Source organism: Paenibacillus sp. J45TS6 (genome assembly GCF_018403285.1).
Taxonomy (GTDB): domain Bacteria; phylum Bacillota; class Bacilli; order Paenibacillales; family Paenibacillaceae; genus Paenibacillus.
The window spans coordinates 1-57,671 of record NZ_BOSJ01000019.1 but is presented as its reverse complement, the minus strand read 5'-3'; the positions used below and the strand labels follow the sequence as shown (position 1 = coordinate 57,671).

The window sequence follows — 57,671 nt, the reverse complement described above, 5'->3', positions numbered from 1 at the left end:
GGGCGAGCTGTCTAATACAAAAAACCGAACTCAGAAAAGTCTGGGTACCCTAATTGTAATGAGCGAGAAAAAGCCAAGAAAAACAGGAGTATAGACCTGAATTTATCTTGGCTCACATGTTGTACACATCGATGTTACAATCGTTAGATTAGTAGAATCCTATTTTTTGCTTATATAACTTAAGCTGTTTAGTACAGTTAATTCCACACACTGTTAGATATTAATCAACATTGTTTTCTTCGAAATGATCAAGCAATGCACGTACTTCATCTGTAGATTTCGTGTTCATCAATTGATTTCTGAGTTCGCCTGCACCACGGAATCCTTTGACATATATTTTGAAGAAACGATGAAGCGCTGAAACGGAACGAGGCAATTCTTCTATATATTGATCATGCAGATCAAGCTGCAATCTTAGGAGATCCAGGTGCTCCTTACTGCTATGCTCTTTCGGTTCTTTTTCAAAAGCAAACGGATTTTTAAAAATACCGCGCCCAATCATCACGCCATCTACACCATATTTCGTGGCAAGCTCCAGCCCCATTTGACGGTCAAGAATATCGCCGTTAATGGTAAGTAATGTATTTGGCGCTATTTGATCACGTAATTCCTTAATCTCCGGAATGAGCTCCCAGTGCGCATCGACCTGGCTCATTTCATCTCTTGTACGCAAATGAATGGAAAGGTTCGCGATGTCTTGCTTTAGAATATGAGTTAACCACTCTCTCCACTCATCTACTTCCTTAAAGCCAAGCCGTGTTTTCACACTTACCGGCAGTCCGCCCGCTTTTGCCGCCTCTATAAGTTCTGCCGCAAGATCTGGACGAAGAATGAGACCGCTGCCTTTCCCTCTTTGTGCGACATTCGGGACAGGACAACCCATGTTAATATCAATCCCTTTAAAACCCATCTCCGCTAAGCCAATACTCATTCTCCGGAAATTCTCAGGTTGATCCCCCCAAATATGGGCAACTAGTGGCTGTTCATCCTCCGTAAACATTAAGCGTCCACGAACACTCTTCATTCCTTCTGGATGACAGTAACTCTCTGCGTTTGTGAATTCAGTAAAAAACACATCAGGTCTGCCTGCTTTAGCTACCACATGTCGGAATACCACATCCGTTACATCTTCCATCGGAGCTAGTACGAAAAAAGGTTTAGGTAAGTCGTTCCAAAAATTTTCTGACATATTTAAATTTCATATCCTTTCATTAAAGGTACATCTCAGATGCTGAATTAATATTAATAACGAAAATAGTTCAATTTCTTTCACACATATTCAATAGAATACACCATCTGTCCCCAATAAGAACTAGCATCTATTTGGACTTTCGAGTAAATGTTTTAAATCATTTTTACAGTATACCCTAGCTTTATTCATTTATCATCAACAAGGTCCTCTTCGAAAAACAGAAGCAAATCTTGAATTTCTCTCATCTCTTATCCATTTTTTAAAAATACAAAAGAGCCCTTACCAGGACTCTTCATTCTTGAAATTTTCGAGTTGTATGTAGCTTTATCTGTATGCAATTGCTGTTTCAAAATCCTAGAAAATATTTCTGGTGATAGAATATGGACAGATTACTCCGTGAAAAATAAATCATACAATTCTAATCCTAGAATTTTTCTGCAAATTAAAGCCACTCCACCGAGCAATGTTAATTTATGAATATGATCATCAATGGAAATAACTTGGGTTGAGCCTCGTGGATCAAGTGCCATATATTCTTTATTAATCTCGTCTAATAAGTATGGAAAGAAGGCAATAAACCTGGATGAAAGAAACACCGCGTCTGGTGCACTATATTGTACTGAATTGTAAGTAATTTGTGCGATAGCTGAGGCCCATTCCTTCATAATCGCAGTTACTTGCTCATCCTTTTTATCCATAAGTATAATAAAATCCTCTAAAGTAAAGTTCGGAATGTTTTTCAATTTACTAATCTGATCGAGCACCGCTTTTTCAGAATACACTTCTTCTAATCGGCGTTTCTTTTTATTATCTGAAATGATGATCGATCGCCCAATCTCACCAGCCAAACCATTTAAGCCTTTATACAAACTCCTATCAATAATCGTTCCTACACCGATTCCGTTATGAATGTTGATGGCTAGAATATTATCAAATTGAACATCATGAGCATGCTGATAAAAGTCTCGGATATAAATAGCAGTGAGATTTGCTTCATTTTCTATGATGACAGGAACATCTATAAGTTCCTTTAACGCATCGATTAAATTAAAGGTTTGAAAATCTAAGAAGGGACTATACAAAATTTGATTATTAAAAACTGGCGCATGCACAGAAATAGCGATTCCTATTAATCCATGAATGGTATCATCAATTTTCAAATTTACAATAATATCTTTCATGACTGCAAAGATATCCTTAGCTTTGTTCGTATAAATTTTGATGGAATCATGATGAATGAGCTCGCCATTGATATAATTTATGGAGTATCTTAAATGTTTAACTCCCATATCAAACGCCAGTACAAACCCATATTTGCGATTAAAGCGTATTAAGTTTGGTCTTCGCCCACCAATATTAGACGCTTCACCTATTCCTAACTCTTCAATTAAACCCTCGTTGTGAAGCTCACGAACAATAGAAGAAACTGTGGATTTTTGAAGATTGATTTTGTCAGCTATTGAACTTCTAGATGTCTGATCAGTATCAAATAAAGTTTTTAATACTAATTTTTTATTATTTTCTCTCATTACATCCTGATCAGTTTTCTTAATCATTTAATTATAATTCCTTTCAAATATTGTTCAGTTAGAAGTATAGCATATTGGACAAGTTATCTAAAAAAATAGTTGAAAGATTTAATCTCCCAACTATTTCTTAGTTTCACGATTCTGTTTTATTTTTCTTCAAGTTCTTTATACATAAAATAGTCGAAGTCCGCTGGCAATTCATAACCGGAATAATCAACATTAGCCATTCCAACAAAAGCTCCAGTGAAGAATCCTCCATAGGATTGAACCACATAATCATCAGACAAAATTGCTGCATCCAACGTCAAGTCAATATCAGTCCAATGCTCATTATCAAAAGAATAGGCATAGGTATAGGTCTCTTTTCTAACTTTCACTTTAAAATGCACATAATCAACGTGATCAGGTACTTTAATGGCTTTATCCTTAAGGAAACTTGTGAGTACTCCTCGATCATTCTGAGTCACTTCAATGACTCGTCCATTAATTTCATTCCAAGTTACGTGAATCATAGACCAATGCTTCGTATTATAGTAATTTACGAGTCCAGACATCTGCTGAAATGTAAAAGGGGAATACGCTACTGCTGTTTGAGCATCAAAATAAAAGGATTGCCAACGTCTTGCTACAAGCGACTGTTCATGTTCATTTGTTAAAGAGCCTTTACCAAATAAGCGCAAATTCCCAGGCTTTTCTGTAAGTGAACCTATTTTCTCATCAAATGGAACTCGTAAGGTATTAAAATTAATATTTAAAGTATCGGAGTCAAAATCATCCTTCTCTGGATAGGTTGGAGCATATTTTGTTTCAACACACCCTTTAGGGGCTTCAACAAAACGACTTCCCTGCTTGCCGCCTACGATATGCGGCCATTTATCATCATCCCACTCAACTTTTTGAATTGCTGTTTCTCTTCCTAATGTACACCAGCCGCGCGGATCACGGCTCGATTCTGTCTCACGATGCCATGGGCGTCCCGTCAAATGTGCAAAATACCATTCTCCTGATGGAGTATCTACTAACGAACCATGTCCACATTTTTGAAGCTCATTATTAGGCGCATCAAATGCAGTCAAAAATACATCACCAGGTTGTGTTTCATAAGGACCAAATAATTCTGCAGACCTAGCAACTACCTCTTGATGAGAATAAACCGTACCTCCCTCAGCACAAAATAGATAATATTGTCCAAACAACTTATAGATATGAGGACCTTCTACTAATTTAACATCGGTTCCTATATAAATGATTTTTGCAGTCTCAGGAAGCATTCTCTTTTCTTCAACCGAATATTCCGTAAGTTTAATTCCGTTAAAAGGATGACGATATTCTCGATGATCCCATTCCATTTGGACAAGATATTTTTTTCCATCATCGTCATGAAACAGGGAAGCGTCAAAACCCACTCCATTTAACTTGATTGGATCACTCCATGGACCGTTAATGTTTTCTGCAGTAGTTAAATAATTGGTCATATCTTTGAAGGCGCCTTCAGTAACTTTCACATCGGTATAAACAAGCCAAAACTTCCCGTCAGCATAGGATAAATCAGGGGCCCATATACCTGCTGAATCCTTGTTTCCTTTCATATCTAGCAACACCTTCGTGGAAAGCGGGTGAGTGATAAGCTGCCAATTGACCAGATCTTTAGATTCATGGATCTGAACACCTGGAAACCATTCAAATGTAGAAGTTGCAATATAGTAAGTATCATCAACTCTTATAATTGAGGGATCTGCATTAAAACCTTTTAATACTGGATTATTAATTTGCATGAAAATTTCCTCCTTATACCTCTATTATTTAGTAACAATCGCCTAAAACATTGACCCATCCCTTAGATACTATGGCGAGCCTCGATTTCTTTATTGATTTCATAAACTTGTTCATCAGTTAAATTGTATTTAGAAATAATAATCATAGCTAGAATTAACAAGATAGCAGGCAGAACAGCAACTAACCACAATATTCCTTGTTGTGCGAAGCTAGATTGTACTTCACTTCCAGCTACATACCCTGTAAAGCTTAGAACAAAGCCAGGAACGACACCGCCTAACGCCATACCAAATTTGAAAAAGAATCCAGTTAAAGCGTTCACAACTCCCGATATACGCCGTCCTGATTGAAGCTCACCATATGAAATAACTTCTGGAACTAATGCCCACATGTATCCGGTTGCAACAATTACGCCCGTAGATTTAATGAATTGAGCAATAAGAACCCATGTAATATGATCTTGTGGATTTGGAATGAAATATATAAAGAGCATCCCAATAATCGCTATACTTAAAAACACCAGGAACATACTTTTTTTACCGATTGCTTTCTTGATTTTAGGTACTAAAGGTAAAAAGATAAATGCCGGTATAGACCCTAGTGCATTAAACCACTGAACATAATCTGATGCTTGTACAACATACTGCATATAATAGGCTCCGCCTGCATTACCGATCGACATCATGGCAAAAGCGGTTATAAAAAAGAATGCTAGAATTCGTAATGGTTTATTTCGTTTAAATTCAGTCACCAAATCTGAAATCTTGACTTCATCTTGCTTTGAATCATCCATTACAACTCTTTCTTTCGACTGAGTAAAACAAAACAATAAGATAAGAAAACCGACACCTGCATATATAGCCATTGTTATGAGCCAGCCAGAAGCACTTGATTTCGTATCCCATGTACCATCGGAAGAGAACAACTTAACGAGTACGGGCACTCCATAGGCAACTGCAAGACCACCCAAATTGGCAAGGAACATACGTGTTGAAGTTAATTTCGTAATTTCGTCATTGTCACGAGTTAATGAAGCATTTAGTGCACCATAAGGTACATTCAATAAGGTATAAAGCATAGATAACCCAACATAAGTCACATACGCATAAATTAAACTACCGGAATAACCATTCCAAAATACTAATACGGCCAACACTGATAACGGGAAACCAGCAAATACTAAGTAACCTCTATATTTACCAAAGCGTGTGGTATTTTTATCTACAACTGCACCAACAATTGGATCCCAAATAGCATCAATAATTCGTACAACCAAAAACATCGCAGCTGCAGCCCTAGGATCTAGTCCATATACATTGGTGTAAAAAAACAATAAATACGTTGATACCGTATTATAAATGAGATTCTGTGCCAAATCACCGGAACCAAATCCTATACGCTGCAATCTGGATAGTTTATAAAAGCCCCTTTCACTGTTTCTTGTCATACTCGATTCCATAAGTTGTCCTCCTTAGCTCATCATGATGCTGGAAAGCGTTTTCTTCAATTTGATTTTACCATAGTTGGTTCGACGGAGCAACTAAATACCTATAAGATTGTATACTTACCTGCTTAATGCAGCTTAGCTATTTTACACGCTCTTAGCTCTCTAATATAATTCCATTTGACCTCCAGCGTTTTTCATCCCATATTTCAAGGTCTTCACCAATGCATTCGTCCCACTCATAAGAATCGCTATTACTTGTTCTTCTTAAGCGGAACCCATTAAAAAACCACCAATTAAAAAGCAAATGCCTTTCAATTGATGGTTTAAAAACTTACTTTGTTATATAGTTTCGTTCACTTTCCCTAAATCATCTTTTTTAAGCATAAGCATGACAGCAAAGGAAATACAATATAAACCTGCTAAGTAGAGCATTGCAACCTTCATATCATAATTTTGTAGAATATAGCCGACAAGTATTGGTGAAAAACCGCCTATTGCCCGGCCGAAGTTGAAAATTGTGTTTGTTGCTGTACTTCGAATTTGAACAGGATAAAGGCTACCAATCAACGCTCCATATCCAGCGAACATTCCATTGGAGAAGAATCCGACAATCGCACCGCCTATTAGTACACCTATACTACCCGTCGCATAAGAGTATAAAAACACTGCACATGCAGAGGCGACCAGGAAGAGGCCAAAGGCACGCTTCGCTCCGAATCGATCTAAGAATAGTCCAAAGGTTAACATACCAATAATCATGCCAACGGCCGTACTAATTGTCCAAATAGCAGAGCCTGAAACAGATAAACCTTGTGACTGTTGCAACATCGATGGCAGCCAAATCATTAATCCGTTATAACCAGCAATTTGAACAGTTGCCATGATGATTAAAGAAATTGTCGTAATTGCTGTTCGTGGCGTTTCAAACAATTGTGTTAGCTTACTCTTTTCAGCTTTCATACTAGCCTTTTTATTTTTCTGAGCAGCAAGCCACTCAGGTGATTCATCTAAGTTCTTCCTTACGATAAATGCAAAAATAACAGGTACTACACCAACAAAGAACAATGCTCTCCATCCTAAAGTAGGAAGAATGATCGCACTTAGTAATGCCGCTAAAATGACACCATATTGAGCACCAACACTGACATATGAAGACGCACGTCCTTGTTTATTTTTCGGCCAAGCTTCTGCAACAAGTGCCATACCAATCCCATATTCTCCTCCGGCACCGATTCCTGCGATAAATCTAAATAGATATACTTGTTCAATGCTAGTAGCGAGTCCAGTTAAAGCTGTACCAATTGCAAACAAGATGACGGTATATGTAAAGACCTTTACCCTTCCATACTTATCTGCTAAAACTCCAAAAATAATTCCTCCTAATAGCATCCCTACATTCGTTATGGAAGAAATAAGTCCTCCCGTTGCTAAATCAATGTTAAATTCTGAAATAATCATTGTCATCGCAAATGAGATAAACATGATGTCCATGCCTTCTAATGTTAAACCAGCTACCGATGCGACCACGGTTTTTTTACGATAATCCATTCTACGATCCTCCAAGTGTGTTCTAGATGTAATTATTCTCTTCATTTACGAATGAATGGATTTATCTTTTTATGTATAAATTTCCCATTCTCCTTTTCAGCCTCTCTGGACTTCCTTTAAAAGAGATACGTTAGTTGTTTCAACAGCTAACGAGCAAAATAAATACCCTTTCATCAGATTAGACAAAAGGGCATGAATAAACAAAGATATTAATAATTTAATAACTTAATATATCAGGTAGCCCTTTTCAGTCTCTCTGGACTGTGTTAAAGGTAATTATTTCAAAATTCATTTTAGCAGAGCGATCTATATTTCTCAATAAAAATTTTATGGACACCAATTCCCTTTGAAATAGAATAAAGTTTTATACAAGGCACCAGCACATGTTTAGTTTCCTTCTTTTTGTTCAATTATGAATAAACCCTCACTGCAAAACGGTCTTTTTCTCGATTTCTTCCCCCACTTTTTATATCACTCCGGTGAGCACTACTAACCTCCAAACCTTGTTCTCACCACAACTAGCAGTACAATAATTCCGGTCAAAGTCAGCCAGCTTACTGGGTGACCAAAATTTAATCCCCAGCCGACTCCGAACCTTTTCTCGGCGAGTAGGTTTGAATCCTTGCGATTGAAATAAATCATACCTAACAGCCATTTATCATCATCATGGACAGGTCTGACATTAGATCTATCGGCAGATTGCTCCAAGCGGCTTCCACCCTGACCAGCCCAGAACGATAAAGCGAAGAAGTATAGACTAATAAAGGCTATTATAATTAAGATAATGGAGATAGCGAAATTGATGTTAAGCAGAGATATCATGTTTAGTTGCACGACAGAAAGCAGGATAACAATTAAGATGCTTGCTGTAATCATAAAACATGACCAAGCACGGCGGTAAGTTACGTCTTGTCTGATGGAACGGTTCCGATCAGTGGGGTGAACCTGCTGCTTCACTCTACGAATACTCCAATTCTCAAATATGAACAAAAGTGTGATAAACGCTTGCATTAATGTAGGCATAAACACAGAACTATACGATTTAGCGGCATAGCGGTCTACCTTCCAACTGCTGTTGTAATGGATCGGAATCTGATCAGGAATCAGATCATAGTTGCGTTGCACCGTTACAATACTAACCACAATAATTAAAACATGAATGAGGAACCAATAACTAGACAAGCCAATGTTTCTTTTCCGAAAACCAGTGTCCACTGCCAAGATCGAAGATTCTGGAGCAATAGGCAGCGTAGGTAGTAGACTTTTCATTTTGAAATGATAACTAATGTTTATGGCTAGGGAGATCACGACCATGGTGAGTGAATAAGCGACAATGACCCAACTTTGTTGTTTGGAATGTTCATCACTGTATATTAGGCTGATGATACAAACAATGAGTAGGATGGTATGTAAGATAGCACTAATCCTTACATATGACTTCCGCATCTGACGCAGAGGCTCACTGTGGAATTGCACAGCGCTCACGGTGACCCCAAAACTAATCGTTTCTCTTGTTAAATAAGGCATGCTTACCATGAGTACAATGGCAGGTATAAATACACAAATCATTATTAAAACAGGCATTATCGTCATATCACTTGCCTCCTCATCTACAATAAATTTAATTATAATCGTTTTTAGTGAATACAAGGGTTAAATTCAACATTTTTCCATATCCAAATATCGAATGCCCGGTTTCGCTTGATATGATTAACCGCCGTCTAGGTATAATCTTTGCAAAAGATATGAATACATTAAAACGACACGGAGGCAATTTCTTATGAATTCGGTCTTTCTCCCTGAGGATTTGATATGTACGGACAGCGGACAAAAACCCCCCAATCTACATCATTGGGGGGGTGTCCGTGATATTTTTTCACTGCATTATGTGGTCCGCGGAACCGGGTATTATGAGGTTGGCCATGCCACCTATAAGTTGACTCGGGGCGAAAGCTTCATGATCTTCCCGAATACGGAAGTATACTATTATCCCGATCCCCAGGATCCATGGGAATATGTATGGGTGGACTTCAAAGGCACCGAATCGCAGCGCCTTTTGTCCATGACCAAGCTTACCCACGATAAGCCGATAGTAACGAAAAGTCCCGTCGGCCTAGAGCCGCTTTTTCACCAGGTCGAGGCTACAGGTATGGCGCCGTTTCAAAGAGAGCGGTCGAGTGCTTGCCTGCACTTGCTATTATCTTATTACATGGAGCACTATCCCCAGGAAAAGGTCCTCCAGAAAAACGATTATGTAGTATCTGCCAAGGAATATATCGAGAACAACTATTGGAAGGCGACGCTGACAGTTTCTGATATCGTCAAGTACGTCAGTATTGAACGAAGCTACTTGTTCCGTTTATTCAAGGATGCCACCGGGATGTCCATATTAAGCTATCTGAAGGCCATTCGAATAAAGCGAGCCTGTACATTGCTGCATTCATCAAAATTTTCGATTAAGGCTGTTGCCTGGTCTGTAGGTTATCAGGATCAACTCTACTTCTCCAAGGTGTTTAAGAAGGCAACCTCTTACTCTCCTTCCGAGTACATGAAGAAGAATGCTCTTGCCTCCGGTGGGAAAGAGGAAGCTTGACCATTATGCACAACGCTCCTCCAGACCCGAGGCATCAGCGGAATAGTACGCAATTTCCCGATTCCCGGAAATATCTGATCAGCTTTTCGATGGGTTCCCGACCACATTTTAACTCTTTGCCCAGGCAATCGATACATAGAAATTGCTTCGCATACCTTGTCACAAGTTTGGAATAAATGGCGATATCATCCGCCATCAATGGAGCTCCACACTCTTTGCATATCTGGGGATTCACGTTTATTTCACCAGCTTTGCGCGGATGATCATACAATCATGAGCCGGCACGATGGCATTGAATCTTTCCTTAAATACGCCAAGTTCCTTATGCTCCCAACAATCGTACAGTGAAAGTGAAACACCGGATGCATAAGGAAGCCCGATATCCCAGAATAACAAAGGCAGTTCCCTTTGGCTATCGCTCAGGTTGAAAAGACCTACGGCCACATCCCCGTTAGTTAATGCCTTCACCAGCATAAAGGTTTCATCCGTATGGAACCAATTGGGTTCCGGCTTAATACGGTAGGCTCCGCGAGCTTCCAAGTCCTGATTGATCGCAATAATATCCTTGTTCATCAGAATGTCTTTTGTAGCCTGGCTCGCTTTGCGTATGTCGCTACCGATCATTAGCGGGGATCCCATTAAGCTCCATAAGGCAAAGTGGGTTTTATATTCATTGTCCGTACAACCGCCGATCTTGTTGCCGATAAAACCGCTGTTGCTGCCGCCGTACATCCCTACGACCAGCATGTCCATATCGTTGTGGCAGAAGGACCCCGTGTAGCATTCCTTGCCAAGCTGGGAAATCGCCAAATTTTTGATGGACTCCCAGTTATCCTGAATATCAACGGTAGAACGGTACATATGGGCGCCGGATTCCCTAATCCATTGATATACGTCATCTTCCCCCCAATTGCATGCAGAGAAAAGAATGTCTCTACCGCAGTTTTTAAGGGCCAGACTCATTCTTTTATAAAGTAATTCCCCGGACATATTCCGTGGCTTGAAACAATAATCGTATTTCAGAAAATCTACGCCCCATTCTGCGAAGGTTGCCGCGTCCTGGAACTCATGCTCGAAGCTTCCTGGAAATCCGGCGCAGGTATGGGTTCCCGCACAAGAGTACATGCCGAACTTCAACCCTTTGGCATGAATATAATCAGATAGGCTCTTCATTCCGCTGGGAAATTTTTTAGGGTCCGGCACCAATCTTCCTTCCTCATCTCTTTCCCTTAAGCTCCAGCAATCGTCTATGACGATGTATTCGTACCCAGCATCTTTATAGCCTTCCGACACAAATACGTCCGCTACATCTCGAATCAGTTGTTCATTGATATCCCAAGTGAAAGTGTTCCAAGAATTCCATCCCATTGCTGGTGTCAAGCCAAGCAGTTTATCCATAGTGGCTCCATCCCTTTCCGGCGTATAATTCCGTATGTATGCCACTAGTCTAATCATTTCCTCCTATCCATGCCTATAGCAAGAAGTTGCTTCTATATGGACATTTATTGCTTTGAATCATCTTTAATAGCGATGAAGAAAAACAAAACCACCCGTCTATTGAACTGCACCTCATGTTAGACACCTATCTGACATGAGGTGCAGTTTTTTATGACTAAGTTTAGTTCAGACGAAAAATTACAAGCAGTTGTACGATATAAAAGTGGAACTGAAAGCATGCTTTTCTTCAATCTTAGAAAAACAAAAAGAACGAATTCCACTCTAAGAAATTCGCTCTTTCTATTATATTGGTTCAGTATGAATAAACCCTTGCTACAAAACGGTCACTTTCTCAATTTCTTCCCCCACTTTTTATATCACGACTTTATTATAATCTGAATAATGTCTTGATATAAAAACAGAGGAAAGGCTTGATGGAGCTGGGTTTTTCCCCTTCCTCCATTCAGCCTTTCCTCTCTTTTATCACGTCTTTATTCGATTTTTAGCACGAGTTTATTGTGAATAGCATGAGTTTATTCATTATCTACAAATCCCTAACTAACACCGCAACGGATTCTACGTGAACGGTATGTGGGAACATATCCACCGGCTGAACCTCAGTCGTCCGGTATCCACCGTCCTCGAGCACACGCAGATCTCTCGCCAGTGTCGAAGGATTACAGGATACATACACGACCCGCTCCGGACGCATCTCTAGAATCGTCTCCAGCAGCCTCGGATCGCAGCCCTTACGCGGCGGATCGACAACGATCACGTCTGGGGTAATCCCTTGTTCTTTCCACTGCGGAATAACATCCTCAGATGGCCCCGTTTCAAAGGTCGCGTTCGTAATGCCATTCAGCTCAGCATTTTTCTTCGCATCCTCGATTGCTTCTTTCACAATCTCGACCCCATACACATGCTCCGCATGCTGCGCTAGGAAAAGAGAGATCGTCCCAATCCCGCAATACGCATCGATAACGGTCTCTTTGCCGGTAAGACCCGCATATTCTACGGTTTTACCGTAGAGCACTTCCGTCTGCACCGGGTTCACTTGGTAGAAGGAACGCGCCGAGATCGCAAACTTCACGTCTCCGATATAGTCATAGATCACTTCACTACCCCATAACACGCGGGTAACATCCCCGAAAATCACATTCGTTTTCTTCGTGTTCACGTTCTGACAGATACTTGTCACCTGCGGAAGCTGTTCACGAATACCGCGAATCCATTCATCCTTCTCCGGGATACTGTCTCCATTCGTGACAAGGACCAGCATCATCTCCCCAGTGCGGAACGCTTTCTTCACGACAACATGTCGCAGCAGTCCGCGCCCTGTCTCTTCGTTATATGCTCTAATCCCAACGCGGCGGCCAATCTCTTTGACACGCTCAACGACTTCATCATTATGCTCATGCTGAATTAAGCAGCGCTCCATATCGACGATCCTGTGACTGCCTTTCGCATAAAATCCACCGATAAGGCCGCCTTCCATCTCGCCCATCGGCACCTGTGCTTTGTTCCGGTAACGCCAAGGCTCGTCCATACCGAGCGTAGGAAGAACGGTAATTCCAGCAGACTCATTTGGAACATTCATCCATTCATGCACAGCTTTATCCCCACTGCTGTGTACAGTTTCGGTTCCTTCTCCAAGGTTATCCACTTGTGGATGACTGCTGTCGGCATCTCCATTATCCACATCTTGATGAGCGCGCACTTCATTACCCACGTTTTCGCCAGCAACATTCAGTTTCCCGATCCGCTTCAGATTATCTACAACCATCTGGCGTTTCCAGTGAAGTTGTCCTTCGTAGCTCATATGCTGCAGCTGGCAGCCGCCACACTGTGCGTAGATGGGACAAGGGGCAGAGACACGGTCTTTGCTCGCTTCAACAATCTCAAGCAGTTTCGCATATCCGTACTGTTTCTTTGTCTTCAATACTTTGACGCGAACTTTCTCGCCAGGAAGCGCGCCCGCTACGAACAAGGTATACCCTTCCGCACGTCCAACTCCTTCGCCGTCATGATTCATACCGATGATATCGATCACGGTCTCGTCGTTCTTCGCTACCGGCAAACCGAGCTCAGCCGCAATATCTCTTGCAGGCCTGTCCTTGCCGCCGCGATTACTGCCCGAACGCCCTCTTCCTGATCTTCTTTTCTCGGTTTTACGGCTTTCTCTACCTTCCAACTGTTCTGCCCTCGCTTTAGCAGCAGAAAAAGATGCCTCGCCTTCCGGCCGCATCTCTGTTCTTCTTACATTCAGAACTTCCTTGTTACCTGATTTCCCTGTTACGTATCCTGTCTTCTCAGCCTTATCGCGCCCTCTGTCCTGACGAACTGCATTATTTTTCGATTTCCCTGCACTTGTCATTTCCTGGCCCTGGCGCTCTGTGTTCCGGCGGCTTTTTCCACGTCCGCTGCGGTTTGTATTCATATAAGCTAATTCCTCTTTCTATAGTAAAATTGATCATATTTCTCTTAATATCTTTCTTATCTGAAAATTTGAATGTGATGCGGCAGATTACGGAATGTTGCAGGCAGCTGTCCGCCCAGTTCTCCATCCAGATTCAGCAGTACTTCACCTGGGGAGTTTACTTCCATATAATCCGTCTGAAAATGAATAACCTTCTTGTCGTTCAGATGCTCTCCGCGCAGTGCGAGCCTAACGAGACGAATCATCTCCGCGAGATTACACTTCTTGAGAGCAATGACATCGAATAAACCATCGTCAATCGTAGCTCCGGGAGCAAGTTTCTCAAAACCGCCTACCGAGTTTGTGTTTGCGATGAGAAAGAGCATAAATTCATCATGGATGTCTTCCTGTCCGTTCGCACGGATATACAGCTCCTGCGGAGCCAGGTTCGTCATTTTCTCCATGCCCTTCATATAATAAGCAAGCTGACCAATCATCGTCTTCAGTTTGCTTGGCACTTCATATGTGAGTTCCGTCAGCGTTCCGCCGCCGGCTATATTAATAAAATAACGATCATTCACAAGTCCAAGATCCACGGGACGGGTCTCTTGACGAATAACCATGTCGCAGTAATCTTCCCAGTGACGCGGAATTCCCAGCGCTCTTGCGAAATCATTGGTGGTTCCCAGCGGAAAAATACCAAGCGGCGGTCTATTTTCTTTTTGGGCCATTCCGTTAATCACTTCATAGAGTGTACCGTCTCCACCGGCCGCAATAATGAGATCATAGCCGCGATCAACTGCTTCCGAGGCTTCCCTCGTTGCATCACCTTCGCCTGTCGTTGCATGGCAGGAAGCTTCGATTCCACCTTCATCAAGACGCTGTAAGATAGATACAAGTCTTCTTTTCGCTTCTTCCCGGCCCGAAGTCGGGTTATAAATTAATCTCGCTTTTTTCATCGTCATGATCCTTACGCCACCTACTTTTAGCAAATATCCGTTCCTTTTGTGCAGCATAGTTTCTTCTAAAGTATTCCCAATAAAAACGCTCTTTAGTGTCCCATATGCTTATATCTCACGTGCAGACACAGATAGTTCATTATACAACAAAAACCCAGCTGTCGTCTTCAATCTGATTCGTGTAATCACGTCAGGACAATCAGCCAGGCTATATTTTGTATTCCACTATATTCAAATACTGCTCCTATTGTTCATCCTGCTGTCCGTGCTTTCGTATGAACGAGAGATTACATCTTGCTGCATCGCGGCAACTTGTCTCTCAATCCAGGTATGAAGCAGCGGATGAGGAAGCAAGGTTCGTTCACCGCTATAGATGACTTCCACCCCATCAAGACGTTTTGGAATAACTACATTGGTAAAATAACCCGCACTCAGAAACAGCGGAACCGCAATCACGCGGTATCCTTGTTCTCGCCAGTAACTTGCACGTTCCTTGACCTGATCTGGATTCAGCAGAGCATAATCTGCTTTTGCAACGCCGCTGATCGTCTGCACTCGCTCTGCAAGTGTTCCTAGACCCTGTTCCCATCGCTGTAGGAAACCATTATGGCGGCTACCATGGCCAATGAGTAGAATGACTTCGCGAGATAGATCCTCCGAGAAGGACTTCACTTTATCCCAGACCATATCAGCAAGCAGAGGATCATCATGAAGCGGAGATCCGAAATGCAGTCTCGCCGAAATCCGAAAGGGAGCAAGATCCGTTTCCTTCTCAGGGGAAGGCTTCGCACCAAGAGCATACCCAATCTCATCTACATGCGTACTTCCCGCCGAAACAAACAAAGGAATTGCCAGAATATCGGTTACCCCTGCTGCTTCCAATCGGTCAATCCCGTCCTGAATTCCTCTTCCTTCTACATTCTCGAGAAAAGAAGCTTCCACAAGAGCAGGCTGCAAAAGCGTAAGCTGCCCTACCGCATCGTCTACAAGTTCTGTCCAGCCTGCATCCTTGGATCCATGGCTGATAATGAGAACGCCCTGTTTCATCCTAGCGTCCGAGGCGCTCCAGCGCCATTTTGTACCCGTCATTTCCGTAGTTCAGGCAGCGTTTCACACGAGAAATTGTCGCTGTGCTTGCTCCTGTCTCGGATTCGATCTGGTTATACGTATTTCCTTTGCCGAGCATACGCGCTACTTCCAGACGCTGAGACAGCGACTGAATTTCGTTCACTGTGCACAAGTCATCAAAAAACACATAACACTCTTCGATATCTTTAAGCGTCAAAATCGCTTCAAATAATTGATCTATACTTCTATCATCTAGCTTTTTCAGCTGCATTATTTTATCATCCCCTAAGGTTATCTGATTACTTTCTCCATTGTACCTACCCTATGTAGGTATTTCAAGCATTAACGGTTTCACGCGCTACAGAATAAAACCGTTAGTATATCGGTTTCCCCTGTCGTAATGCCACTACACATTATAACACAATAATTCTGCTGGCGAATGTATTTAAAAACTTGTCCACATTTTCCTTGTAGCTCGAAATGAGAATTCTTATCCACAGTTCATGATGTGTACATCATGTGTGCATCTAGACGTTATCGACGTGTTTTGATCTCGTCTCGATCTAGTAGGCAGCGGCCCAAATCCGCGATTATCACGGAAAAAAGCGGCTTTTCTAAAACCCTATAGGTTATTGTTACATATACTATGGTAAATCATGTGCAAAGGAATGTGATGAACATGTCTCAGCAATACCATGGAAGACGCAGCCGGCAGGCTCGTGCTTTACGAGACCCGCAGCAGTATACCCCCTATCCAGGTATTCCACAGTACAATAATACTCAGCCCATGCCTGTACCCGCGACTCCCCCTTACTCTTTGCAGTCCTATAATCAGCCCCAGATCGTACCTCAGCAACAGGGAGCACCTTTATATCCAAGCCAAAATTTTGCTCAGCAACCCCCCGTATATCCTGCAAACCAGACAGCACAAGAGGATACGGCCGCTGTTACAGACACAGCAGAAGCTGCTGCAGGAGGCGGGATTCTTAACAGCCTAAGCGGACTCGGCGGCAATCTCAAAGAACTGAAAGGGTTCATTGATCGTATGGGCGGCATTGATGGCATTATGGATGGAATGGGAAAAGTTCAAAGGGTCGTTAACGGAGTTCAGCAGATGGCTCCTATGTTCAAACTGGTTACAGGTCTTCTGCCGTTCGGCGCTGCCGCAGCTGCAAAAGCAGCCAAAGACAGTACTTCTCCTCCGCCCCCGCTATATGAGGAAGAATATTATACACCGAAACGGCGAAAAAAGAGAAAAAAATCAAACTCCAAAAGCAAAAGCGGTTCTTCTAAAAAATCCAGCAGTAACTCTTCCGGTAAAAAAAAGAGTAAAGAAGCCAAAACAAAGGCTTACTACCCCTCAGCAACCAGAAGATATTAATTTCCACGGTTCCCTACAAGACAGCTCATAAGAGCACCCTCTTTTACCTTAAGGGATGGGTGCTCTTGTGCTATTTTTTCAGTTCTTCTTTCCATATCGGTCAATCTAAATCTTCTATTTATCCTACTGAAACCACCCTCGTTTTTTAAACCAGAAGATCATTCCTGCACTAAGCAGTCCCATAAACAGAAGAACACTCAAATACCCATACTTTACTCCCAGCTCTGGCATGTGTTCAAAGTTCATCCCATAAATACCTGCAATCAAAGTTAGTGGCATAAATATCGTTGTAATTACAGTGAGTGTTTTCATAATATTATTCATACGGTTTGAATTCAGTGAGATATAACTGTCTCTGAGGTCCGCTGTCATTTCTCGATCTGCTTCGAGCATATCGGTAAGCTTGAGCAGATGATCGTAGATATCTATAAAATACAGCTTATGCTCACTTCCACCTTGGATCCTGTGGGAATGAACTACCCGATATAACAAGTCTCTCATCGGCACAAAAGTCCTTCTCAGTCGCAGTAACCTGCTTCTCAGCATAAATACTTGATTCATCAGCTCATCAACAGGTTCATTACTGCTTCGTCCCTCCAGCTCCCCGAGCTCATCTTCAATAGCAAAGAGAATCGGAAAATACCCATCTACCAGCTTATCCATCACGGTATAAGCCACAGCTACAGTAGCTTTACTCCAAATGGTTCGTTCTCCCGCATGTTCTGCAATCCACTCCCACGCCTGATTGATCTCCTCCAGTTCATCATGATGATAAGAGACCAGGTAATTCGGGCCTAGGAATAAATCCACCTCAAGCGGCTCTGCATCTCCCATGCGAAGGGCGTGCAGTACGAGAAAATATACATCATCATAATAATCAAGCTTAGGACGCTGAAGTACATGCAGACAATCTTCAACAGCGAGAGGATGAAAATGAAAATAGTCAGTAAGCAGCTGAGTCTCTTCTTCGGTTGGACGGCTAAAGTCGGCCCATACAAACGTGTAATCCTGAAGATTCATCTCCTGCAGCGGCTGATTCATGACAACCTCATGCTCCTGAGTTATTGCCAGTGTACGAATCAAGGGAGCTTCCCCTCCATTTCAAGTATCCATTCCTAGAAGTTATGTACTCATTCTTTATTACACTCTATAAACCTGTAACCGATAACTATGTTATTCACAAACTCACAAGATCTTTAGCCGCATTCCGGCTGTCCACAAGTGGATAACTTCTATAATGCTATTATCTTCAGGAAAATGTCCCCATATTCACAGAGTTATGAACATTTTCCACATAAAGGCGTGAAGAACCCAAATAACTCGTAATAAAGTATCCACACTTTACGAGTTATTTGGGTTCTTCTTATATATAAAACCACATTTATGATGTTTAGAAGAACAAGTACATAATTACACCTGCAAGAACTCCGGTAATCGGGATCGTAATAAACCAAGTAACTACAATCCGTCCTGCAAGAGACCATTTGACGGCTGAAAAACGTTTCGCAGAACCAACACCGAGAATCGCTGATGTAATCGCATGTGTTGTGCTTACTGGTAAATGAAGCAACGTAGCTGAGAAAATTACGGAAGCAGCTGAGAAATCCGCTGCAAAGCCGTTAATCGGCTCAATCTTGAAGATTTTCGTACCCATCGTCTTGATAATTTTCCATCCACCAATGGCTGTACCGCCCGCCATCGCTGTTGCAGCTGCAATCTTAACCCACAGCGGAACTTCCATATGATCCTGAACGCCGCCGGCAACGAGGGCAAATGTAATAATCCCCATCGCTTTCTGTGCATCGTTCGTTCCGTGTGTAAAAGATTGAAGGGCAGCTGTGAAAATCTGCATTGTTCGGAATCCTTTATTTACCGTATGCGGACTGCGTTTCGCAAAAATATACTTCAGAATCGTCATCACCACATACCCAATCGCGAACGCGATAATCGGCGACAAGATCAGACCTTCTACAATGCTAGTGAATCCAGACCAGTTCAGCTTCCCTGGTTCGCTGATGAATACAGCCCCCGCCAGTGCACCAATCAGTGCATGGGAAGAGGAAGACGGAAGTCCGAACCACCAAGTGACCAAATTCCAAATAATCGCGGCAATGAGCGTCGCTATAACAATATTGATCCCGTTATCTAGTTTCGTGGGATCAGCTACGCTTCCCCCAATTGTTTTCGCTACCCCTGTAAATAACAGGGCTCCAATAAAGTTCATACTGGCTGCGAGAAGAATCGCACGACGCGGCGTCAATGCACGGGTAGATACCGAAGTTGCAATGGCATTGGCTGTATCATGAAATCCATTGATAAAGTCAAAGGCCAAAGCCAAAAAGACGACGATCCCTAGAATCCATACTGGAGTTACCATATCCATATCTCACATACTCCTTATGAATTCCGCATAATGATGGACTCAAGACAGTTTGCAACATGTTCACAGGAATCTGTAGTTGCCTCAAGGCGCTCGTAGATTTCTTTACGCTTAATCAGCTCGATTGGATCCTGTACGGAAGCAAACAAGTTTTTAGTACAGATACGAAGAAGCTCGTCTCCTTGATTCTCTAGATCATTCAGACGAATCGTATACTCACGGATCGCGAGCAATTTTTTCTGTGATAAGAGGTGAACCGCCTTCTGAATTTCATAAGCAGACTCACGAAGAATTTCGGAGAACTGAATGATATACTCGTCCGCTTCTTTCAGATCGTACATATAGAAACGGGAAGCCGTTGCTTCAAGTCCATCGAGTACATCGTCAAGTGTTGTCGCCAGAGCCATAATATCATCACGTTCAATCGGTGTGATAAATGTTTTATTAAGCTCTTTGATGATCGTATGCGTATAGTTGTCGCATTCGGTCTCGTACTTTTTCATTTGGTCAGTGAACTGAACCATGTTACTTAGATCGCCGGTGTTCTGTGCAAAGTAGTCTGCAGCTTGTACAACGGTATTCGCCATATTTTCGAGTGACTCGAAAAAAATATCTTTTTTCTTCTTAAAAGCCATTTTTATATCCCCTTCACAGAAAGATTACGTGAAATTTAATGAAAAGAAATGACAACAAGTGATATCTTATCACACTTTTCATTGTGTTTACATAAAAAACGAACGATTTTTACAATTGAATTATTCAACTTTTGTCGTAGACTGACCAGTGCTGACACATATTATCCAAATACTGTTTATAACGTATATCATTGTCTTGTTTCTAGTACCCTTTGTTCTTACTTTCAAATAAAATAAGCTAACCCTTTTATCCGTCAGGACCTGAGAGGCTTAGCTTATTAATGGACATTGTTTATGAGTAAATTTGTAATTCTACTTTTATTACGGTGTACGAATGAGGACATGTTCATCAAGCGGCGGTACATTGGTCACAATACTTAAGAAGGTTTTTCCGGGCACAAGCGGCAGTTCTTTTCCTTCTTTTGTCAGACGGATTAGATCCCCCGCTTTCTTAGACCATTTCGCATGGATCACTTTCCCTTGCTGAAATAACATCGCATCTCCGCCAGAAGTAAGATCAACACTGAGTCTCCCCACATCGTCCAGTACTTTATGGGCTGTGGATAATACGATAATGTTGGAAGCTGCGAGTCTCTCCCCATTATCTGCATCGATATCTTCTTTTCCCTCTACACTTCTTATATACGTACTTGTAGACTCGTCGTAATCATAACTTACCTCGTAACTGCTAGTTAAATAGGTAATATCAAAATGGAGAGCTTCTTCTCCCTCCACCTGCGCTCCTTCTTCTAAATAGTTATACACAGGTGATTTATTCTCTTCCGAATATCCCCGTTTCGCAGCAGCTTCTCTCAGCTGATCCAGCGATGAATATAAATTATGAGGTGCCTTGCGATCACTGCTTCGGAAATAGTAGGGACCTGCATTCGAAATTTCGTCCAGATAAGGCTTCCCCTGTTTTTGCAAAATAGAATAGGCTGCCTGACTTCCTCCGGCATGAGCAAGAATACTGCCATAGCTTTCTCCAATCTCTATTAGGTAAGGACGAATGCTGCGAATCGGACCTACCGTTTCCGTCGTACCCTCACTTTGAAAAATAGCAATCAGCCGGGTAATACCACCCTCAGCAAGCACTTCATAGATCTGATCGGCATGACTTAGTCCCGATTGGGGTCTAGCAGCGGGCGCGTTATTAATCATCACCGCAACGGGCCTCTTCTCTGCAGGTTCTTCTACTTTCATCCCCGTTAAAGGAGCCGTATAAGCGTAGTCTTGTTCTTGATTCTCTTGGGGCGAATCTGTTGGATCTGTTGAATCTATTGATTCTGTTGGTGCTTCCATTTCAAGCGCTGAAGGATCCGCAAGTTCCGATGATTCGGCACGGCAGGCTGTAAACACAACCAATAAGAACATCAATAACGCCACAAGTCTCCATTTTTTATGCAAACCGATTTTTCCCCCTCCGTTTGTCCACTCTAATGAACATGGTCATATCATTTATTTAATCATACCAGCAGAGGTTTTGTCCCTATATGTTGTAAATTTGGAAATAATAAGGATGGAAAACAAGGTAAATAAATTCTTTTTTTCTGTTTGTGAAAAATATCACAACTATGTCAAGGAATTTATTTTAATATAAAGACATCGAAAGAGTGATCACTTTTACAGCAATAAAAAAAGTCACATCAGTAATAAAGCAACCGCAACTTGGTTGCTCGGCAATATCTTAATAGACCATAAAAAAATGGATGGAGTGGTTTCTATGTTTACAACATGGATTAGAGAAAATAAAGTAGCAATGTGGTTACTAACTGTACTGCGTATCTATATCGGTTATGATTGGATGACTCACGGATGGGCTAAACTTAGCAGCGGCGGTTTTGATGCAAGTGGCTTTATCGGCTATGCAATCACCAATTCGACTGGTGAGGGTGCAACCGTTCAAGGTTGGTGGGGAAGCTTCCTTCAAACCTTTGCTCTGCCGAATGTAGGACTATTCAACGTCCTTGTACCGCTTGGTGAGTTCCTTGTTGGTCTTGGTCTCATCCTTGGATGTTTCACTACTTTCGCTGTACTGATGGCAATGGTAATGAACTTCGCTTTCCTCTTCTCGGGTACGGTAAGCACGAATGCACAGCTGATCCTGCTTCAAATGTTTATCCTGGTTGCTGGATTTAACGCAGGTAAAATCGGTCTTGATAACTGGGTGGTTCCTTACATCCGCGGTCTGTTTGGTAAATTTAGAAATAAAGACAAAGCAGTTCATATTAAAACACAGCAAAATTATTAATCAAAATAATACTCGATATATTATGAAATTGATTCGCTTACATCACCATATCTTTTAGTGAACAAGTTCCCTGAATACGGGAGCTTGTTTTTTTGCCTATAAGCACGCTTTGCCTATGTTATAATTTCTATTAAAGAAAAGTCTATCGTTTCATAATTAACTACCTGGAGGTGTGTGTATGGCTGTTAATCGCCGCCTGAATACCGATGCTGATTTCGAAGAAGCAATGAACGGCAAGAAGCAAATTCGAGTATTTCAAGATAATCATCAGATCAATAACGGAGGACAGATTATTCGGTTTGATCAGAAGACGATCGTGATTCAGTCCAGTGTCAGTGACCTGGCCTATCATGGACGGAATGAATGTGAATTCTTCGAGATCAAAAAGTAATTCTGTTTAAATGATAAGAAAGGCATCCCATTTGATTAGGGATGCCTTGTTTTATTTTATAAAGGTAAGACTTACGTTGTTCCAAACTGCCAGCAATTCAAGCTGAGACTGCCATATTGATAGGCCTGAAATTTCCTTTCCGCCTTTCGATCTGTATCAGCTGCGCCCATGGCATAGAACAAAGGAGCAAAGTGCTCTGAAGCATAAGAAGGAACGGCATCCTGAGCATTTGGTGCTTTTCTCTCGTAAGCAAACAGCTCTCTAAGGTTCCACTGTTCAAGACGCTCTGCAACCCATTCATCAAATTCCACTGCCCAGGCCTCAGGCTCGTCTTGCTGACTCAGCTTCCTCAAATTATGAACTAGTCCTCCGCTGCCAATCAGTAGAATTCCTTCATCACGAAGCGGGGCCAGCATACGTCCAATATGATACTGTTCCTCCGAAGAACGCTGTGAATCTACAGATAAGGCGACTACCGGAATGTTCGCTTCCGGGAACATATGACGAAGAATGACCCAAACACCATGATCGAGTCCTCTGTCTTTGATTGTTTTCACAGGAAGGTTCGCTTCTTTGAAAATTCCGCATATTCTCCTAGTTAATTCAGGATCACCTTGAGCGGGATATTCCAGTTCATACATCTCGCTAGGAAAACCATAAAAATCATGCATCGTGGAATGATGCTCGTCCATCGATACGGTCTGCACAGGCTCATCGAAATGCGCCGAAAAAACGGCAATGCTTTTGGGAAGGGGCATACGGGTACCGAGTTCTCTAAGGAAAGCAGTATACTCGTTATCCTCCACCGCAAGGGTAGGTGAACCGTGAGCTATAAACAATGTAGGTAAGGTCATCGCTGCCAAGCCTCCAGACACAGGTATAATGGTTGCCCCTTTATTTTAACGCTAGAATGTAAGAATTCCAATCATTTTCAGGGAAAATTTCATAATTTTTCATTAGATCATCCAGTGCTGCCAGTCCTCATCTATCCGATTCTGTTCAGCAAGCCAGGCACGGGTCCGTTTGATAAGTTGCTCCCGTTCTGGTCCCGATGAAAACGTATGGTTTCCCTGAAAAATAATATCCTTATCACAGCGTCCCGTTGAACGCGTCCAGAACACTTTCTGAAATAAAAAAGCATAGTCGACCGGAATGGTATCATCACTTGTTCCATGCGCAATAAATACATCTCCCGTAAATTTAGCAGCCTCCTGAAACGGCTGAAACTGAGCGAGCGAATGAAAGAACACCGGACTAAAATTATAACCGAGATGATCTGCGCTTCCTTCTTTTACAGACTGATCATAGGTACTGCGGCCCGTAATCTTCACGATATCATTGAAAGGATAACCTACTGCAGACCACATGATCAGCCTGTTCACACGCTTATCTCTCACCGCTGTAAGCAGTGCTGTCGCTCCGCCAAGGCTATGTCCCAGCAGTGTGATTCTCTTAGGATCAACGTCACAGCACTGGATTGCATAGTCGAGAACCGTGCGTGTCTGATTAATCATCGATTCAAGGCCTTCCGCTCCATACTCTCCGCTGCTTTCACCGCAACCAATATAATCAAAACGGAGCACTAAATATCCATCTTCAGCAAGTTCCCGGCTCGTTTTTACAAAAAGACGATCCACACCAATCCGACTGCCTACAAAGCCGTGACATATAATAATAAGCGGTACACGTGAAGGACGTTCTCCTTCTTGCAGTTCAGGCACGACAGGATAATGAATTGTCGCAGCAAGTTCTTCCTCACCATGACGAATAACGATTTGTCTTTCCATAAAAACGCCTCCTAAGAATGAAATATATCTATTTATTTAAATCCGATAGGTTTAATATGAATTAAGGTAAAATTAGTGTAGCATCCACCTGCTTAAAAAGTCAATCAAACCTTTTTCTGTATCCATTTTTGCGAATTAAGGTATCCTCCCGTATAATTTATGAGCAGAGCCTGTACTCCGAAGGAGAGAACACGAATGAAACCGAACAACAAACAGATCATGCTGCTCCGAAATCGCAAGAATACTTTTCTTGGGCAAATGAAGGAAAGTACCTTAGCCTTTTATGAGACTTTCTCTATGCATGTCAGAGACACGCATATTCCAGCACAGAAGCAGGAAGAATTGCTCCTAGATGCTGCTAAGCGCCTTGTAGAAGCACAAAACAAAGGGGATGCACCTGATTCCATCTATGAAGGTAATCCGCTGGGATACATAAAAGAACTAGATCAAAAATACAGACCGCACACCGGTACGGAGTGGGCTTCACCAAAGGACACGAAGGCCGAAGAATCATCTTCTGCGACAGAGGGAGAAACCCGAGGCATTTCATTCAATCTACTGATTGCTTGGTCTGCGATATCGATTGTTTTTGTACTCATGGGCTTCATCGGTTTAGTAACGGAATGGAGCGGTCAAGACCCGACTCCCTATACTCGAATCAGCTTATTTACTTTAACTCTTATCGCAGGCGGAGCCATTGTATTGATTCAGGTGCTGCTTTCTTTCAATAACGAAACCGATGATGTTCAATCCTCTGTAAGAAAAAAAGGGTTTCAGCTTGCATCTATGCTCAAATATCTCATCGTCGTTGTAGTGATTCTACTACTAGGGTATACGCTCGGAAAAGTACTCCCTGTCATTCAGTTTTCTTCTATTACCCTTCTAATCATTGGACTCATTGGTCTTGTTTTGATCTATCCGATCTTTGTTCGTAAACGATAAAAATAAAACAAAAGGCTGTCTGCGTATCGATAGGTAACGATACGTAGACAGCCTCTTTTTATAGATAAGAGCTCGTTATTTCATTGCTTCAGATAACTCGGTGAAAATAAATCCGATGGCATAAGCTCCCGCATCTGGATATCCAATGCTTCGTTCTCCGACCGTTCCTGCTCTTCCCATACGAGCAACGATTTCTTCGGTTTTCTTCGCACCATCCACCGCAGCTTGTGCAGCTTTCTCAGAAGCAGTCTTCAAATCCTCTCCTGCTTCCGCACTCTTCTGCCAGGAATCAGCCATAGGTACAAGCGCATCAATGAGTGTCTTGTCACCCACCACTGCTCCGCGTCCAAATGATCTTTCCCCTGTATCCTGGATTCCCTTCACTACAGCAGAGAACAGATCAGCAACGTCCTGCACCCCAAGAACTTCTTTCTCGCCTGCACTTTTACTTGCTGCGCGGAAAGCCGATCCCCAGATTGGACCTGAGGCCCCGCCGCATTTCTCCATAATAATGAGAGAACATGCATCAAGGAATTCAGACATGCTGGAACTTTTCTCTAGTACGTGATCCCATTCTTTTTTGAGTTGTTTAAATCCGGTTGCGATACTTGTACCGAAATCACCGTCTCCTGCATGAGAATCAAGATCACAGAAAGGTCCCTCATTTTTAATAATGATTTCACTCATCTTGTCGATATAATAGATCAGATTACTCAGAGAGAACTGCTCATTTTGTACCTTCGAATGTTCCTCCGAAGTTTCTACGGTATAAGATGCTTCCTTACCGCCATCTGCTTGAACTTCTTCCACTTTGTCTGTATAGATCACTTCTGTTAGAGGTCCTCTCATGGTAAGCGCCGGTGTCTCACACTCTACAGCAAGCAGATTCTTTAGTTCCTCATCAAGCTGCATCAGTGACAAGGATGCGCCTGCCATATCAATACTTGTCATATAGTCACCAACGAGAACCTTCATCACCTTTTTGCCTCTTGCCTTCATCTCTCTCATGACTGCATTATTCAGCAAATACAGTTCCTGAAGCGGTGAGCCTCCAAAGCCATTAACGAGAACAGCATACTCATCTTCACCATTTGGGTCCATATGTTTCAGCAAATCTTCAACCATTCCGCCGGCGAGTTCATCAGCAGAAAGAATTTTCTCGCGCCGAATCCCTGGCTCACCATGAATACCTACTCCATATTCCATCTCATCCTCGTTCAGTTGGAACGTAGGGCTTCCTTTCGCAGGAACGGTACAAGAAGTCAGGGCAAACCCAATACTTTTCGTACGGTCAGCTGCTTTTTGTGCCGCTTCTTTAACTTCTGCCAGAGATTTGCCCAGTTCTGCTGCAGCTCCCGCAATCTTATGAACAAATACGGTACCTGCTACACCTCGCTTACCTACCGTGTACAGGCTGTCTTCCACTGCAATATCATCTTCTACTTTTACGTAGTCAACGGTAATTCCGTCTTCTCGTGCCAGATGGGCAGCATTACGGAAGTTCATGATATCCCCGCTGTAGTTTTTAATAATAAGCAGCGTACCTTTGTCACTGCGTGACCCACGAAGCGCTTGGTAGACTTGAATCTGAGATGGAGAAGCAAATACGTCTCCGCAGACGGCTAAATCAAGCATCCCTTTCCCTACAAAACCTGCGTGGGCCGGTTCATGACCGCTTCCTCCGCCGCTGATCAGCGTGACTTTGCTCGGGTTAAGTTCTTTTTTCGCAATGATTTTATATCTCGAATCAAATGTAAGTTCTGGATGAGCGAGAATCAGACCGCTCGCCATTTCTCTTACAAGTGTTTCCGGTTTGTTCATTATTTTTTTCATATCGCTCACCCTAACTTTTGTTTATATTCTCGTCCAATTTGGTCAGCAACCATGATGGAAGCAACGACTGCTTCTTCGGTTACCGGGAATGGCATGGAATGAATCGATTCCTCTGGAATACATGCTTTTCTTGCTACTTCTTTCAGTTCTTCCACTGTCACTGTATCAACGCCGATATCAGCAAGACATACGGGAAGTCCGATGGATACACAGAAAGCAAGAACTTCGTCCAGCTCTTCTTTCGGTGCATTTTCAAGCACCAATTGAGCGATGGTACTGAACGCTACTTTTTCACCGTGGAAATAATGATGGGTGCCCTCAAGTGCAGTAAGTCCATTGTGAATCGCATGGGCTGCTGCAAGACCTGCACTTTCAAAACCAAGTCCGGACAGCAAGATGTTCGTCTCTACAATATTCTCAAGCGCTGGAGTCACTAAGTTGCAATCACATGCAACCTTCGCATTCAGACCATCTTCGAGCAGGGTTTCATAACATAGTTTTGCAAGCGCAAGCGCTGCTTTTGTACCGACTACTTTAGGAGCGCTTCCGTCAAGTACACCACAAGGGAGACCTGCATTCACACTAGAGTAAGATCTAGCCGTTGCTCTTGCTTCAAAATACGTAGATAGAGCATCTCCCATTCCGGAAACCAGGAAACGAGTAGGTGCATTCGCAATAATCGTAGTATCAATCATGACCACACTTGGACTTTGTTTGAAGTAAGCGTAATCATCAAATGCTCCATCTTCGGTATAAAGTACAGCAGAATGGCTTGTAGGTGCGTCTGTTGCAGCGATCGTTGGTACGATAATGAGGGCTTCACCTTCAGCTACACACTTCGCTGTGTCAATGGCTTTCCCTCCGCCAAGGCCAATCGTACAGTCACAATTTTTTTCTTTAGCGAGTTCTTGTAGTCTAGCGATCTCCTCGCGGGTACATTCTCCGCCGAATCCACCTTCTACAAGAGTTACATTAAATTTATCTGAAGTTGTGTTCAGTTGTTCTTTTACACGAGCGATATCATCTGGATGGGCAATCAGTAACGCAGAGTCACCAAATGTACGAATAAAATATCCTAAATTTAAAAGTTCATTTTCACCTTGTACATATTTCGTTGGACTAATAAAAGCTCTTCTCATCATTATTACCTCCTAGCAAAATGGTTCTTCTATCTTTTTTCTGCTTCTCTATCTGTTTTCTGTTTCTCTATCTCTATTATATTTTTTACCCAATCTCATTACATTGAACTCCGATTACTAATTAAAGCGTTTTCTTATTGTGTTTTTTTGCACTAAGCTGTTATAAATTGTACTTTTATGTACTTCACTTCTGTAAAAAGATATACTATAAGAAGAAATTAAGCATCTAACTTCAATTTTTCACTTTAGGAGTACACCACTATGAAACCAGTACACTTCCATCTGAGTCAAATCATTGATATAGATAAATGGCATGGGCTTCAAGACTCCCTCTCCCTTGTAACAAAAATGGCGATCATTACTGTCGATTACAAAGGTGTCCCTGTGACGAAGCACAGTCATTGCCAGTCTTTCTGTCAGGCTGTGCGTAAAGACGAGATGCTGTCTGAGTACTGCCAGAAATGTGATGCCAGGGGCGGGCTTGAGGCCGTTCGAACGAACAAACCCTACATATATTCCTGTCATTTCAATATCGTGGATATTGCCATTCCGATCCTCGTTGATGGTCAATATGTGGGTGCGATTATGGCAGGACAGATTAAGCTGACCGATCAGGAATTATATCTTGAACAGATTGTGAATCGACCCGAGAATACGGAAAGCCGGGCTAAATTTAAAGCACTTGAAAAAGAATATAACGCGCTGCCGCAGCTTACTTACGATGAGGTGGCCAAAGCGGCAGAAATGCTGCTTCAGCTTTCTACTTATATTGTTGAGGAATCCATTCAGAAGAATGCAACCATCGAGATGTATAAAAAGGCGCTGTCACAGGACATGCCGCTTACAATTCCTACTCACGTTCCATCCGTAAAAGCATTTAAAAATATGGAAGCCATGCAGCATGAGCTGGTTAACACGATGATCGACAGCAAAATCAAGAAATTCACAACACATGATTTCCATACAATGAATCCATTGCTTACCCCAGCATTTGAGTATATTTATCATCACAAGAATGAGAATATCACGCTGCAGCAAATGGCAAAATTATGTCACGTGAGTCCAAGCTATTTCAGCCGGATCTTTACAAAAGAAACCGGAGAGAATTTTTCTGTATTTGTACCTAGGTTGAAAATGGAATGGGCAAAACAGCTGCTTGAAGAAACCAATCTTCCGATCCATCAAATCAGCGAGGATTTGGGGTATACGGATGCGGGATATTTTATTAAAACATTTAAGAAATTAGAAGGTCTAACCCCAGCGGTGTATCGCAGAATGATTCGGTAATCTCGCGCCTTTATCTACAAACGCAAGGCAAGCATAAAAGCCGGAACCATACTCCATGGTCCCGGCTTTCGTTCATCATTCCCTCTTCAAATTACCTTATTTCTAGTTCCCCTTATCTTCTTTCTTATCTTCTTTCTTTTCCCCATTCGGTTCTTCCTTCGGTTCTTCTTTCTTTTCTTCTTTCATTGGTGCTAGTTCTTCAAGGACAATGGAATCGCTAGCTCGGGATAAATTATTAATCGTTGCTTTATCTCCATCGGCTACAGATAGAACAAAGAATCGGTAACTCACCCCTGGTTTTAGTGAACTTCCATCTGAATCCAGCGTCGAAGTATCTACAGTGGCGACTCCGTTTCCACCCGATTTATTCACGGATGTGTATTGTGATCTTGGCAGGGCATTCGCTTGATCCAAAGTAAACTGACTAGCTGAAGCTGCTTTAACAGCAATTACTGCATAGAAAGAAAGACCTTTCTCATCCCCTGCTTTATTGAAATTCACTTGTACTGCCGGGTTTCCATTCGGCTTATTCTCTACCTTCGTTATGTTAGCCTGATCTACCTGAACAGAAGGCTGGTTCAGTGTAAAGTTACTTGATCCATCGGATAAGGCACTGTCCGAACGGGTTGAACCATCTGCTAGTGAGAGAACAAACGCTTTATAGCTAATACCGGCAACCAGCTTATTACCGTTAATATCCTTGGTTCCTTCTCCAAGAAGCTTGGAGATATTCGAACCGTTTTTATTTACCGCCGTGTAATTATTTGACGATACACGATTTGCTGCGGAAAGATCAAAGCGGCTTGCTTCATCTGCTCGCACAAGCATGATAAGGTAACGGGATATTCCGGTTTCATCCGAAGCTTTTTGGAAAGCGATCGTCACATCACGGCCGTCCCCATTATTTCCTTTGATATTCGCTGATACATTAGAAGCAGGTCTGACACTGCTTGAAGACAGCTGTATCGCTGAAGAGGCAGATGACAGTGCATTTAGCTTACTATCTCCGCGGTTACTTACCGCAAGTACGAATACCCGGTAACTCACCCCGCTGCGGATCGCTGATCCATCTGTATCCTTTGCCCCGGATGCGAGTGTAACCTTCAGATTTCCACCTGTTTTATTTACTCTTGTATACCGATCACTGCTCATCCCATTTGCTCTAGAAAGGTCGAAGCTTCCTGCATTGCCTGACTTCACTACAAATACACGGTAATGATCCACGCGAGATTCTTCAGATGATTTATTAAAGGTAACCTGTAGATCCCGTCCGTCTCCGTAATCCTGAATATCACTTACACCTACACTTGTCGCCGGTTTTGATACCGAGTTGTTACTTAAGGAGATTGCATTAGAGGAAGATGATAATAAGTTCTCATATCCTCCTTGCTGATTTCCCATAGCTGCTACGAACACACGATAGCTTTCTCCTTCACGAACCGTAATCCCGCTCGTATCTTTTAGGCTTTGCGGCAGTGTAATCGTCTGATTTTTTCCATTCTTCGAAATATCATAATAGCTTCCCGAAGATACTTTATTCGCTTCACTCATCGTAAATGAAGAGCTGTTATTATTGCGGACGACAAACACCCGATAAAAGCCTACTTTTGACTCGTCACCTGTTTTGTTGAAAGAAACCTGCAGGTCTCGCGCATCTCCGTAGTCACTTCGGTCAGTTACCGATGTAATGGAAGGAGCAGTCAGTGTACTTCCGTCCAAAGTGAAGCTCGAAGAACCAGAGGACAGTCTATTTTGTTTATCATTCGTATTCGTACTAGTCGAGAGAACAAACAGCGTATATGCGGTTCCATTCTTGATAAGATCCCCTGATACATCGCGTGATGAAGAGGAAAGTGTCGTCGTAATCACGGAACTTCCTGATTTACCGATGACTGTCGAGTAACTGCTCGAAGCACGGTTCGCCGCATTTAGATCAAAAGATGATGCGTCTTTGGTCTTAACGATAAATGCACGGTAGCTGTTAATATCCGATGTCGTTCCAGGCTGTTTGAAACTAATCTGAAGATCACGGCCATCTCCGTTATTAGCAACATCTTTGACACGCAGTTCACTTACCGCTTGAACCGCTGGTTTTGCTGTCAGGGTAATTGAATTTCTAGCGGATGAAAGAAGTGAGGCATAGTCAGCAGCATCGTTTCCAACGGTTAATACATACACTTTGTAAGTTACGCCGGATCTGATCTTCTCTCCGCTCACATCCCGTGTGTTCTCTCCTAAAGTGACACTCACATTTCCATTCCTTTTGCTTACTTGAGTATAGTTCGCAGAGGTTATATTCATGGCTGCATTAAGTGTAAAGTTGCCTGCACTTGTATCCTTGACTAGCATGACACGGTATTCGTATACTCCGCCTTCGTTCTGCGAAGGTGTAAAATCTACTTTTATATCCCGGCCGTCACCATACTGAGTACCTACACTCGTTGTAATCGTAGAGCTAGACAAATCATCACTCTTCGTGACGATATCCACACGTTTTGCCTGAGAGTTCCAATACACTTCTTCTCCCAATGCTTCGGTTACGAATCGAATGGGAACCATTGTATTCCCCTTAACTACGGATGCTGGAATATCTAGATATACCGTATTGCCATTAATAGTAGCCGTCTTTGATCCGATCTTCAGAGATACCGTCTGGTCGCCTTTGGTTGCCGTAACCGTCTTCGATTTATTGTTCCATACGACCTTTGCGTTCAGCCCTTCAAAAATAGACCGAAGTGGAACCAGTACTCTGGCGCCTTTCATAATGGGGGGTTGTGAAGCTGATAATTTCTCGTTATCAATGTAAATCTGTATGGCTACTGCAGCGTGAGACACGACAGGGGGAACACTTGCTGTAATTAAGGCAGCAATGACTGCTGTGGAGATCCATTTTTTCATTATTATTGTTACCTCCAGTATTTGGATTATTATTAACTTGGTTTAGCTTAGCAATCTTATAACGCAAGCAGATGGGATAAAGTTCCATAAAAGGAATGGAAAACAAAAATATATTTTAGTGAGCATAAAATAGGGGTTTGGTAAGAAACACTTCTCCATTTTCCATTTTATTGATATAATGATAGTAATTTCATCTTATGAAATTAAGTTTCATTATATGAAACAGGAAGAGGAGTGAAATCCATGAACTATCATTATGTTGGTATTGATCATGTTCAGCTTGCCGGTCCTCCCGGATGCGAGGCAGAAGCTCGTCATTTTTACAGTGAAATCCTTGGGTTTACCGAAATCCCTAAACCGGAAGTACTGCAAAAAAGGGGCGGTGTATGGTTTCTTTGTGGAAGTCACGAGGTTCATATCGGCGTGCAGGCTGATTTTTCTCCAGCTACAAAAGCTCATCCTGCTTTTGATGTAAAACAGCTAGAAGCGTTACGCAGCTACTTAGTAGATCAAGGGATTCCGATCATCGCAGATGATGCCCGTCAAGAGGAAGGTGTCGTTCGATTTTATCTTCATGATCCTTTTGGAAATCGTCTAGAGTTTATGGAACGAAGCAATCATAAATAATCGATTTTCACAACATTTAACAAACAAACAAAACCCCCGCGAACCTTTCTTCACGGGGGTTTGTCGATCGTTATATTCACTTTTTAGATCCAGCATCTTTAAAAATTTGAATCCATCCATCACTTATGGGTTTTTCACAAAATGATCAGATCAGTAGATTGAATAAGTTTTGGTCTTTGTTGAGTTCCGTATACTGGATGTTTTTTGCCTTCATTCGTTCAACCAGCGGCTCGTAATCCTCTTTGTTTAGCAGCTCTATACCGACAAGGGCAGGACCATTTTCTTTATCATTTTTCTTTGTATATTCAAATCTTGCGATATCATCATCTGGACCAAGTACATCCGAGAGAAATTCACGAAGGGCACCTGCACGCTGCGGGAAATTAATCATGAAATAATGTTTGAGTCCTTCATAGATAAGTGAACGTTCCTTAATCTCCTGCATCCGGTCAATATCGTTGTTTCCGCCGCTAATAATACATACGACTTTTTTACCTTTGATCTTCTCTTTATACTGTTCCAGTGCAGCTACGGCAAGAGAGCCCGCAGGTTCGACTACAATTGCATTCTCATTATATAGTTCCAAGATGGTGGTACATGCTTTTCCTTCCGGAACCTTAACTACATCATCCAGTGTTCGGGTACAGATATCATAGGTTAAATCCCCAACTCTTTTCACCGCTGCCCCATCGACAAACTTATCAATCTTCTGAAGCGTAACCACCTGTTTCTGCTCCATTGCCTCAGTCATGGATGCTGCGCCTAAAGGCTCCACCCCAATTACCTGCGTCTGTGGATGCACTGTTTTAACATAGGTTCCAACTCCAGCAGCCAGACCGCCGCCGCCAATCGTCACAAATACATAATCAGCAGGTCCATCAAGATCCTCCATGACTTCCATCCCGATTGTCCCGTTCCCTGCAATAATCTTCGGCTGATCAAATGGATGAATGAACGTAAGTTCCTGCTCATCTCTTACCCGCATAGCCGCTTCATAGGAATCATCATACGTATCCCCCGTAAGGACAACTTCAATGTTGCTGCCGCCAAAACGTTTCACTTGCTTAACCTTCTGATTTGGAGTTGTGCTTGGCATAAAGATTTTGCCTTGAATCCCAAGGGCATTACATGAAAAAGCAACCCCTTGTGCATGATTTCCTGCACTCGCACAAACAATGCCTCGCTCACGCTCTTCAGCGGATAAGTTTCGGATCATGTTATAGGCACCGCGGATTTTAAATGAACGAACGACTTGCAGATCTTCTCTTTTCAGATAGACTTCACAATTGTACTTTGCAGACAGTACAGCATCACGCTGGAGCGGCGTTCTTACGATGACCTCTCTCAGTACATGGTGTGCTCTAACGATATCTTCCATTCCCACTACAGGGACCGTTCCATGATTAGGTGTCTCTACAGATTTCATTTTCTCCCACACTCCGCTTGATTTGGTCAGCTTTACGTTCGCTGCACATATTTTCTATTTTATGTATTGTACCATCTTTGGACGGATGAATGACGGTTCGTTTTGCGGATTTTCCTGAATTTCCATAAAAAATCAACTTTTCTTTCAGGTTACATTTTGCATATCACTGCAAACCTGTGTTTAAATAAAAGCAGTGTTTGAAAGAGGAGGACCCTAACCAATGTCGATTAACTACGAACAAGACTTACTGCCGATTGGCTCTGTTGTACGCATCAAAGAGTGGAAACAGAAGCTGATGATTTACGGCCGTTTGCAAAATGATACGGAATCTCAAAATACATGGGATTATGTTGCATGCTACTATCCTCACGGGAATCTGACGGAAGATTCCAATGCCTTCTTTAATCATGAAGATATTAAAGACGTTATTTTCAAAGGCTTCGAAGATCATGAGGAAGTTGCTTTCCGCAAGATTCTTGCTGAAGCCATTAAAGAAGCAGAGTAATTCAGAATTGCGACTGTGACTGCAACTAGCAGTGGAAAAAGAAAACCCAAAGGTGTTCTCGTATAGAGAGAACACCTTTGGGTTTTTGTATGTTACTTGAATTAAATTTATAATTCATTAAATTTAAGGCTATTTTGAGGCTATATTGTAGACGAAATTTCAGACAACATTTTAGACAACATTTTAGACGAACGAAACTGTTATGTTCTATATTTACTTTTGTTTAAACACCGAGAAGTATCATGAATATGATTCACTTATTGATTTACTTACTTACTTACTTACTTACTTACTTACTTACTTACTTACTTACTTACTCATTATGTTACTAGTAAGCTGTCCTGCTACTTTTCTTATCGGATCCTACGTCTTAAGAAATGATGTTTTGCTTAAACCATGCAGCGGCTGCTACCACTTCTGTACGACTCAGCTGATGACCGTGATTTTCCCAATGTAACTGTACGCTTGCCCCCGCCCCTTCAAGAAGCTGCTGAAGATCTTCGGATTCTTGAGGTGCGCACATCGGATCGTTTTTGCCGGCAGCGATAAAAACAGGAACTCCAGATAAATCAGGCAATTCTTTGTCACGTAAAGGAACCATAGGATGATGCAGAATTGCTCCCTTTAATGAGTCGGCATAGTGGAATAGAAGACTTCCCGCAATATTAGCACCGTTTGAATAACCGATCGCTACTACGTTACTTCGGTCAAAGTTATAAGTCTTAGCTGCTTCATCCAAAAACTCATGCAGTTCTTTTGTGCGGAAGATCAGGTCTTCTACATCAAACACCCCTTCTGCCAAGCGGCGGAAAAATCGGGACATTCCATGTTCGCTCACATTTCCACGAACCCCTAAAATATTTGAATATGGAGATACCATCTCTGCCAGTGGAATTAGATCCGTTTCCGTTCCACCTGTGCCATGAAGCACTAATATAGTAGGCAAGTCTGGATTTGACCCTTTATGGAATACATGTTTCATCGTCATATCTTCGCTCTCCTTTTATTTCATATCACATTACCTTTAATCAATCGAGACATTGCCCTTAGTCAATCAAGCCGTTATCAGTTCTGTTCAGTTCTATTCTAGTTCTATTACCTAATACCCAGTTTTGTTACCCAGTTCTCTCGTTCTTTGCGTGTCCTCGCTCATTTAATTATCTTAATTTTAAGATAATTACCTTGAATTCATCATACTTCTTTTTCGTCCGCAATTCAAGAGTAGATATGATTTCCTCTTCATTAAAAGAAAAACAGACCAAACCGAGCGCTCCTACTCTGATTTGATCTGTTTGTTTTTGATCTATTTGTTTTAATCTACTGCTATTTGTATGCCGGATCTACATTTCACCCTACACTAAAGCTTTTGCTGCAATATCAGAGCGCTGGTGCTTACCTTCGAAAGTGATCTGTTTTGCAGCCGCATAAGCGTTATTTCTTGCTTCAAGGGTGGACATTCCTCTGCCCACGACGCCAAGTACACGTCCTCCGCTTGTTACATATTCACCTGCATCATTTTTCGCTGTCCCTGCATGGAATACGAGAGCATCCCCTGCTTGTTCAAGTCCAGAGATGACAATCCCCTTCGGATAAGAAGCAGGATATCCGCCAGAAGCGAGAATTACGCATACAGCTGCTTCATCACTCCACTGAATGTCGATATCAGCAAGTGTACCGTTCACGGCTGCCAGGAAAATATCGAGCAAGTCTGTTTTTAGTCTTGGTAGAACAACCTGCGTCTCGGGATCACCAAAACGAGCATTGAATTCTACGGTCTTCGGTGTACCGTCTGGTGAGATCATGAGCCCTGCAAAAAGAACCCCGCGGAACGGGCGATCTTCGGATACCATTGCTTTTGCTGTTGGAACGACAATGGTTTCTATGGCTTTATCAATAATCGCCTGATCGATATGCGGCAATGGGGAATATGTCCCCATCCCGCCGGTATTTGGACCTTTATCTCCATCGTATACCGGTTTGTGGTCTTGTGCTGCTGGCATACATCTTACCGTTTCTCCATCGACAAATGCCAGAATCGACATTTCCTGACCTTCCAGGAACTCTTCGATTACGACATTTGCACCTGATTCACCAAATGTCTTTTCTACCATCATGCTATGAAGTGCCGTTTCCGCCTCTTCCCGAGTAAAAGCTACGGTTACTCCTTTACCAGCAGCAAGTCCGTCGGCTTTAATGACAATCGGGACCGGGCGAGAACGAAGATAATCAAGTGCTGCTTCATAGTTATCGAACTTCTCGTAAGCTGCAGTTGGGATGTTATATTTGCGAAGCAGATCTTTCATAAAGGTCTTACTTCCTTCAATCTCTGCTGCATTTTTTCGTGGTCCAAAGACCGGAATGTTCTTCGCTTCAAACACATCGACAATTCCATCTGCTAATGGATCATCAGGGCCAACGACAACAAGTCCCACTTCTTTTTCGATTGCAAAATCAGCTAGTTTTTCGAATTCATGTACACCAATCGGCACACACTGTGCAATTTGGCTGATTCCTGCATTTCCGGGAGCGCAGTAAATGGTGTTTACCTTTTCGCTTTTTGATAGAGACCATATGATCGCATGCTCGCGTCCGCCAGCACCAATAACGAGAATATCCATAAGTTCCTCCTTAAGTATGTACCTTTGAATAATAATAAAGGCTGAGAGGCCAAGCTCTCCGCTTTGCACTCCCAGCCCCAGGAAAGATAAGATAACGCTCTGCTGAAGAATTAATTTCATAAAACCTTATTATGAATCTATGAAATAGATTCTGTTCCGTTCAAAAACCCCTTTTTGATCGTGTGCAGATCACGCTCGAATATGAATCCATTTTAGGTGCTATATCTTTCATATGATGAAATGAAAAATCTCCTTGTTACCTTATTTCTGGGAAATTAATGTTTAAAATGACGTACTCCTGTGAAGACCATGGCAATTCCGTTCTCATTCGCTGCCTTAATGGACTCTTCATCCTTGATGGAACCACCTGGCTGAATAATCGCAGTAATACCGTGTTTCGCTGCAAGCTCTACCGTATCGCCCATTGGGAAAAATGCATCCGAAGCGAGCACAGCTCCTTTTGCTTTATCTGCGGCTTGTTCAAGCGCAATTTTCGCTGCACCTACACGGTTCATCTGTCCTGCACCTACACCCACTGTCATATTATCAGAAGCAAGTACAATCGCATTTGATTTCACATGCTTAACTACTTTCCATCCGAACAGAAGTTGTTTTAGTTCCTCTTCAGAAGGAGCACGGTCAGTTACGACCTGCAGATCGTCTGCATCCACGGAGTGTACGTCACTTTGCTGAACGACCATGCCACCGTCAATACTTGTAACAACAAACTGACTTGTGCGTTCTTTAGCAGAAGACAGTTCGCCCATTTTGAGCAGACGAATATTTTTCTTCTTGGTAAGAATTTCAAGTGCTTCTTCTGTGAAGTCTGGAGCAAGCACAATCTCAAGGAAGATCTCGCTAAGTTTTGCCGCTGTATCTGCATCAATGATTCGGTTCGCTGCAACGATACCTCCGAAAATGGAAGTTGGATCCGCTGAGTAAGCTTTCATATAAGCTTGATAAATGCTTTCCCCCGTACCTACTCCGCAAGGATTCATATGTTTCACCGCCACAACAGCCGGCTCTTCGAATTCTTTGACAATCTGAAGTGCAGCGTTAGCATCATTAATATTGTTGTAAGAAAGCTCTTTACCATGAAGCTGCTCTGCTGTAGTGAGCGTCCCTTGCGGTGCAAGAGGTTTCCGGTAAAACGCAGCTTGCTGGTGAGGATTTTCTCCGTAACGAAGGTCCTGAATTTTCTCATAAGTAACCGTGTATCGCTCAGGAAGAGGATCGCCGTTCACATTAGACAGATAATCGGAAATAAGTGCATCGTAAGATGCCGTATGGCGGAATACTTTTGCCGCAAGCTGTTTACGAGTCTCAAGAGTTGTATCTCCTTGTTCACGAACCTCAGCAAGTACCTGACTGTAGTCATTCGCATCTACAACAACACTAACAAATGCATGGTTTTTCGCAGCAGAACGAAGCATAGTTGGTCCGCCAATATCGATATTTTCGATTGCATCCTCATAAGAAACATCTGGTTTAGCAATTGTTTCTTGGAAAGGATAGAGATTTACAACAACCAGATCGATGTAATCAAGACCGAGATCCTTCATTTGCTTTTGATGTTCTTCATTGTCTCTAACTGCAAGAAGCCCGCTGTGTACGGCAGGGTGAAGTGTTTTTACACGTCCATCCATAATCTCAGGGAATCCCGTTACGTCGGAAATACCGATGACTGGAATACCTTCTTTCGACAACAGGCTGCTGGTACCACCTGTCGAGATAATTTCGACCCCTAAATTAGACAACTCACGGCAAAAATCCACGATGCCTGTTTTATCTGATACGCTAACGAGTGCTCTTTTTATACTCACGATGAAGCTCCTCCTCTTGTGTGTCACCACATAGAATGAATAGTTCTGAACTTAATTCCGATACACGTCTAATTTGGATTAATAATTTGAATAATGCAGTTCTTTTACGTCTAATGACCAACGTCGAAACTACGTTTATTTCCCGAGAAATATCACATCATGCCGCATACGTTTTACTAGCCTCGCACAAAATGTTGGAATGTCTCCACTATGGTGCAGTTTGAGTATTTTCCTGACATTCTTTCGCACCAATCGTAACTTTACGTCCTTCCAGTTTTACGAGGCCTCTCGCAAACCAAGAAACAACCTCTGGATATAACTGCTGCTCCAGTGCATGAATAGATTCACCTAACGATTCCAAGGTATCTTCCGTAGAGACCTCTACTGCACGCTGTGCAATAATAGGCCCTGTATCCATTCCGCCATCCACAAAATGTACCGTTATTCCCGTAAGAGTTACCCCGTAATCCAAGGCTTGTCCAATTGCATTTTTACCTGGAAAAGCTGGCAACAGGGAAGGATGAATATTGATGAGTCTTCCCGCATACGCTTCGACAATAACTGGAGTCAGTAGTCTCATATAACCTGCCAGCACAACAAGATCGATCTCAAGTGCATTCAGTTTTTCGACGATTTCCTGTTCATACGCTTCACGTGAAGGATAATCTTTCGGCTGAAAGAGGTGGCAGGGAATCCCCGCAGACTGTGCTTTTTGGACAACAAGAGCCTGCGGTTTATCGCTGACAAGAAGCTCGATCGAACCTTCTATTTTCCCATTAGATGCAGCTTCTACTAAAGCCTGAAAGTTACTTCCTTGCCCGGAAGCGAATACGGCAATACGAAAACCGGACATTATACTTCCGCTCCAGTAAAGGTGACCACTTGGTTTCCTTCCGTTACTCGGCCGATGGTGTAAGCTTCTTCTCCATTTGCACGCAGTGATTCGATTGTTTTTTCTGCATCTGCTTCACTTACTACAATCACCATGCCAACCCCCATATTGAAGGTAGTGAACATGTCTTTGTTAGAAATACTTCCTTTTTGCTGCATCAGTTTAAAGATGGGCAGAATCGGCCATGAGCCATAGTTAATCTCTACATTCACATTTGCTGGAAGCATCCGCGGAATATTTTCGATAAATCCACCGCCGGTAATATGAGCCATTCCTTTTACTTTCACTTCATCCAGGAGTGCCAAGATTGGCTTCACATAGACTTTGGTTGGCTTCAAGAGTTCATCCCCAAGCTTACCGCCCAGTTCTGCAACCTCATCATGAAGACTATAGCCGGCTTGCTCCAGAAGCAGCTTACGTACTAGAGAGAATCCGTTACTATGAACTCCGCTAGAAGCAACCCCGATCACGGTATCTCCAGGTGTAATGGTAGTTCCGTTAATGATTTTGGCTTTATCTACGATACCTACCGTAAAACCAGCAATATCATATTCACCATCACTGTACATCCCTGGCATTTCAGCCGTCTCGCCGCCGATTAGTGCTGCGCCTGATTGATGACAGCCTTCAGCAATACCTGCTACGATGGCTTCAATTTTATCTGGAACGACTTTGTCACAAGCAAGGTAATCAAGGAAGAAAAGAGGCTCCGCACCCTGAACGACAATATCATTCACACACATCGCCACTGCATCAATACCAATCGTGTCATGACGATCCATGGCGAATGCAATTTTGAGCTTCGTTCCCACACCATCTGTACCAGATACCAGTACCGGCTCATCATATTTGTCTTTATTCAAACCAAACAAAGCGCCAAATCCACCGAGATCTGTCATGACTTCTGGACGGAATGTACGCTTCACATGTTTTTTCATCTTTTCTACCGCTTCGTTGCCTGCCGCGATATCAACGCCGGCATTCTTGTAGGCTTCTGACAAATTGGACACCATCCTTAAGGGGAAAATCACCCACCTAAATCCTCCCTGACAGGGAGGACCCCAGAGGGGCAGCGCCCCTCTGGACACCCGCAAATTTGCTAGCGGACCGGAGTTTTGGGTGTTCTTGCTATGTTTACGTTTGTGATTGGATCGCTAATGGTCTTTCAGACCGGCTTACATTTGGCTCATCGTGCACAAGTGCAAGTGCCTTCACGCTGTACGCGTGTAGCTCCGCCAGGAAGTCCACCTGTTTGCCGTTGGCAAATGTGGCGGCTTCCTTAGCTGCGCAAGTTCTTTCGCGCTACGCGCGTAGCTCCGCCGAATCTCCCTGTTCGCCTGCGGCAAATACGGGGATTCTCAGCTTCGCCAAGAGCTGCGCTTCGCGCGGGGCTCCGCCAGGAAGTCCACCTGTTTGCCTGCGGCAAATGCAGTGGCTTCCCTCGCTACGCAAGTGCATTCGCGCTGCGCGCGTAGCTTCGCCTGGAAGTCCTCCTATTTGCCTGCGGCAAATGCAGTGGCTTCCCTTGCTGCGCAAGTGCATTCGCGCTGTACGCGCGTAGCTCCGCCAGGAAGTCCACCTGTTTGCCTGCGGCAAATGCAGCGGCTCCCTTAGCTGCGCAAGTTCTTTCGCGCTGCGCGCGTAGCTCCGCCAGGAAGTCCACCTGTTCGCCTGCGGCAAATGCAATGTCTTCCCTTGCTGCGCAAGTGCATTCGCGCTACGCGCGTTGCTTCGCCGAATCTCCCTGTTCGCCTGCGGCAAATACGGGGATTCTCGGCTTCGCTAGTGCCCTCGCTTTCTATGCTGCTTAGCTTAGCAACCGCAGCCAGCCTTCGCCCCTTCTTTAAAATCCAGGGTCGTCGGATAATCATTATCAAAGCAGGCAAGGCATAAGCCGCCTTTATATTCATCTTGATGATTGCCTTGAATCGAAGCAATCAGGCCCTCGGGACTAAGGAAAGACAAGGAATCCGCATTAATCTCTCTGCAAATCTCTTCAACCGATCTGGAAGAAGCAATGAGTTCGTCCCGATTTGGTGTGTCGATCCCGTAGAAACAAGGATTTTTAAATGGAGGTGAGGTAATCCGTACATGTACCTCAGTTGCTCCTGCATCACGCAGCATATTGACGATCCGGCGCGATGTAGTTCCCCGCACGATAGAATCATCAATCATAACCACACGTTTGCCTTCTACTACTCGGCGTACGGCACTCAGCTTCATCTTCACGCCCTGCTCTCGCAGTTCCTGACTTGGCTGAATAAATGTACGACCTGTATATTTGTTCTTAATCATTCCAAGCTCATACGGAATGCCCGTTTGCTCTGCATATCCAATCGCTGCAGATATACTAGAGTCAGGTACCCCTGTCACCACATCAGCATCAACGAAGGATTCAAGCGCCATTCGGCTACCCATCCGTTTTCTAGCTGCGTGCTGATTTGAACCATTCATATCACTGTCCGGCCTAGCAAAGTAGATATACTCCATTGCACAAAGTGCTTTCCGGTGCTTTTGCTCCTCAAAACGATCTTCATGAAGTCCGTTCTCATCCAAGATCAACATTTCACCAGGCTCAATGTCACGGATAAGTTCCGCACCAATTGTCTCCAGTGCACAAGTCTCGGAAGCGAAAATATAAGCATCTCCGAGCTTACCCATCGTCAGCGGACGAAGTCCATGTGGATCAGATGCTACAAGAAGACGGTCATTCGTCATAATCAGAAAAGCATAGCCCCCCACTATTCGGCGGAAAGCATCTTTTGCTGCCTCGACTAAATCCTTCGATGACCGTGCAATCAGGTGAGCAATGACTTCCGTGTCGCTGGTTGTTTGAAAAATCGAACCGCTCTGCTCGAGTTCCTTGCGGATCTCGGGTGCATTTACGATATTTCCGTTTGTGGCAACTGCAAGATCGCCATCACGGTATTTAAATACAAGCGGCTGTGCATTCGTCAGTTTACTGTCTCCGCTGGTCGAATAACGTACATGACCAATAGAGATATCTCCAGTCAAAGTAGCCATAAGATCTTTTGTAAATACTTCTTTTACAAGTCCCATCCCGCGGTGGTAATGGAACTCATTGCCGTCACTAACACACATGCCGGCACTTTCTTCTCCACGATGCTGAAGGGCGTGAAGTCCGTAATAGGATAAAGAAGCGGCTTCAGGGTGTCTGTACACCCCGAAAACCCCGCATTCCTCTTTTAATTTATCGAAAAGTCCTTCTTTACCCGAACCTTCGTTGTAATAGTCACCTGTCCAGAACTTCGGAACGCTTACTTCATCAGACATGGAATAACATCCTCCCAGACCTGCTTCAGAACCGCTACCGATTCGTCCACAGCTGATGTACCGTTCAACTCCACTGTTAGATTGTTGCCTGTTACTTGTCCGATCACTTGTACAGGAACTCCGCTATTTTTCACAAATGCTTCTAAAGCTTCTGCATTTTCTTTCGTTGCTGTCAGCAAGATACGAGACTGGCTTTCACTAAACAAAGCATGATCTTTACGAAGCTCTGTTGTCAGACTTACCTGTGCCCCTTTACCGCCGCTGATACAACTTTCAGCTAGAGCAACAGCCAGACCGCCCTCAGATAAGTCATGCGCAGACTCGACAAGTCCTTTTTGAATCGCGCCAAGTACTGCATCTAGAAGTGCTTTCTCCGTAGCCAGATCCAGTTTCGGCGGACGTCCTTCGGTCACACCATGAACCGCATACTGGAATTCACTGCCGCCAAGTTCAGCAAAAGTATCCCCAAGCAGGAGAATAACATCTCCTTCGTTTTTGAAGCCTTGTGTCGTAATATGATCTGTATCGTGTACGAGACCCACCATACCCACAACCGGAGTCGGGTAGATTGCTCCTTTGGCATTTTCGTTGTACATACTTACGTTACCACCGATAACCGGTGTTCCAAGCACGTTACAAGCTTCTGCCATACCGTCTACGGATTTTTCCATTTGCCAGAAAATTTCTGGTTTTTCAGGAGAACCAAAGTTCAGGTTATCTGTAATTGCCAGTGGTTCTGCTCCGGAGCAGACAATGTTACGAGCAGCTTCGCTGACTGCAATTTTGCCGCCCACTTCTGGGTCGAGATATACATAACGTCCGTTACAGTCTGTCGTCATAGCAAGTCCTTTACGTGTTCCATGAACGGTTACCACCGCTGCATCGGAACCAGGACGAACGGCTGTACTTGTCCGAACCATGTAATCATATTGGTTGTATACCCACGCTTTACTGGATACTGTCGGCGAGGACAATACTGTTTTTAGAGCGCCTGTAAGATCCGACACTTCTTCATAACGCAGGGTGTCGATTTTTCCATTTTCAACATAATATTCAGGAACAGCAGAAGGTTTGTTGTACACCGGACATTCGTCAACAAGTGCATGAACTGGCATGTCGCCAACAACCTCGCCGTGATGATATAGTTTGAGTCTTCCGTCATCGGTTACTTTACCAACTTTGGCACAGATAACGCCCCAACGTTCAAAAATTTCCATCGCTTGTGCTTCATCTTTCGGCTCAACAACGAAGAGCATCCGCTCTTGAGATTCAGACAGCATCATTTCATAAGGAGTCATACCTTCTTCACGCTGCGGTACTTGGTCTAGGTATAGTTCCAGGCCATTTCCAGCTTTACTTGCCATCTCCGCACTGGAACATGTAAGTCCTGCTGCGCCCATATCCTGAATACCAAGCACGATACCGGAGTCGATCAGTTCAAGGCAAGATTCCATAACGAGTTTTTCCATAAACGGATCTCCGACTTGAACTGCCGTACGCTTGGATTCGGATTCTTCCGTAAGTTCAACGGAAGCAAATGTTGCCCCATGAATTCCATCACGGCCCGTTGGAGGTCCCACATAAAACACAGGATTGCCTACCCCTTTGGCTACACCGCGCTGGATTTTATCATGATCGATCAGTCCAACACACATTGCGTTAACGAGCGGATTACCGTCATAGCTCTCATCGAACATCACTTCGCCGCCAACGGTTGGGATTCCGATGCAGTTACCATAACCCGCAATACCGGAGACAACATGTTCGAACAAATACTTAACGCGGTCGCTTTCGAGCTTACCGAAACGCAGAGAATTCAGTGTTGCAATCGGTCTTGCACCCATCGAGAAAATATCGCGGATAATCCCGCCCACACCTGTTGCTGCACCTTGGAAAGGTTCAACTGCGGATGGATGGTTATGACTTTCGATTTTAAATACAACCGCTTGATTATCACCGATGTCAACGATTCCAGCACCTTCCCCCGGTCCCATCAGAACACGTTCTCCCGTCGTTGGGAAACGGCGAAGCAATGGTTTTGAGTTCTTGTATGCACAGTGCTCAGACCACATTACACTGAATACGCCAATCTCTGTATAGTTAGGCTGACGACCCATAAAGGATACGATCAGATCATATTCACTGTCCGAAACGCCCATTTGCTGATAAAGTTTATGTTCCGCAACCTGTGCTGCGGTTGGTTCTTTAACGGATACTTGCTGCGTCATGTTGATCCCTCCAGGCATTCAAAATCGAAGTAAACATACGTTTGCCATCCGTTGTTCCAAGTACTTCGTTTACGGCACGTTCCGGATGAGGCATCATGCCAACGACGTTACCGGCTTTGTTGCTGACACCGGCGATGTTATTTAAAGATCCGTTTGGATTATTTTTATAAGTAAAGACGATCTGGTTATTTGCAGTAATCTCAGCCAGTGTCTCTTCATCACAGTAATAGTTGCCTTCTCCGTGTGCGATTGGAATGACGATTTCTTCGCCTGCCTCATATTCGCGAGTAAACGGAGTGTTATTGTTTTCCACTTTAAGTACCGAATCATGACAAATGAATTTCATACCTTCATTGCGGAGGAGTGCACCTGGCAGGAGACCCGCTTCCGTAAGGATTTGGAATCCGTTGCAGATTCCGATAATATATTTGCCTTGCTCTGCTGCCTTAGCTACTTCATTCATGACAGGAGCAAAACGGGAAATCGCTCCGCATCGGAGATAATCGCCGTAAGAGAAACCGCCAGGAACGATGATGCAATCGTAAGCTGACAAATCCGTCGCCGTATGCCATACGTAATCAACCGTTTGCCCAATCGTTTCTTCCACTGCTTTGTAGCAGTCAATATCACAGTTGGACCCCGGAAACACGAGAACTGCAAATTTCATGGATTAACCCTCCAACTCAAAGCGATAGTCTTCTACAACCGTGTTTGCGAGCAGCTTCTCACACATCACTTTTACGCGTTCTTCTGCTTCCTTTTTATCACTTGTATCTAAAGTGAGTTCAAGGTATTTCCCAATTCGTACACTGTCCACTTCTGCAAAACCCATGGAATGAAGTGCACCTTGCACAGCAACACCTTGCGGGTCTAGCACGCTTTGTTTGATCGTCACGTATACAGTAGCTTTTATCATAATCGGAAGTTCCTCCTAAGGAATGGTAAAAGATTTTGGTATTAGTCGTTACAGGCTTGCGATTTACTGTGATGATATTAAATTGTTGAATGTTATTAAATCTAGCATCGTTAAGCTTCTATCTTTTTATGAATCTATCATTATTTCAGGGCATACCCTATCTCTCATTCAATACATCTAATAGATATGGGATTAAAAATTTCTTATCTTAATCATTTATGGGATGAAGTATAAGGTCGCGTTTCGCCGTTGTTTGCCGAGCCGAGCCCTTTTATCTACACTCTAATCTACGTTTTGTTGCTTTTCTTTAACTTCACTATCTCTCTAACGCCTTTACATGAGAGAGTGTTCATCTGGACTCGTTGTTGGTTTGCTTTTTATTGCTAACCATTGCTATTGCCCTTGTTATTATTGTCCTCTGCCCTTACTTCTTGCCTTTGCTTTTAGCTTTTGCTCTTGCCCTTAACCTTTGTTCTTGCACTTGGCCTTTATTATCGTTCTTAACCTCTGTTCTTTACCTTGGCCCATGCTCTTGTCCTTAATCTTTAGCTTTTGCTTCTGCTTTTGCTCTTGCCCTTAATCTGTTCTCTTCCCTGCTAGGCCGAAATATTCAAATCCCGAACGACTTTTGGCGAAGCCAACTGGAGAGAGGGATTTGAATATGAGGCCCCCCTATATCAATCGGTTCATAATATCTGTATAGCGAGCTGATATAGCTTCCACCACGTGCTGCGGAAGAGGATCAGGCTGACTATTTTTATCCCAATCGGTAGAAGAAAGGTAGGCTCTTACAGGTTCTTTGTCCATACTGTCAATCTCTACATCTAGTGCATAATTTTCTTTCGCCCAGAATCTTGAAGCATCCGGTGTGAAAATCTCATCAATGAGAATGACCTTCCCATCTACCATACCGAATTCAAACTTACAATCTGCTAAAATAATGCCGCGCTTCTCGCAATAATCTCTTGCATAGGCATAAAGTTCAAGGCTTTTCGCTTCCAGTTCCTGAGCCAGCTCTTTTCCAACCATCTCTTCCATCTTAGCCATTGAGATATCTTCATCATGACCGACATCATTTTTGGCAGCAGGCGTAAAAATCGGCTGTTCCAGCTTGGAATTCTTACGCAGGCCTTGCGGAAGCTGAATCCCGTTCACTGTTCCTGAAGCTTCGTATTGTCTCCAGCCGCCGCCTGTAATATAGCCGCGAACGACACACTCGATATCAATACGTTCCGCTTTGCGGGTCACCATGATGCGATCTTTCAACTGCTCTTTGTTCTTGACCACATCACCAAGCAATTCAACATCCGTATGAACAACGTGGTTCTCCATCCAACCTTTTGTCTGCTCGAACCAGAATGCACTTAGGCGGTTAAGGACGTTCCCTTTCTCAGGGACAGCCGGCTCAAGTACATAGTCAAAAGCGGAAATACGGTCCGTTACAACAATCAGATAATGTTCGCCAAGATCATATAATTCACGAACTTTTCCTTTGTATAACAGCGGTGCGTTTACGATTTCTACCGCGGTTGATAGTGTCATAGCCTGAATCACTCCACAACTTCATATTTAGAAAATGGATCTGCCTTCGCATTTCCTTACGAAGCGTCAAAGGCAGATCAGGAATCATGTTACTAAAGAACAAATATCAATTCATATCATGGTAAGGCTATTACATGCTATCTTGTTTCTAGTTCAGACCAAGCTTCGCAAAAATCGTATCCACATGCTTCAGATGCCATGCTGGGTTGAATGCATCTTCGATTTCTTCTGCACTCAGTACTTCGGTAATCTCTGGTGTAGATTCTACAATTTCACGGAACTGACGCTGGGTTTCCCATGCTTCCATTGCTCGCGGCTGAACCGTATCATATGCTTGCTCACGGCTGAAGCCTTTGTCAATCAGCTTCGTCATGATACGGCCGGAGAAAGGAACACCATATGTTCTTGCCATGTTGCGTTTCATATTTTCCGGGAATACCGTCAGGTTCTTAATGATGTTACCAAAACGGTTCAACATATAATTCAGCAGCATCGTAGCATCTGGTAAGATGACACGCTCAGCAGAAGAGTGAGAGATATCGCGCTCATGCCAGAGCGTTACATTCTCGTAAGCAGTCAGCATATGTCCGCGAATAACGCGGGACAGACCTGAAATATTTTCGCTGCCGATTGGGTTACGTTTATGCGGCATCGCAGATGAACCTTTTTGACCTTTAGCAAAAGCTTCTTCCACTTCACGGAACTCACTCTTCTGAAGCGCACGCACTTCTGTTGCAAATTTGTCGAGTGAAGTTGCGATCAGAGCGAGAGTAGCCATGTATTCCGCATGACGGTCACGCTGCAATGTTTGTGTAGAGATCGGAGCTGCTTTTGTTCCAAGTTTCTTACATACAAACTCTTCAACAAAAGGATCGATATTGGCATAAGTTCCAACAGCGCCCGAAATTTTACCAAATTGTACATTGTCAGCTGCACGGCGGAAACGCTCCAAATTCCGTTTCATTTCCTCGTACCAGAGTGCCATTTTCAGACCAAATGTAGTCGGCTCTGCGTGTACACCATGCGTACGTCCCATCATTGGGGTATGTTTGTATTCGATCGCTTTATCTTTCAAGATTTCAATGAAATTCAAGATATCCTTTTCCAAAATTTCATTGGCTTGACGAAGCAGATAACCATTCGCTGTATCCACTACGTCAGTAGAAGTTAGTCCGTAATGTACCCATTTACGCTCTTCGCCTAAACTCTCCGATACCGTACGAGTAAAAGCAATAACATCATGACGCGTTTCTTTCTCAATTTCATAGATCCGATCAATATCAAAGCTGGCATTTTTCCGAAGTAATTCAGCATCTTCTTTAGGAATAACGCCAAGTTCTACCCATGCTTCGCAAGCACAAAGTTCAACTTCTAACCAAGCTTGAAATTTATTTTCTTCCGTCCAGATGGCCCTCATTTCGGGTCTGCTATAACGTTCAATCATGAATTTTGATTCCTCCAAATATTCGTTTTCTCAATCCACATCATTGCATGCTGCACATCGTGGCATAAGAGATTAATATGTCCCATTTTACGTCCTGTTTTCGCTTCCGCTTTTCCATACAGATGAAGTTTAGCCGCTATACCCAGTTCTTCTGCTTCCAGGTCGGATCCAGAAAAACGATCTACTACTTCTTCCATATGTTCGCCAAGTACATTGACCATAACAACAGGACTTAATAGCGTTGTATCTGCGAGAGGTAAACCACAGATCGCTCTTACATGCTGCTCGAACTGAGTTGTCGTACAAGCTTCCATCGTATAGTGACCTGAGTTATGAGGACGAGGAGCCAGTTCATTAACGTAAAGTTTCCCATCCTCTGTGACAAACAACTCTACAGCCAGCAGTCCTACAACCTGTAAGGATTCAGCAAGCTGTGAAGCAAGATGCTGCGCTTCGAGCTGAAGTTCAGAAGATACTCTTGCAGGTACTATTGAGGTATGAAGAATATTGTTTACATGTATGTTTTCTGCCGGTGGAAAGGTTTTGATTTCCCCTTGCGGATTACGCGCTGCAACGACAGAGATTTCACAAGTAAAAGGAACAAACTGCTCAAGAACGAGTTCCGCTTTAGAACCACCAAGTTCCTCATATGCGCGAAGTGCTGCCTCTTTCTCACGAATCACTCGCTGTCCTTTTCCATCATAGCCGCCAGTGACTGTCTTAAGTACACAAGGTACACCAAGCGATTCCACTGCCTCTTCCATATCTGCCGCACTCTTCACTTCCCGGTAAGGAGCAACAGGAACACCCGCAGCTTCTATGGCTTGTTTCTCTCTAAGTCTATGCTGTGTTGTGTACAGCAGCTTACTTCCTTGAGGTACATAAGATTCTTTTTCTAAAAGAGCCGCAACCTCTGCATCTACATTCTCGAATTCGTATGTGATGACATCACATCGTCTTGCAAGCTCACGAGCCGCATCTTGGTCACTGTAATCAGCAACAATCTGCTCGGCAATCTGACCACAGGGAGATGCATCGGTCGGATCTAAAGTAATGAACCGGTATCCCATCGCAGCTCCTGATAGAGTCATCATACGTCCAAGCTGTCCACCGCCCAGTACCCCTATAACTGAACCTGGTTTCAGCACTTTACTCTCTGAATCACTCACGTTCAGTTCAGGCGCTATCCTGCTAGTCGTGTTTTGACTCATAAAGTGTCACTGCTTTCTAGGACTTCAGTGCGAATCCGATCTCTTCTTTCTGTTATACGTTTTGCAATCTCAGGGTCAAAGGAGCCGATCATCTGTGCTGCCAGTAGTCCAGCGTTTATTGCACCCGCTTTTCCTATCGCTACGGTAGCAACAGGAATGCCGCCCGGCATTTGCACGATGGATAGCAGAGAATCCAGACCATTTAGAGCTTTTGTCTGTACGGGAACACCAATGACAGGCACGACCGTTTTGGATGCTACCATCCCAGGTAAGTGCGCAGCGCCTCCGGCTCCAGCAATAATGACCTTGATCCCACGTTCATAGGCGGACTCTGCATATTCAAACATAAGATCTGGCGTACGATGAGCAGAGACTACCTTTTTCTCATAAGAAAGGCCAAGTTCCTCGAGTACTTCACATGCATGCGACATGGTTTCCCAATCTGATTTGCTTCCCATAATAACACCGACTTGCACTGACATCCAATCCTCTCCCTTGTCCCTTGATCCAAACTCTATTAAAAATAAAAACCGAAATCCTTGAGATTAATATTAATTCACGGATTCCGGACAGTTTGCAGAAGATACCTGTATTCCCCTTTATAAACATGGAAAAACATCAGTCATTAACTGCAGTTTCCTATGCTGTAAAAGTACAGATACCCTCGTAGTCCGGAAATTTTCGGTCTCCAGGTAGATACTTCCGGGCCATATCCCCGGCGTTATACGAGTCATTTATATAGTTTTGATAAAATTCACATTTTCATTTACGTATACCTTTACGTTTACGTTTACGTACTTTACCTTTCATAGTTTACCAATCCACTACACCAGATGTCAACTTAAAGACGAACATTCTATAGATCAGTAATTATATTGTTCGGAATTATTGTGCCTTAATAAAATAAAAAAACCAGTAACTACCACATGGAATGATAGATGCTGGTTTTATGCATTTATTTGTATAGAACTGACTTTTTCGAAATATTTTGTAGACGTTTGCTTATTTTACGATAAGAACCGGAATACTTACTTCCTGTGCAACGCGGTGGCTGACACTTCCGAGCATAAACTCACGTATTCCGCTGAGCCCGCGACTGCCGATGACAATCAAGTCAATATCATTTTGTTTAATATATTCAATAATCACATCTACTGGGGAGCCTTGAATGAGTTCCACTCGAGCACTAGATCCTGCAGCTGCCAGTCGTTGTTTGGCTTCTTCTACCGTTTGTTCCGCAAGTTGATACACTTCATTGTTGACGGAAGGCGGGATCGGAGCAAGCCCCTCACCAATAAACACTCTTGGAAAATCATATACATGTACAACATCTAGAACTGAATTCTCTGACATTTCCGCTAACTCTACAGCCTTCTCAAGTGCTTTATTTGATACCGGTGAGCCATCATAAGCTAATAATATTTTGGAAAATGACATGAGGACCTCCACCTTTCTGTATGTAGTTTTTAACCAATTTTCTTAAAATTAATCATTATACATATTAGATATTAGCTAAGAAAGTATCCATACAGTACGGCATTTATAAACAAAAGAATGGGAATGCCAATGGTAAAACTGGCATGTTTCGTTTTATGGCGTTTGCGGTACATCGCAATGAGAATGCCGAGTGACCCACCAATTGCGGCAAGCAGAAACAGTGTCTTTTCCGGCACTCTGTCTCTTCTTTTCTGGGCCCTTCTCTTATCTTCAGACATCACCAGGTAGGCTACCAAATTAATAAAAACAAACCATACCATAATTCCCTCTCTCACCCGATCACCTCTTTCAATGAACATCACTAAGTTACATTGTTCTCTTCTATTATACCGCTAGTTGGAACATATAGGCAATGAATGTACTCACTGCAAAGAGGGGTCAAAGTGGTTATCACTTCTCATCTTATTGTAACGAAACCTTGTTATTTTTATGCATAAATCCATGATAAGAAAAACAGCGCCTTAGGTTAAAAGCGCTGCTGTTTACTTCTAGCTTCATATAAGCATTTATAAAAAGAAAGCTAACAAGATTTGCCGCTTACGACTCCTGTTTTGGAATTTCGTTCAAACTCGGCGGATATTCTGCTGCCTTTGCCGGACGAAGCGTCTTGCTTTCTTCAAGTATACTTGACTTGTTTTGCTGGTTTTTCGTTTTTAGCGGCTTATGATGCGGCATTCGTGGATCACCCCCTACAGTATAGGGTGCCATCCTCTAGTTCCATTATGCGAAGGAAAATTTACATGTTGCCAAAGAGAAGAAAAAGCTTTCCTATTTCCCTTCTTTTTTCTGCTCCATCGCAGCTTTAAGAAGCTCACCGAGGTTAGAACCGATGGACTCTTTTTTCTCAAATTGCTTCACCAATTTCTGCTGTTCGCGCTTATTCACATGCTTTTTATCTTTATCAAGTGTCTCGGTGATTCCACATGGTAGACACTGTACATACAGTCCTGCTTTTCCTTCTTTAAGCTCCATTTTTTTGTGACACTGAGGACAGCGGCGATTCGAAAGCCTTTTTTCTGCAGATCGTTTATAACCACAGTCATTTGTAGGGCACACGAGGAATTTTCCACGTTTCGATTTTTTCTCTAATAACCGCGTTCCGCAGTCTGGGCAATGGCTATTGGAAACGTTATGCGGCTTGTATTCCACTGTACTATTTTTCACGCTGCGGACAAGCTCACCAGCCATGGTGCGAATTCCATTTAAAAATGGTTCCGGCTGGCCTTGTCCTTTTGCGATTCGCTCAAGTTCTGCTTCCCATTTCGCAGTTAATTCCGGTGTACGAAGCTGAGGAGCCGCTAGTTCGATCAGCTGTTTACCTTTTCCTGTAGGATGCAGTGAATTTCCTTGACGTTCAATCGTATCGGAACTAACCAACTTCTCAATAATATCTGCACGAGTAGCGGGAGTACCAAGACCATGCTTCTCCATTTGACCGAGTAAAGCAGCTTCATTATAACGTTTTGGCGGAAGTGTTCTGCCTGGTTTCACAACGCAGCGCTGGATTTTGAAAGTTTCACCTTCACGAAGTTCTGGAAGCTGCTGTCCGCCTGATTTCCCTTCATGGGATTCTTCTTCTACATCTGTGTCATCCTCATATCCCTCTGCCCCGTAAACTTCACGCCAGCCGTGATCTTTTACCGTAGTCCCTTTTACCGTGAGTATTTCTTTTTCCACTTCTAACTTTACTTGTACTGCATCATACCGTGCAGGCCCATAGAACAAACTTATAAATCTTCTTACAATGAGATCATATAGCTTTCGCTCATCCGTAGAGAGTGCATTTAAAATGACCGTTTGCTCTGTTGGAATAATTGCATGGTGATCGCTCACTTTACTATCGTCCACAATACGTTTTGTAATAGGAAGTGACTTACGTAATAATGGGCGTGCTAGCGCACTGTAAGGTCCAACCGCTACACTTTCCAGTCGTTCTTTAAGTGTACCTGTCATATCACTCGTTAAGTATCTACTGTCCGTCCGAGGATAAGTAACCAGTTTATGCTGTTCATACAAACGTTGAAGCAGGTTAGAGGTTTGCTTTGCCGAGAATCCGTATCTTTTATTCGCATCTCGCTGCAGTTCTGTAAGATCATAAGCAAGGGGATGAGGTTCCACCTTTTCGCTTTTCTTCACCTGAACGACTTTCGCAGAGGCGCCATCTAGTTTTCTTTTTAGCTCTTCTGTCCGTGTTTTGTCAAAAATACGTGAGTCCCCTTGAGCTGCGCGCCACATCGCCTGAAAATTTCCGAAGTCTGCCGCAATAGTGTCGTACTCTTCGGAGCGGAAATTCATAATTTCTTTTTCACGGTCCATAATCATACCAAGGGTCGGCGTTTGAACCCGCCCTGCAGATAGCTGAGCCCCATACTTCACTGTAAGAGCTCTTGTTACATTAAGACCTACCATCCAGTCTGCTTCTGCGCGGCAGCGAGCGGATTCATACAAACGATCAAACTGATGTCCAGGCTTTAGGTTAGCAAAACCTTGTTTTATTGCTTTGTCCGTTTGTGAAGAGATCCATAGACGTTTAAAAGGTTTCTTACAATGTGCCATCTGAATGATCCAGCGAGCAAGCAGCTCTCCTTCTCTTGCTGCATCTGTAGCAATAATCAGTTCTTTAATGTCCGATCTTTTCATGAGCTGCGCTACCGCTTTATACTGATGATTCGTCTCCCGAAGCACCTTAAGCTTGGTTTGTTTCGGTAGAATCGGCAAATCTTCTAAATTCCATGTTGCATACTTGCGATCATAATCCTCAGGTTCTGCAAGACCAACCAGATGGCCAAGGGCCCAAGTCACCACATACTGTGGTCCTTCAAAATAACTTTTATGTTTTTCACGGCTTCCCATGACGCGTGCAATCTCACGTGCTACCGAGGGTTTTTCTGCTAATACGAGTACTTTCATAACTCTCCCCTTTCTGCAATACTTCTATTATAACATTCACGTAAAGCGCAGAGAAAATGCTAAGAGTATCTACCGATTCCCTGTACTTTTTCACTTCATTTTTATATTAAAAACAAAAAAAGACCTCCTGGCCCATTGCAGCCAATGAGATCTTTTTGAACAGCTTCTCTATTTCTCTATGTCAGGAACTCCCCAACGTATAATGCTTCCCGCGTATGTTAGTCCTCCTCCAAAACCAAACAAAAGCATCATATCATTATATTTCACTCGTCCCTCGTCTAGAGCAAGCTGGATTGCAAGAGGAATAGAAGCCGCCGAGGTATTGCCTCGATATTCTACGCTAGTTAAAGTTCGTTCTATAGGTACTGGTCCTTTCTCACAAATAGATTCAATCATACGAAGATTCGCACTATGAGGGACAAACCACTGAATATCAGATGGAGTTAGTCCCGATTTACGTATCAGCTCTTTTGTTTTTTCAGGTACATTACGTACTGCCCATTTATAAACTTCACGGCCATTTTGCACGAGATTTCCATCTTTCTGGAGTTCTTGCCCCTCCATTTGTTTTCCTAAAGCCGTTTTATATAAGTGTATTCCTCCACTACCCTGAGTTCCAGAAATAGATCCCAAGAAGCCAGGTTTATCTTCACTTCTCTCAACAAGAACCGCACCTGCTCCATCTCCAAATAATATGCAGGTAGATCGATCCGTATAATCTGTAATCTTAGACAAAGTTTCAGCGCCCACAACAAGGATTTTATGATACATCCCGCTAGTGATCAGGCCGTCTGCCAGTTGTAATCCGTATACAAAGCCTGCGCAAGCAGCACTTATATCCATCGTTCCCGTCTGAGCTATATTAAAATAATGCTGTATCCTTGCTGCAGCACTAGGGAAGGTATATTCTGCTGTACTCGTCGCTACAAGAATCATATCTACATCACTAATATCAATATGATATCGCTTCATCATATCTTCAATTGCTTTGCAGCTCAGGTCAGATACGTATTCATGCTCCCCAGCAATACGTCTCTCCCGCATTCCTGTACGCTGAACAATCCACTCATCATTAGTATCTACCATCTTCTCTAGATCTGTATTGGTCAGCACCTTCTCCGGAACATAGGTACCTATTGCAGTAATTTGCGCTTTAGAATATACGATACGATCACCTTCCCATATTTTATATATGTATTATAACACTAGATACTAGTACCTGGTACTAATTTTTATTATTAGAAGAAAACATCATTATCCTCCAACGTAAAATACCCAAGAGGATATAGATGAATCTTCCCCATCTAAGTCAGTCTTATCAAGTATAAATAGGGTGAAAAGGAAATACAAGTAAAATAAAACCGATTCAATATTAGAATGTAGATAAAAGAAAAAACAAAAAAAGACACTACCTAAATGGCAGTGTCTTTTAACTATTGCTTGGCGACGTCCTACTCTCCCAGGACCCTGCGGTCCAAGTACCATCGGCGCTGGAGGGCTTAACGGTCGTGTTCGGGATGGGTACGTGTGGAACCCCTCCGCTATCGCCACCAAACAGGATTTTCTCAGCTTACGCTTCTCGAAAATCTTCGGAAAATTCATTCGCTCTTCGCGTTTGCTTGGGTTCAACATGAAAGTGTGAATCAAGAAACAAGCGTTAGGTTTTCCTCAAGGATTTGCTCCCTGAAAACTAGATACGAAACAATCTTTGCGATTTAATTGTAGGATAAGCCCTCGACCGATTAGTACTGGTCAGCTCCATGCATTGCTGCACTTCCACCCCCAGCCTATCTACCTCGTCGTCTTCAAGGGGTCTTACTAATTGGGAAATCTCATCTTGAGGTGGGCT

Annotated in this window: 49 protein-coding genes, 2 rRNA genes and 1 riboswitch; of the genes, 9 read left to right on the top strand and 42 right to left on the bottom strand. The window is 43.1% G+C overall.

Annotated features, from left to right (window positions below):
- Positions 1 to 220 precede the first annotated feature (220 nt).
- The 6 genes from KJS58_RS20940 to KJS58_RS20915 form a co-directional block, all read right to left on the bottom strand.
- Entirely contained in the window at positions 221 to 1,189 is a 969-nt protein-coding gene (locus KJS58_RS20940; protein WP_213535422.1) for a tRNA dihydrouridine synthase, read from the bottom strand.
- Positions 1,190 to 1,581: 392 nt separating this feature from the next.
- Complete coding sequence (locus KJS58_RS20935) at positions 1,582 to 2,748, bottom strand: ROK family transcriptional regulator (protein WP_213535421.1); 1,167 nt, start codon at positions 2,746 to 2,748, stop codon at positions 1,582 to 1,584.
- Between the two features lie 119 nt (positions 2,749 to 2,867).
- The gene (locus KJS58_RS20930; protein WP_213535419.1) at positions 2,868 to 4,496 is read right to left on the bottom strand and encodes a glycoside hydrolase family 43 protein; all 1,629 of its coding nucleotides are present in this window, start codon (positions 4,494 to 4,496) and stop codon (positions 2,868 to 2,870) included.
- A gap of 62 nt (positions 4,497 to 4,558) precedes the next feature.
- Positions 4,559 to 5,956 carry an MFS transporter gene (locus KJS58_RS20925; RefSeq protein WP_213535418.1) on the bottom strand — a complete coding sequence of 466 codons (1,398 nt, stop codon included), beginning with the start codon at positions 5,954 to 5,956 and terminating at the stop codon, positions 4,559 to 4,561.
- 327 nt (positions 5,957 to 6,283) lie between these two features.
- The gene (locus tag KJS58_RS20920) at positions 6,284 to 7,492 is read right to left on the bottom strand and encodes an MFS transporter (protein ID WP_213535417.1); all 1,209 of its coding nucleotides are present in this window, start codon (positions 7,490 to 7,492) and stop codon (positions 6,284 to 6,286) included.
- 489 nt (positions 7,493 to 7,981) lie between these two features.
- Positions 7,982 to 9,085 carry a DUF1648 domain-containing protein gene (locus tag KJS58_RS20915; RefSeq protein ID WP_213535416.1) on the bottom strand — a complete coding sequence of 368 codons (1,104 nt, stop codon included), beginning with the start codon at positions 9,083 to 9,085 and terminating at the stop codon, positions 7,982 to 7,984.
- Between the two features lie 187 nt (positions 9,086 to 9,272).
- On the opposite strand from KJS58_RS20915, the gene KJS58_RS20910 reads away from it, so the two are divergent.
- Positions 9,273 to 10,085 carry an AraC family transcriptional regulator gene (locus KJS58_RS20910; protein ID WP_213535415.1) on the top strand — a complete coding sequence of 271 codons (813 nt, stop codon included), beginning with the start codon at positions 9,273 to 9,275 and terminating at the stop codon, positions 10,083 to 10,085.
- 237 nt (positions 10,086 to 10,322) lie between these two features.
- On the opposite strand, the gene KJS58_RS20905 is transcribed toward KJS58_RS20910, so the two are convergent.
- The 5 genes from KJS58_RS20905 to KJS58_RS20885 form a co-directional block, all read right to left on the bottom strand.
- Positions 10,323 to 11,483, bottom strand: a complete 1,161-nt coding sequence (locus KJS58_RS20905; RefSeq protein ID WP_213535414.1) for a glycoside hydrolase family 27 protein — start codon at positions 11,481 to 11,483, stop codon at positions 10,323 to 10,325.
- 583 nt (positions 11,484 to 12,066) lie between these two features.
- Positions 12,067 to 13,959, bottom strand: a complete 1,893-nt coding sequence (gene rlmD / locus KJS58_RS20900) for a 23S rRNA (uracil(1939)-C(5))-methyltransferase RlmD (protein WP_213535413.1) — start codon at positions 13,957 to 13,959, stop codon at positions 12,067 to 12,069.
- Between the two features lie 56 nt (positions 13,960 to 14,015).
- On the bottom strand, positions 14,016 to 14,897 hold the full coding sequence (locus KJS58_RS20895) for a diacylglycerol kinase (RefSeq protein ID WP_213535458.1): 882 nt from the start codon (positions 14,895 to 14,897) through the stop codon (positions 14,016 to 14,018).
- A 231-nt stretch (positions 14,898 to 15,128) separates the two neighbouring features.
- On the bottom strand, positions 15,129 to 15,944 hold the full coding sequence (locus tag KJS58_RS20890; protein WP_213535412.1) for a sirohydrochlorin chelatase: 816 nt from the start codon (positions 15,942 to 15,944) through the stop codon (positions 15,129 to 15,131).
- Position 15,945: 1 nt separating this feature from the next.
- A complete protein-coding gene (locus KJS58_RS20885) occupies positions 15,946 to 16,236 on the bottom strand; it encodes a YerC/YecD family TrpR-related protein (RefSeq protein WP_160033767.1) in 291 nt (96 codons plus the stop codon).
- Positions 16,237 to 16,644: 408 nt separating this feature from the next.
- Between KJS58_RS20885 and KJS58_RS20880 the strand changes: the two genes are divergently transcribed.
- A complete protein-coding gene (locus KJS58_RS20880) occupies positions 16,645 to 17,346 on the top strand; it encodes a hypothetical protein (protein ID WP_213535411.1) in 702 nt (233 codons plus the stop codon).
- 123 nt (positions 17,347 to 17,469) lie between these two features.
- Here the strand turns inward: KJS58_RS20880 and corA are convergent, their stop codons facing one another.
- The 4 genes from corA to KJS58_RS20860 all read right to left on the bottom strand — a co-directional run bounded on the left by corA (position 17,470) and on the right by KJS58_RS20860 (position 21,768).
- Complete coding sequence (gene corA, locus KJS58_RS20875; protein ID WP_213535409.1) at positions 17,470 to 18,429, bottom strand: magnesium/cobalt transporter CorA; 960 nt, start codon at positions 18,427 to 18,429, stop codon at positions 17,470 to 17,472.
- Positions 18,430 to 18,736: 307 nt separating this feature from the next.
- A complete protein-coding gene (locus tag KJS58_RS20870; protein WP_213535457.1) occupies positions 18,737 to 19,723 on the bottom strand; it encodes an inorganic phosphate transporter in 987 nt (328 codons plus the stop codon).
- A 20-nt stretch (positions 19,724 to 19,743) separates the two neighbouring features.
- On the bottom strand, positions 19,744 to 20,361 hold the full coding sequence (locus tag KJS58_RS20865) for a DUF47 domain-containing protein (RefSeq protein ID WP_213535407.1): 618 nt from the start codon (positions 20,359 to 20,361) through the stop codon (positions 19,744 to 19,746).
- 321 nt (positions 20,362 to 20,682) lie between these two features.
- Positions 20,683 to 21,768, bottom strand: a complete 1,086-nt coding sequence (locus tag KJS58_RS20860) for a DUF3048 domain-containing protein (RefSeq protein ID WP_249717726.1) — start codon at positions 21,766 to 21,768, stop codon at positions 20,683 to 20,685.
- Between the two features lie 316 nt (positions 21,769 to 22,084).
- On the opposite strand from KJS58_RS20860, the gene KJS58_RS20855 reads away from it, so the two are divergent.
- The gene (locus KJS58_RS20855; RefSeq protein ID WP_213535406.1) at positions 22,085 to 22,612 is read left to right on the top strand and encodes a DoxX family protein; all 528 of its coding nucleotides are present in this window, start codon (positions 22,085 to 22,087) and stop codon (positions 22,610 to 22,612) included.
- A 178-nt stretch (positions 22,613 to 22,790) separates the two neighbouring features.
- A complete protein-coding gene (locus tag KJS58_RS20850) occupies positions 22,791 to 23,003 on the top strand; it encodes a hypothetical protein (protein ID WP_213535405.1) in 213 nt (70 codons plus the stop codon).
- Between the two features lie 71 nt (positions 23,004 to 23,074).
- On the opposite strand, the gene KJS58_RS20845 is transcribed toward KJS58_RS20850, so the two are convergent.
- Complete coding sequence (locus KJS58_RS20845; protein ID WP_213535404.1) at positions 23,075 to 23,857, bottom strand: DODA-type extradiol aromatic ring-opening family dioxygenase; 783 nt, start codon at positions 23,855 to 23,857, stop codon at positions 23,075 to 23,077.
- Positions 23,858 to 23,959: 102 nt separating this feature from the next.
- Entirely contained in the window at positions 23,960 to 24,790 is an 831-nt protein-coding gene (locus KJS58_RS20840; RefSeq protein ID WP_213535403.1) for an alpha/beta hydrolase family protein, read from the bottom strand.
- 195 nt (positions 24,791 to 24,985) lie between these two features.
- Here KJS58_RS20840 and KJS58_RS20835 point away from each other — a divergent pair, with 195 nt between their 5' ends.
- Positions 24,986 to 25,732, top strand: a complete 747-nt coding sequence (locus tag KJS58_RS20835) for a DUF1129 family protein (RefSeq protein WP_213535402.1) — start codon at positions 24,986 to 24,988, stop codon at positions 25,730 to 25,732.
- Between the two features lie 75 nt (positions 25,733 to 25,807).
- On the opposite strand, the gene dhaK is transcribed toward KJS58_RS20835, so the two are convergent.
- Together dhaK and KJS58_RS20825 are read right to left on the bottom strand one after the other, a co-directional pair.
- Positions 25,808 to 27,565 (bottom strand): dihydroxyacetone kinase subunit DhaK, encoded by a 1,758-nt coding sequence (gene dhaK, locus KJS58_RS20830; RefSeq protein WP_213535401.1) that lies wholly within the window; start codon positions 27,563 to 27,565, stop codon positions 25,808 to 25,810.
- A gap of 5 nt (positions 27,566 to 27,570) precedes the next feature.
- On the bottom strand, positions 27,571 to 28,704 hold the full coding sequence (locus tag KJS58_RS20825) for a glycerol dehydrogenase (RefSeq protein ID WP_213535399.1): 1,134 nt from the start codon (positions 28,702 to 28,704) through the stop codon (positions 27,571 to 27,573).
- Positions 28,705 to 28,965: 261 nt separating this feature from the next.
- Here KJS58_RS20825 and KJS58_RS20820 point away from each other — a divergent pair, with 261 nt between their 5' ends.
- The gene (locus KJS58_RS20820) at positions 28,966 to 29,991 is read left to right on the top strand and encodes a PocR ligand-binding domain-containing protein (protein ID WP_213535398.1); all 1,026 of its coding nucleotides are present in this window, start codon (positions 28,966 to 28,968) and stop codon (positions 29,989 to 29,991) included.
- Positions 29,992 to 30,093: 102 nt separating this feature from the next.
- Here the strand turns inward: KJS58_RS20820 and KJS58_RS20815 are convergent, their stop codons facing one another.
- The gene (locus KJS58_RS20815; RefSeq protein WP_213535397.1) at positions 30,094 to 32,889 is read right to left on the bottom strand and encodes a stalk domain-containing protein; all 2,796 of its coding nucleotides are present in this window, start codon (positions 32,887 to 32,889) and stop codon (positions 30,094 to 30,096) included.
- A gap of 243 nt (positions 32,890 to 33,132) precedes the next feature.
- Between KJS58_RS20815 and KJS58_RS20810 the strand changes: the two genes are divergently transcribed.
- A complete protein-coding gene (locus KJS58_RS20810; RefSeq protein WP_213535396.1) occupies positions 33,133 to 33,516 on the top strand; it encodes a VOC family protein in 384 nt (127 codons plus the stop codon).
- A 145-nt stretch (positions 33,517 to 33,661) separates the two neighbouring features.
- On the opposite strand, the gene ilvA is transcribed toward KJS58_RS20810, so the two are convergent.
- A complete protein-coding gene (gene ilvA / locus KJS58_RS20805) occupies positions 33,662 to 34,942 on the bottom strand; it encodes a threonine ammonia-lyase IlvA (RefSeq protein ID WP_213535395.1) in 1,281 nt (426 codons plus the stop codon).
- Between the two features lie 220 nt (positions 34,943 to 35,162).
- Between ilvA and KJS58_RS20800 the strand changes: the two genes are divergently transcribed.
- A complete protein-coding gene (locus KJS58_RS20800; protein ID WP_191802756.1) occupies positions 35,163 to 35,447 on the top strand; it encodes a DUF4176 domain-containing protein in 285 nt (94 codons plus the stop codon).
- Between the two features lie 370 nt (positions 35,448 to 35,817).
- Here the strand turns inward: KJS58_RS20800 and KJS58_RS20795 are convergent, their stop codons facing one another.
- The 5 genes from KJS58_RS20795 to purM form a co-directional block, all read right to left on the bottom strand.
- A complete protein-coding gene (locus KJS58_RS20795) occupies positions 35,818 to 36,429 on the bottom strand; it encodes an alpha/beta hydrolase (RefSeq protein ID WP_374705842.1) in 612 nt (203 codons plus the stop codon).
- A gap of 370 nt (positions 36,430 to 36,799) precedes the next feature.
- Positions 36,800 to 38,065, bottom strand: a complete 1,266-nt coding sequence (gene purD, locus KJS58_RS20790) for a phosphoribosylamine--glycine ligase (RefSeq protein WP_213535455.1) — start codon at positions 38,063 to 38,065, stop codon at positions 36,800 to 36,802.
- 275 nt (positions 38,066 to 38,340) lie between these two features.
- Positions 38,341 to 39,888: a bifunctional phosphoribosylaminoimidazolecarboxamide formyltransferase/IMP cyclohydrolase gene (purH, locus tag KJS58_RS20785; RefSeq protein ID WP_213535392.1), complete on the bottom strand. Its 1,548-nt coding sequence runs from the start codon at positions 39,886 to 39,888 to the stop codon at positions 38,341 to 38,343.
- A gap of 208 nt (positions 39,889 to 40,096) precedes the next feature.
- On the bottom strand, positions 40,097 to 40,741 hold the full coding sequence (gene purN, locus KJS58_RS20780) for a phosphoribosylglycinamide formyltransferase (protein WP_213535391.1): 645 nt from the start codon (positions 40,739 to 40,741) through the stop codon (positions 40,097 to 40,099).
- Positions 40,741 to 41,781: a phosphoribosylformylglycinamidine cyclo-ligase gene (gene purM / locus KJS58_RS20775; protein WP_213535454.1), complete on the bottom strand. Its 1,041-nt coding sequence runs from the start codon at positions 41,779 to 41,781 to the stop codon at positions 40,741 to 40,743. Before purM ends, purN begins: the two co-directional genes overlap by 1 nt.
- A 129-nt stretch (positions 41,782 to 41,910) precedes the next feature.
- On the opposite strand from purM, the gene KJS58_RS20770 reads away from it, so the two are divergent.
- On the top strand, positions 41,911 to 42,063 hold the full coding sequence (locus KJS58_RS20770) for a hypothetical protein (protein WP_213535390.1): 153 nt from the start codon (positions 41,911 to 41,913) through the stop codon (positions 42,061 to 42,063).
- A 19-nt stretch (positions 42,064 to 42,082) separates the two neighbouring features.
- Here the strand turns inward: KJS58_RS20770 and KJS58_RS20765 are convergent, their stop codons facing one another.
- From KJS58_RS20765 to KJS58_RS20690, 16 genes are all read right to left on the bottom strand, one after another.
- Positions 42,083 to 42,376, bottom strand: coding sequence for a hypothetical protein (locus KJS58_RS20765; protein WP_213535388.1), 294 nt, complete (start codon positions 42,374 to 42,376; stop codon positions 42,083 to 42,085).
- A gap of 216 nt (positions 42,377 to 42,592) precedes the next feature.
- Positions 42,593 to 44,074: an amidophosphoribosyltransferase gene (gene purF / locus KJS58_RS20760; RefSeq protein WP_213535387.1), complete on the bottom strand. Its 1,482-nt coding sequence runs from the start codon at positions 44,072 to 44,074 to the stop codon at positions 42,593 to 42,595.
- The gene (purL, locus tag KJS58_RS20755) at positions 44,059 to 46,302 is read right to left on the bottom strand and encodes a phosphoribosylformylglycinamidine synthase subunit PurL (protein ID WP_213535386.1); all 2,244 of its coding nucleotides are present in this window, start codon (positions 46,300 to 46,302) and stop codon (positions 44,059 to 44,061) included. The genes purF and purL overlap by 16 nt, the downstream gene beginning before the upstream one ends.
- Positions 46,280 to 46,969, bottom strand: coding sequence for a phosphoribosylformylglycinamidine synthase subunit PurQ (gene purQ / locus KJS58_RS20750; protein WP_213535385.1), 690 nt, complete (start codon positions 46,967 to 46,969; stop codon positions 46,280 to 46,282). The genes purL and purQ overlap by 23 nt, the downstream gene beginning before the upstream one ends.
- Positions 46,970 to 46,972: 3 nt before the next feature.
- On the bottom strand, positions 46,973 to 47,218 hold the full coding sequence (gene purS, locus KJS58_RS20745; protein ID WP_191802743.1) for a phosphoribosylformylglycinamidine synthase subunit PurS: 246 nt from the start codon (positions 47,216 to 47,218) through the stop codon (positions 46,973 to 46,975).
- Positions 47,219 to 47,890: 672 nt separating this feature from the next.
- Positions 47,891 to 48,760, bottom strand: coding sequence for a phosphoribosylaminoimidazolesuccinocarboxamide synthase (locus KJS58_RS20740; protein ID WP_213535383.1), 870 nt, complete (start codon positions 48,758 to 48,760; stop codon positions 47,891 to 47,893).
- A gap of 148 nt (positions 48,761 to 48,908) precedes the next feature.
- A complete protein-coding gene (gene purB, locus KJS58_RS20735) occupies positions 48,909 to 50,204 on the bottom strand; it encodes an adenylosuccinate lyase (RefSeq protein ID WP_191802739.1) in 1,296 nt (431 codons plus the stop codon).
- Positions 50,201 to 51,415: a 5-(carboxyamino)imidazole ribonucleotide synthase gene (purK, locus tag KJS58_RS20730; protein ID WP_213535382.1), complete on the bottom strand. Its 1,215-nt coding sequence runs from the start codon at positions 51,413 to 51,415 to the stop codon at positions 50,201 to 50,203. The genes purB and purK overlap by 4 nt, the downstream gene beginning before the upstream one ends.
- Positions 51,412 to 51,897, bottom strand: coding sequence for a 5-(carboxyamino)imidazole ribonucleotide mutase (purE, locus tag KJS58_RS20725; protein ID WP_213535381.1), 486 nt, complete (start codon positions 51,895 to 51,897; stop codon positions 51,412 to 51,414). Before purE ends, purK begins: the two co-directional genes overlap by 4 nt.
- A gap of 165 nt (positions 51,898 to 52,062) precedes the next feature.
- Positions 52,063 to 52,164: riboswitch (purine riboswitch) on the bottom strand.
- A 253-nt stretch (positions 52,165 to 52,417) separates the two neighbouring features.
- On the bottom strand, positions 52,418 to 52,852 hold the full coding sequence (locus KJS58_RS20720) for a universal stress protein (protein WP_213535380.1): 435 nt from the start codon (positions 52,850 to 52,852) through the stop codon (positions 52,418 to 52,420).
- A 71-nt stretch (positions 52,853 to 52,923) separates the two neighbouring features.
- Positions 52,924 to 53,211, bottom strand: a complete 288-nt coding sequence (locus KJS58_RS20715; protein ID WP_374705841.1) for a DUF1294 domain-containing protein — start codon at positions 53,209 to 53,211, stop codon at positions 52,924 to 52,926.
- 238 nt (positions 53,212 to 53,449) lie between these two features.
- Positions 53,450 to 53,587, bottom strand: a complete 138-nt coding sequence (locus KJS58_RS20710; protein ID WP_213535379.1) for a hypothetical protein — start codon at positions 53,585 to 53,587, stop codon at positions 53,450 to 53,452.
- A 93-nt stretch (positions 53,588 to 53,680) separates the two neighbouring features.
- A complete protein-coding gene (locus KJS58_RS20705; protein WP_213535377.1) occupies positions 53,681 to 55,822 on the bottom strand; it encodes a DNA topoisomerase III in 2,142 nt (713 codons plus the stop codon).
- A 168-nt stretch (positions 55,823 to 55,990) separates the two neighbouring features.
- Entirely contained in the window at positions 55,991 to 56,989 is a 999-nt protein-coding gene (locus KJS58_RS20700; RefSeq protein WP_213535451.1) for a ketoacyl-ACP synthase III, read from the bottom strand.
- A 271-nt stretch (positions 56,990 to 57,260) separates the two neighbouring features.
- Positions 57,261 to 57,377 (bottom strand): 5S ribosomal RNA (gene rrf, locus KJS58_RS20695).
- A gap of 167 nt (positions 57,378 to 57,544) precedes the next feature.
- A 23S ribosomal RNA gene (locus KJS58_RS20690) occupies positions 57,545 to 57,671 on the bottom strand; the annotation flags it as partial.

What these genes read in the sequence shown, in the direction of transcription:
- KJS58_RS20925 (WP_213535418.1), bottom strand. Translation starts at nt 5,956, where the DNA reads ATGGAATCGAGTATGACAAGAAACAGTGAAAGGGGCTTTTATAAACTA.
- purF (WP_213535387.1), bottom strand. Translation starts at nt 44,074, where the DNA reads ATGTCTGATGAAGTAAGCGTTCCGAAGTTCTGGACAGGTGACTATTAC.
- KJS58_RS20840 (WP_213535403.1), bottom strand. Translation starts at nt 24,790, where the DNA reads ATGGAAAGACAAATCGTTATTCGTCATGGTGAGGAAGAACTTGCTGCG.
- KJS58_RS20940 (WP_213535422.1), bottom strand. Translation starts at nt 1,189, where the DNA reads ATGTCAGAAAATTTTTGGAACGACTTACCTAAACCTTTTTTCGTACTA.
- purS (WP_191802743.1), bottom strand. Translation starts at nt 47,218, where the DNA reads ATGATAAAAGCTACTGTATACGTGACGATCAAACAAAGCGTGCTAGAC.
- rlmD (WP_213535413.1), bottom strand. Translation starts at nt 13,959, where the DNA reads ATGAATACAAACCGCAGCGGACGTGGAAAAAGCCGCCGGAACACAGAG.
- KJS58_RS20870 (WP_213535457.1), bottom strand. Translation starts at nt 19,723, where the DNA reads ATGGTAACTCCAGTATGGATTCTAGGGATCGTCGTCTTTTTGGCTTTG.
- KJS58_RS20715 (WP_374705841.1), bottom strand. Translation starts at nt 53,211, where the DNA reads ATGTTCATTGAAAGAGGTGATCGGGTGAGAGAGGGAATTATGGTATGG.
- KJS58_RS20930 (WP_213535419.1), bottom strand. Translation starts at nt 4,496, where the DNA reads ATGCAAATTAATAATCCAGTATTAAAAGGTTTTAATGCAGATCCCTCA.
- KJS58_RS20740 (WP_213535383.1), bottom strand. Translation starts at nt 48,760, where the DNA reads ATGACACTATCAACCGCGGTAGAAATCGTAAACGCACCGCTGTTATAC.
- ilvA (WP_213535395.1), bottom strand. Translation starts at nt 34,942, where the DNA reads ATGAAATCTGTAGAGACACCTAATCATGGAACGGTCCCTGTAGTGGGA.
- KJS58_RS20935 (WP_213535421.1), bottom strand. Translation starts at nt 2,748, where the DNA reads ATGATTAAGAAAACTGATCAGGATGTAATGAGAGAAAATAATAAAAAA.
- KJS58_RS20855 (WP_213535406.1), top strand. Translation starts at nt 22,085, where the DNA reads ATGTTTACAACATGGATTAGAGAAAATAAAGTAGCAATGTGGTTACTA.
- KJS58_RS20880 (WP_213535411.1), top strand. Translation starts at nt 16,645, where the DNA reads ATGTCTCAGCAATACCATGGAAGACGCAGCCGGCAGGCTCGTGCTTTA.
- purQ (WP_213535385.1), bottom strand. Translation starts at nt 46,969, where the DNA reads ATGAAATTTGCAGTTCTCGTGTTTCCGGGGTCCAACTGTGATATTGAC.
- KJS58_RS20885 (WP_160033767.1), bottom strand. Translation starts at nt 16,236, where the DNA reads ATGCAGCTGAAAAAGCTAGATGATAGAAGTATAGATCAATTATTTGAA.
- KJS58_RS20920 (WP_213535417.1), bottom strand. Translation starts at nt 7,492, where the DNA reads ATGGATTATCGTAAAAAAACCGTGGTCGCATCGGTAGCTGGTTTAACA.
- KJS58_RS20815 (WP_213535397.1), bottom strand. Translation starts at nt 32,889, where the DNA reads ATGAAAAAATGGATCTCCACAGCAGTCATTGCTGCCTTAATTACAGCA.
- KJS58_RS20720 (WP_213535380.1), bottom strand. Translation starts at nt 52,852, where the DNA reads ATGTCATTTTCCAAAATATTATTAGCTTATGATGGCTCACCGGTATCA.
- purD (WP_213535455.1), bottom strand. Translation starts at nt 38,065, where the DNA reads ATGGATATTCTCGTTATTGGTGCTGGCGGACGCGAGCATGCGATCATA.
- KJS58_RS20825 (WP_213535399.1), bottom strand. Translation starts at nt 28,704, where the DNA reads ATGAGAAGAGCTTTTATTAGTCCAACGAAATATGTACAAGGTGAAAAT.
- KJS58_RS20795 (WP_374705842.1), bottom strand. Translation starts at nt 36,429, where the DNA reads ATGAAACATGTATTCCATAAAGGGTCAAATCCAGACTTGCCTACTATA.
- KJS58_RS20850 (WP_213535405.1), top strand. Translation starts at nt 22,791, where the DNA reads ATGGCTGTTAATCGCCGCCTGAATACCGATGCTGATTTCGAAGAAGCA.
- KJS58_RS20835 (WP_213535402.1), top strand. Translation starts at nt 24,986, where the DNA reads ATGAAACCGAACAACAAACAGATCATGCTGCTCCGAAATCGCAAGAAT.
- KJS58_RS20705 (WP_213535377.1), bottom strand. Translation starts at nt 55,822, where the DNA reads ATGAAAGTACTCGTATTAGCAGAAAAACCCTCGGTAGCACGTGAGATT.
- purL (WP_213535386.1), bottom strand. Translation starts at nt 46,302, where the DNA reads ATGACGCAGCAAGTATCCGTTAAAGAACCAACCGCAGCACAGGTTGCG.
- KJS58_RS20820 (WP_213535398.1), top strand. Translation starts at nt 28,966, where the DNA reads ATGAAACCAGTACACTTCCATCTGAGTCAAATCATTGATATAGATAAA.
- KJS58_RS20770 (WP_213535390.1), top strand. Translation starts at nt 41,911, where the DNA reads ATGTTTACGTTTGTGATTGGATCGCTAATGGTCTTTCAGACCGGCTTA.
- purE (WP_213535381.1), bottom strand. Translation starts at nt 51,897, where the DNA reads ATGTCAGTGCAAGTCGGTGTTATTATGGGAAGCAAATCAGATTGGGAA.
- KJS58_RS20800 (WP_191802756.1), top strand. Translation starts at nt 35,163, where the DNA reads ATGTCGATTAACTACGAACAAGACTTACTGCCGATTGGCTCTGTTGTA.
- purB (WP_191802739.1), bottom strand. Translation starts at nt 50,204, where the DNA reads ATGATTGAACGTTATAGCAGACCCGAAATGAGGGCCATCTGGACGGAA.
- KJS58_RS20810 (WP_213535396.1), top strand. Translation starts at nt 33,133, where the DNA reads ATGAACTATCATTATGTTGGTATTGATCATGTTCAGCTTGCCGGTCCT.
- KJS58_RS20910 (WP_213535415.1), top strand. Translation starts at nt 9,273, where the DNA reads ATGAATTCGGTCTTTCTCCCTGAGGATTTGATATGTACGGACAGCGGA.
- purK (WP_213535382.1), bottom strand. Translation starts at nt 51,415, where the DNA reads ATGAGTCAAAACACGACTAGCAGGATAGCGCCTGAACTGAACGTGAGT.
- KJS58_RS20865 (WP_213535407.1), bottom strand. Translation starts at nt 20,361, where the DNA reads ATGGCTTTTAAGAAGAAAAAAGATATTTTTTTCGAGTCACTCGAAAAT.
- dhaK (WP_213535401.1), bottom strand. Translation starts at nt 27,565, where the DNA reads ATGAAAAAAATAATGAACAAACCGGAAACACTTGTAAGAGAAATGGCG.
- KJS58_RS20895 (WP_213535458.1), bottom strand. Translation starts at nt 14,897, where the DNA reads ATGAAAAAAGCGAGATTAATTTATAACCCGACTTCGGGCCGGGAAGAA.
- purN (WP_213535391.1), bottom strand. Translation starts at nt 40,741, where the DNA reads ATGTCCGGTTTTCGTATTGCCGTATTCGCTTCCGGGCAAGGAAGTAAC.
- KJS58_RS20845 (WP_213535404.1), bottom strand. Translation starts at nt 23,857, where the DNA reads ATGACCTTACCTACATTGTTTATAGCTCACGGTTCACCTACCCTTGCG.
- KJS58_RS20710 (WP_213535379.1), bottom strand. Translation starts at nt 53,587, where the DNA reads ATGCCGCATCATAAGCCGCTAAAAACGAAAAACCAGCAAAACAAGTCA.
- KJS58_RS20890 (WP_213535412.1), bottom strand. Translation starts at nt 15,944, where the DNA reads ATGAAACAGGGCGTTCTCATTATCAGCCATGGATCCAAGGATGCAGGC.
- KJS58_RS20905 (WP_213535414.1), bottom strand. Translation starts at nt 11,483, where the DNA reads ATGGATAAACTGCTTGGCTTGACACCAGCAATGGGATGGAATTCTTGG.
- KJS58_RS20915 (WP_213535416.1), bottom strand. Translation starts at nt 9,085, where the DNA reads ATGACGATAATGCCTGTTTTAATAATGATTTGTGTATTTATACCTGCC.